45 protein-coding genes (1 of these 45 only partly in view) are annotated in these 57671 nt (G+C 71.2%); 20 read left to right on the top strand and 25 right to left on the bottom strand.

The annotated features are described in order from the left end of the window. The 3 genes in view from HNR67_RS24680 to HNR67_RS24670 are tightly spaced (at most 46 nt apart) and all read left to right on the top strand, a layout consistent with a single transcriptional unit that may run on beyond the window. Positions 1 to 355, top strand: partial view of an ABC transporter ATP-binding protein gene (locus HNR67_RS24680; protein WP_185004606.1) — the final stretch only. Its footprint begins 599 nt before the window's first position; 355 of the gene's 954 nt are visible here — the last part of the coding sequence; its start codon lies beyond the left edge, outside the window; its stop codon occupies positions 353 to 355. Then, complete coding sequence (locus HNR67_RS24675) at positions 355 to 1122, top strand: ABC transporter permease (RefSeq protein ID WP_185004605.1); 768 nt, start codon at positions 355 to 357, stop codon at positions 1120 to 1122. Before HNR67_RS24680 ends, HNR67_RS24675 begins: the two co-directional genes overlap by 1 nt. 46 nt (positions 1123 to 1168) lie before the next feature. Then, on the top strand, positions 1169 to 1969 hold the full coding sequence (locus tag HNR67_RS24670; protein ID WP_185004604.1) for an ABC transporter permease: 801 nt from the start codon (positions 1169 to 1171) through the stop codon (positions 1967 to 1969). Positions 1970 to 2024: 55 nt separating this feature from the next. On the opposite strand, the gene HNR67_RS24665 is transcribed toward HNR67_RS24670, so the two are convergent. From HNR67_RS24665 to soxR, 4 genes are all read right to left on the bottom strand, one after another. Further along, positions 2025 to 2738, bottom strand: a complete 714-nt coding sequence (locus HNR67_RS24665) for an SDR family NAD(P)-dependent oxidoreductase (RefSeq protein ID WP_185004603.1) — start codon at positions 2736 to 2738, stop codon at positions 2025 to 2027. Then, the gene (locus HNR67_RS24660) at positions 2735 to 3892 is read right to left on the bottom strand and encodes an ROK family transcriptional regulator (RefSeq protein ID WP_246492584.1); all 1158 of its coding nucleotides are present in this window, start codon (positions 3890 to 3892) and stop codon (positions 2735 to 2737) included. The genes HNR67_RS24665 and HNR67_RS24660 overlap by 4 nt, the downstream gene beginning before the upstream one ends. Next, entirely contained in the window at positions 3889 to 5235 is a 1347-nt protein-coding gene (locus HNR67_RS24655) for an MFS transporter (RefSeq protein WP_312987956.1), read from the bottom strand. The genes HNR67_RS24660 and HNR67_RS24655 overlap by 4 nt, the downstream gene beginning before the upstream one ends. Positions 5236 to 5424: 189 nt before the next feature. Further along, the gene (gene soxR, locus HNR67_RS24650) at positions 5425 to 5886 is read right to left on the bottom strand and encodes a redox-sensitive transcriptional activator SoxR (protein ID WP_312987954.1); all 462 of its coding nucleotides are present in this window, start codon (positions 5884 to 5886) and stop codon (positions 5425 to 5427) included. Between the two features lie 55 nt (positions 5887 to 5941). On the opposite strand from soxR, the gene HNR67_RS24645 reads away from it, so the two are divergent. Next, a complete protein-coding gene (locus tag HNR67_RS24645) occupies positions 5942 to 7429 on the top strand; it encodes an MFS transporter (protein ID WP_185004602.1) in 1488 nt (495 codons plus the stop codon). A 39-nt stretch (positions 7430 to 7468) separates the two neighbouring features. Here the strand turns inward: HNR67_RS24645 and HNR67_RS24640 are convergent, their stop codons facing one another. The 5 genes from HNR67_RS24640 to HNR67_RS24620 all read right to left on the bottom strand — a co-directional run bounded on the left by HNR67_RS24640 (position 7469) and on the right by HNR67_RS24620 (position 12485). After that, positions 7469 to 7855, bottom strand: a complete 387-nt coding sequence (locus tag HNR67_RS24640; protein ID WP_185004601.1) for a nuclear transport factor 2 family protein — start codon at positions 7853 to 7855, stop codon at positions 7469 to 7471. A gap of 194 nt (positions 7856 to 8049) precedes the next feature. Next, positions 8050 to 8646: a hypothetical protein gene (locus tag HNR67_RS24635; RefSeq protein ID WP_185004600.1), complete on the bottom strand. Its 597-nt coding sequence runs from the start codon at positions 8644 to 8646 to the stop codon at positions 8050 to 8052. Positions 8647 to 8711: 65 nt separating this feature from the next. Then, positions 8712 to 9059: a hypothetical protein gene (locus HNR67_RS24630; RefSeq protein ID WP_185004599.1), complete on the bottom strand. Its 348-nt coding sequence runs from the start codon at positions 9057 to 9059 to the stop codon at positions 8712 to 8714. 161 nt (positions 9060 to 9220) lie between these two features. Continuing rightward, the gene (locus tag HNR67_RS46335; protein WP_185004598.1) at positions 9221 to 11893 is read right to left on the bottom strand and encodes an ATP-binding protein; all 2673 of its coding nucleotides are present in this window, start codon (positions 11891 to 11893) and stop codon (positions 9221 to 9223) included. A gap of 85 nt (positions 11894 to 11978) precedes the next feature. Then, positions 11979 to 12485, bottom strand: coding sequence for a hypothetical protein (locus HNR67_RS24620; RefSeq protein WP_185004597.1), 507 nt, complete (start codon positions 12483 to 12485; stop codon positions 11979 to 11981). 152 nt (positions 12486 to 12637) lie between these two features. Between HNR67_RS24620 and HNR67_RS24615 the strand changes: the two genes are divergently transcribed. After that, on the top strand, positions 12638 to 13273 hold the full coding sequence (locus HNR67_RS24615) for a TetR/AcrR family transcriptional regulator (protein WP_185004596.1): 636 nt from the start codon (positions 12638 to 12640) through the stop codon (positions 13271 to 13273). A gap of 47 nt (positions 13274 to 13320) precedes the next feature. Here HNR67_RS24615 and HNR67_RS24610 read toward each other — a convergent pair whose 3' ends face one another. Continuing rightward, positions 13321 to 17427, bottom strand: a complete 4107-nt coding sequence (locus tag HNR67_RS24610; RefSeq protein WP_185004595.1) for a sialidase family protein — start codon at positions 17425 to 17427, stop codon at positions 13321 to 13323. A gap of 53 nt (positions 17428 to 17480) precedes the next feature. After that, on the bottom strand, positions 17481 to 21164 hold the full coding sequence (locus tag HNR67_RS24605; RefSeq protein WP_185004594.1) for a LamG-like jellyroll fold domain-containing protein: 3684 nt from the start codon (positions 21162 to 21164) through the stop codon (positions 17481 to 17483). Between the two features lie 179 nt (positions 21165 to 21343). Between HNR67_RS24605 and HNR67_RS24600 the strand changes: the two genes are divergently transcribed. The 4 genes from HNR67_RS24600 (at position 21344) to HNR67_RS24585 (ending at position 26091) form a co-directional block, all read left to right on the top strand. Continuing rightward, positions 21344 to 24118: a BTAD domain-containing putative transcriptional regulator gene (locus tag HNR67_RS24600; protein ID WP_185004593.1), complete on the top strand. Its 2775-nt coding sequence runs from the start codon at positions 21344 to 21346 to the stop codon at positions 24116 to 24118. Beyond that, positions 24115 to 24765 (top strand): TetR/AcrR family transcriptional regulator, encoded by a 651-nt coding sequence (locus tag HNR67_RS24595; RefSeq protein WP_185004592.1) that lies wholly within the window; start codon positions 24115 to 24117, stop codon positions 24763 to 24765. The genes HNR67_RS24600 and HNR67_RS24595 overlap by 4 nt, the downstream gene beginning before the upstream one ends. Before the next feature lie 88 nt (positions 24766 to 24853). Next, entirely contained in the window at positions 24854 to 25507 is a 654-nt protein-coding gene (locus HNR67_RS24590; RefSeq protein ID WP_185004591.1) for a hemerythrin domain-containing protein, read from the top strand. A gap of 32 nt (positions 25508 to 25539) precedes the next feature. Next, entirely contained in the window at positions 25540 to 26091 is a 552-nt protein-coding gene (locus HNR67_RS24585) for a class I SAM-dependent DNA methyltransferase (RefSeq protein ID WP_185004590.1), read from the top strand. Here HNR67_RS24585 and HNR67_RS24580 read toward each other — a convergent pair. Next, entirely contained in the window at positions 26052 to 27299 is a 1248-nt protein-coding gene (locus HNR67_RS24580; protein WP_185004589.1) for an FAD-dependent monooxygenase, read from the bottom strand. The two genes, HNR67_RS24585 and HNR67_RS24580, sit on opposite strands and share 40 nt — an antisense overlap. Positions 27300 to 27414: 115 nt before the next feature. On the opposite strand from HNR67_RS24580, the gene HNR67_RS24575 reads away from it, so the two are divergent. After that, positions 27415 to 28338: a TetR/AcrR family transcriptional regulator C-terminal domain-containing protein gene (locus HNR67_RS24575; RefSeq protein ID WP_185004588.1), complete on the top strand. Its 924-nt coding sequence runs from the start codon at positions 27415 to 27417 to the stop codon at positions 28336 to 28338. On the opposite strand, the gene HNR67_RS24570 is transcribed toward HNR67_RS24575, so the two are convergent. The 4 genes from HNR67_RS24570 to HNR67_RS24555 all read right to left on the bottom strand — a co-directional run bounded on the left by HNR67_RS24570 (position 28328) and on the right by HNR67_RS24555 (position 33984). Further along, positions 28328 to 30484, bottom strand: coding sequence for a polyprenyl synthetase family protein (locus tag HNR67_RS24570; protein WP_185004587.1), 2157 nt, complete (start codon positions 30482 to 30484; stop codon positions 28328 to 28330). The two genes, HNR67_RS24575 and HNR67_RS24570, sit on opposite strands and share 11 nt — an antisense overlap. Continuing rightward, entirely contained in the window at positions 30471 to 31892 is a 1422-nt protein-coding gene (locus HNR67_RS24565; RefSeq protein WP_185004586.1) for a family 2B encapsulin nanocompartment shell protein, read from the bottom strand. Before HNR67_RS24565 ends, HNR67_RS24570 begins: the two co-directional genes overlap by 14 nt. Positions 31893 to 32158: 266 nt before the next feature. Continuing rightward, positions 32159 to 33331, bottom strand: a complete 1173-nt coding sequence (locus tag HNR67_RS24560) for a sensor histidine kinase (RefSeq protein WP_185004585.1) — start codon at positions 33329 to 33331, stop codon at positions 32159 to 32161. Continuing rightward, positions 33328 to 33984, bottom strand: coding sequence for a response regulator transcription factor (locus HNR67_RS24555; protein ID WP_185004584.1), 657 nt, complete (start codon positions 33982 to 33984; stop codon positions 33328 to 33330). Before HNR67_RS24555 ends, HNR67_RS24560 begins: the two co-directional genes overlap by 4 nt. Before the next feature lie 131 nt (positions 33985 to 34115). Between HNR67_RS24555 and HNR67_RS24550 the strand changes: the two genes are divergently transcribed. Next, positions 34116 to 37304, top strand: a complete 3189-nt coding sequence (locus HNR67_RS24550; RefSeq protein ID WP_185004583.1) for a S8 family peptidase — start codon at positions 34116 to 34118, stop codon at positions 37302 to 37304. Positions 37305 to 37361: 57 nt separating this feature from the next. Here the strand turns inward: HNR67_RS24550 and HNR67_RS24545 are convergent, their stop codons facing one another. After that, entirely contained in the window at positions 37362 to 38255 is an 894-nt protein-coding gene (locus HNR67_RS24545) for an NADP-dependent oxidoreductase (protein ID WP_185004582.1), read from the bottom strand. A 31-nt stretch (positions 38256 to 38286) separates the two neighbouring features. Beyond that, positions 38287 to 39387: an FAD-dependent monooxygenase gene (locus tag HNR67_RS24540; RefSeq protein ID WP_185004581.1), complete on the bottom strand. Its 1101-nt coding sequence runs from the start codon at positions 39385 to 39387 to the stop codon at positions 38287 to 38289. Positions 39388 to 39478: 91 nt separating this feature from the next. Here HNR67_RS24540 and HNR67_RS24535 point away from each other — a divergent pair, with 91 nt between their 5' ends. Both HNR67_RS24535 and HNR67_RS24530 read left to right on the top strand, forming a co-directional pair. After that, a complete protein-coding gene (locus HNR67_RS24535; RefSeq protein ID WP_185004580.1) occupies positions 39479 to 40066 on the top strand; it encodes a TetR/AcrR family transcriptional regulator in 588 nt (195 codons plus the stop codon). Next, positions 40053 to 40838 carry a BPL-N domain-containing protein gene (locus HNR67_RS24530; RefSeq protein WP_312987946.1) on the top strand — a complete coding sequence of 262 codons (786 nt, stop codon included), beginning with the start codon at positions 40053 to 40055 and terminating at the stop codon, positions 40836 to 40838. Before HNR67_RS24535 ends, HNR67_RS24530 begins: the two co-directional genes overlap by 14 nt. Positions 40839 to 40845: 7 nt before the next feature. Here HNR67_RS24530 and HNR67_RS24525 read toward each other — a convergent pair whose 3' ends face one another. The 6 genes from HNR67_RS24525 to HNR67_RS24500 form a co-directional block, all read right to left on the bottom strand. Continuing rightward, positions 40846 to 42468 (bottom strand): alpha/beta hydrolase, encoded by a 1623-nt coding sequence (locus HNR67_RS24525; RefSeq protein WP_185004579.1) that lies wholly within the window; start codon positions 42466 to 42468, stop codon positions 40846 to 40848. Between the two features lie 78 nt (positions 42469 to 42546). Further along, on the bottom strand, positions 42547 to 43539 hold the full coding sequence (locus HNR67_RS24520) for a CU044_5270 family protein (protein ID WP_185004578.1): 993 nt from the start codon (positions 43537 to 43539) through the stop codon (positions 42547 to 42549). Further along, entirely contained in the window at positions 43536 to 44168 is a 633-nt protein-coding gene (locus tag HNR67_RS24515; protein ID WP_246492583.1) for an RNA polymerase sigma factor, read from the bottom strand. The genes HNR67_RS24520 and HNR67_RS24515 overlap by 4 nt, the downstream gene beginning before the upstream one ends. Before the next feature lie 57 nt (positions 44169 to 44225). After that, positions 44226 to 44873: a GDSL-type esterase/lipase family protein gene (locus tag HNR67_RS24510; RefSeq protein ID WP_185004577.1), complete on the bottom strand. Its 648-nt coding sequence runs from the start codon at positions 44871 to 44873 to the stop codon at positions 44226 to 44228. Continuing rightward, positions 44870 to 45931: an acyltransferase family protein gene (locus HNR67_RS24505; RefSeq protein WP_185004576.1), complete on the bottom strand. Its 1062-nt coding sequence runs from the start codon at positions 45929 to 45931 to the stop codon at positions 44870 to 44872. The genes HNR67_RS24510 and HNR67_RS24505 overlap by 4 nt, the downstream gene beginning before the upstream one ends. A 44-nt stretch (positions 45932 to 45975) precedes the next feature. Continuing rightward, positions 45976 to 47334 carry a M1 family metallopeptidase gene (locus HNR67_RS24500; RefSeq protein ID WP_185004575.1) on the bottom strand — a complete coding sequence of 453 codons (1359 nt, stop codon included), beginning with the start codon at positions 47332 to 47334 and terminating at the stop codon, positions 45976 to 45978. 231 nt (positions 47335 to 47565) lie between these two features. Between HNR67_RS24500 and HNR67_RS24495 the strand changes: the two genes are divergently transcribed. The 4 genes from HNR67_RS24495 (at position 47566) to HNR67_RS24480 (ending at position 51663) form a co-directional block, all read left to right on the top strand. Further along, positions 47566 to 48099, top strand: coding sequence for a DUF6817 domain-containing protein (locus tag HNR67_RS24495; RefSeq protein ID WP_185004574.1), 534 nt, complete (start codon positions 47566 to 47568; stop codon positions 48097 to 48099). Position 48100: 1 nt separating this feature from the next. Further along, on the top strand, positions 48101 to 49201 hold the full coding sequence (locus HNR67_RS24490; RefSeq protein ID WP_185004573.1) for a glycosyltransferase: 1101 nt from the start codon (positions 48101 to 48103) through the stop codon (positions 49199 to 49201). 129 nt (positions 49202 to 49330) lie between these two features. Further along, positions 49331 to 50338: an SdiA-regulated/phytase-like domain-containing protein gene (locus HNR67_RS24485; protein ID WP_185004572.1), complete on the top strand. Its 1008-nt coding sequence runs from the start codon at positions 49331 to 49333 to the stop codon at positions 50336 to 50338. A 44-nt stretch (positions 50339 to 50382) separates the two neighbouring features. Beyond that, positions 50383 to 51663: a tetratricopeptide repeat protein gene (locus HNR67_RS24480; protein WP_185004571.1), complete on the top strand. Its 1281-nt coding sequence runs from the start codon at positions 50383 to 50385 to the stop codon at positions 51661 to 51663. Here HNR67_RS24480 and HNR67_RS24475 read toward each other — a convergent pair. After that, positions 51621 to 51965, bottom strand: coding sequence for a sugar phosphate nucleotidyltransferase (locus HNR67_RS24475; protein ID WP_312987942.1), 345 nt, complete (start codon positions 51963 to 51965; stop codon positions 51621 to 51623). The two genes, HNR67_RS24480 and HNR67_RS24475, sit on opposite strands and share 43 nt — an antisense overlap. Here HNR67_RS24475 and HNR67_RS24470 point away from each other — a divergent pair. The 3 genes from HNR67_RS24470 to HNR67_RS24460 all read left to right on the top strand — a co-directional run bounded on the left by HNR67_RS24470 (position 51949) and on the right by HNR67_RS24460 (position 57660). Then, a complete protein-coding gene (locus HNR67_RS24470) occupies positions 51949 to 52257 on the top strand; it encodes a hypothetical protein (protein ID WP_185011810.1) in 309 nt (102 codons plus the stop codon). The two genes, HNR67_RS24475 and HNR67_RS24470, sit on opposite strands and share 17 nt — an antisense overlap. A 116-nt stretch (positions 52258 to 52373) precedes the next feature. Next, positions 52374 to 55541: a hypothetical protein gene (locus HNR67_RS24465; RefSeq protein ID WP_185004569.1), complete on the top strand. Its 3168-nt coding sequence runs from the start codon at positions 52374 to 52376 to the stop codon at positions 55539 to 55541. Between the two features lie 31 nt (positions 55542 to 55572). Then, on the top strand, positions 55573 to 57660 hold the full coding sequence (locus HNR67_RS24460; protein WP_185004568.1) for an NHL domain-containing protein: 2088 nt from the start codon (positions 55573 to 55575) through the stop codon (positions 57658 to 57660). The last annotated feature ends 11 nt before the right edge of the window (positions 57661 to 57671 follow it).

Raw genomic sequence — 57671 nt, 5'->3', positions numbered from 1 at the left:
CGACATGCGCGAGGCCGAGGCGGTGTGCGACCAGGTCACCCTGATCGACGGCGGCGCGGTGCTGGCCTCCGAGCGGCCTGCCACGCTCGGCGCGCTGATCTCCCGGTTCGAGCGGGTCGACGTCGAGGGCGCGCCCGAGGCGCTGCTGGCCGAACTCGGCGGGCTGCCCGGGGTGGCGGCCGTGCACCGGGACGAACGGGGGCACGCCAGGATCGAGACCGAGGGCACCGCGGCGACCCGCCAGGTGCTGCAACGCCTGGTGGCCGAGGGGGTCACCACCATCGCGACCAGCAGACCGAGCCTGGAAGAGGTCTACCTGCGCCTGATCGGCGAACGTGGCATGGCGGTGCGGTGATGCGGCTGGCCTTCAGCGCGTTCCGGTTCCAGCTCGCGCTGGCCCGCCGGACGCCGGACCTGCTGCACGTGCTGGTGACCGCCCCGCTGTTCACCGTGGTGTTCCTGGCCATCAGCGAGCACGCGGGCCGGCGCGACCTGGCCGCCTACGCGGTGCTGGCGCCCTGCCTGATGTCGCTGTGGGCCATCGCCCTGTTCATCGCGGGCGAGGTGATCACCCAGGAACGGCACTGGGGCACCCTGGAGGCGCTGGTGGCCACCCCGGCCCGGTTCTCCACCCTGGTCACCGCGCGGATCACCGCGGTCACCCTGTTCGGCTCGCTGAGCTTCGGCGAGGCCTGGCTGGTCGCCGCGGCGGGGTTCGGCATCGTGCTGCCGATCGAGCACCCCGTGCTGTTCCTGACCTGCCTGCTGGCCTCCGCACTGGCGATGGCGGGCACCGCGAGCACGCTGGCCGCGGTGTTCGTGGTCGCCCCGTCGGCCCGGATCGTGCAGAACACCCTCAGCTATCCGTTCTACCTGCTCGCCGGTGTCCTGGTGCCCGTGCACCTGCTGCCGGAGTGGGTGCAGCCGCTGTCGAAGGTGATCTTCCTGTCCTGGAGTTCGGACCTGCTGCGCGACACCCTCTCCCCCGCCCCGGTCGCCGCACCCGCCGCCCGGCTGGCCGTGATCTGCCTGCTGGGCCTGGCCGGTCACGCCGCGGGAGCGCTGCTGATGCGCCGGTTCCTGCGCCGGGTGCGCGAGCAGGGCACCCTCTCGCAGGTCTGACCGGGTCCGTGCCGATGACCAGATCGCCCCAGCCCGGAGGACTCCCATGAGGTCTGTGGTCGCGCCGCTGCGCGTCGTGCGGCACAGCGCGGCGAACGCCGTGGCCGACCTGCGCGCCACCTACACCTGGACCAGCTGGACGGTCGGCTGGCTCGGCCGGATGCTCGCGCAGGTCACCTTCTTCGCCTCCGTCGGCCTGCTGCTCGGCTCGCCGGAGCACACCCGCTTCCTGGTGATCGGCAACTCGGTGATGACCTGCGTGATCGAGGCGATGATGGTGGTCGCCTCCAGCACCTGGGAGCGCCGGGCAGGCACCCTGCCGCTGCTGCTGGCCGCGCCAACGCAGCTGGGCTGGGTCTTCTTCGGGCGCAGCCTGCAGTGGCCGGTGAGCGGCTCGGCGACCTCGCTGGTGTCGCTGTTCGCGCTGGCACCGCTGTTCGGGGTCAGCTGGACGGCTGGGCAGGTCCTGTTGCTGCTGGTGCTGGTCCCGCTGGCCGCGTTGAGCGCCTACTGCTTCGGCCTGTTCCTGGCCGCCTTGGTGCTCAACGCCGCGGGGCTGCGCAACATCGTCTCCAACGCCAGCTACCTGGTGATGATGGCGATCTGCGGCGTCCAGATCCCGGTGACGTTCTGGCCGGGGTGGGTCCAGGACCTGGCGACCGCCCTGCCGCTGACCCACGTGCTCGCCGCGGTCCGCCGGGTGGCCGAGGGCGCGGGCGCCGAGGCGGTGCTGCCGCGCGCGGCACTGGGTGTGGCGGTGGGCTGCTGCTGGTTCGCCGCCGCCCTGCTCGCCTTCCGGTTATTGGCCGAACGCGCCCGGCGCGGCGGCGGGTCCGATTTCAGCTGAAAACGTCCATTTCGCCGCGATCGGAATCGCGCATCGGCGTGGCGGTGGCGCCATTCTAGGTAGCCGGTTCGGGCAATGCGGCCGTCATCGCGCCGTCCACGGTGACGGTCGCGCCGGAAACGACCCTGGCCTCATCACTGAGCAAAAAATCCACCACGCGAGCGATATCGTCCGGCTGTGCCAATTCGCCCAGTGGCTGCACCCTGGTCAACGCGTCCCGGGTATCCCCATCCTGCCAGCGATGCGCGTTGCGGGGCACCATGACAAACCCCGGCCGGACGACATTGCACCGAAGCCCGCGCGGACCGAACTCCACCGCGGCCGCGCGACCGAGTGCCTCCAGCGCGGCTTTGGCCATCGCGTACGGCGCCTGCCCACCCCACGCCAATTCCGCGTGAATCGAACTGACCAGCACCGCGGCGCATGGCCTGCCGCCTGCCCTGGCGAGCAGTTGCTGCAACGGCTCCAGCGCCGACACCGCCCCGATGTCCAGCACGCTGAGTACCGCGTCCGAAGTCTGCTCGGCCAGTGCGGCGCGATGCTCGGCCAGTAGGCAGTGCACCAGCCCGGTCACGCTGCCGAGCGCGTCGAACGCGGCGCCGATCACGGCTGAATCCGTCGCGTCGCCCAGGATCCACGGCACGCCGGCCAGCTCCGGCGGCGGTGGCGCGATATCCACCACGGCGACCGGTCGTCCCGCGGCCAGCAGCGCGCGCACGATGGCCGAGCCGATCCCACCGGCACCGCCGAGCACCACCACACCGCTCATGACCCCACCCCTGCCCAGACGGTTCCGGCGGCGAAGAAGGCGCGCACGACGAGTCCCGCCGCCGCGGTGACCAGCGGGTTGTCCCTGGAGCGCGGCCGGACCAGCGCCGCCGGTGGCGTCGCCTCGACCCGGTCGCGCACCACCTGGAGCCATCGGTCCGACACCGCGCCGCTGCCACCGAGGATGATCGTGCGCGGCCGCATCAGCTCGAACACCGTGTCGGCCACCACGGCGACCTGGGCACCGCGCGCCTCGAGCAGCCCGATCGCGACCGGATCCGTCTCGGCCAGGCGAACCAGGTCCGTCAGTGTGGTCACCGCGAGTCCGGCGGATCGGGCCGCGGCGAGTAGCGCCACATCCGTCCCGCACTCGCCGAAACGCGCGTAGCCGCCGCCGGTGAGGTCGGGCACGAGGATCCGGCCGAAGCTGCCTTGAATGATGCCGTCCGGACCCGTGGCCACCGGTCGGCCGAGGAACCCCAGCTCCGCGACGTTGCCGACGAACAGGTACAGCACGCTGTGCAGGCCCGGCCCCGCGCCGAAGGTGAGTTCGGCGCCGAGCAGGGCGCACGCGTTGCCGTCCACCACGACGTCGAGCCCGGTCCGCGCCCGCAACCGGTCGGCGACCTGGACATCGGCCCACCCCAGCACGTCGTTGCGCACGACCCGGCCTGCCGCCCGGTCCACCTCGCCGCCGACGGCCACCCCGATGCCCAGCACCGGGCCTGCGGCGGAGCCTGCCATCTCGGCGGCCAGTTCGGCGGCTCGCGCCACCGTGCCGAGGTGGTCGGCCGGATCGCGGTCCTCGGTGTGTGCCAGGACGCAGTGCCCGGCCAGGTCGGTCAGTCCGACCGTGGTCCGTTCGAGGCCGAGGTGCACCCCGACCGCGTACCGGCTCGCCGGGTTCAGCTCCACCGGCACCCGTGGCCTGCCGATCCGGCCGGGCTGCTCGGCGAGTTCGCGGAGGATGCCCGCGGCCAGCAGCGGTTCGATGATCCGGCCGATGCTGGCGTGGTTGAGCGACAGTTCCTTGGCGATCTCGCTGCGTGCCACCGGGCCACGCTGGGCGAGCAGCTGCAACATGGCGGCGGTGTTGGCCTGCCGGGCGTGGCGCGGCTGGGTTCCGCTGAGCTGGGCACGATCGGCCTCGCTCATGCCTTCACCGCCGAGCCGGACTCGACCTCGTTGACTTCCTCGAGTTCCACCCCGGTGGTGGCCAGCCACGGTGAGGCCGCCACCAGGACCGCGCACACCACGAAAGCGAAGGCGTACCAGGCGACGACCTGGATGCCGTGCTCCTGCACCAGTGTGGGCACCAGGAACACGTTGAGCGCGATCGCCAGCCGGGTCGCGGCCTGGGCGATACCGGAGCCGAGGCCACGCAGCGCGGTCGGGAACGCCTCCGCGCTCCACACCCAGCACAGCACGCCAGGGCCGAGCCAGGTCAGCGTGGCGTACACCGCCCAGAAGATCACCAGACCGGCGCCGGAATCCCCACCGGTGAACGCGATGCCCAGCCCGGCGCCGAAAACACCGAGGCAGGTCCACACGCCCAGCCAACGGCGGTTGACCCGATCGATCAGCAAGGCGCCCGCCGCCACCGCGATGATCCCCATCACGTAGCCGAGCAGGGAGAAGTACAGGGTGTTCGACACGCCGATGCCGAGGCTGCTGATGATCAGTGGACCCGCGACCGTGGACACCGCGCCGCCGAAGGCCTGGATGGCGAAGAACGCCGTCACCGTCACCAGCCGCCGCAACGCCCCACCGGACCACAGCGCCCGGTAGTCCCGCCGCGCGACGGTCTCGTGCTTGGGCGGCTCCAGCCCGAGCGTGTCGTAGACCCGCCGCGCCTCCGCCACCCGGCCCTGTGCGAGCAGCCAGCGCGGCGACTCGGGCAGGAACTGCCGGGCCAGCAGTACCGCGGCGGCGGGCAGCGCGGCCAGGCCGAACAACCACCGCCAGGTCTCCTCGCCGAACACCGGCTGGAGCGCGAGCGCGAGCAGCACCGAGGCGATGGCGCCGCCGAGCCACATCAGGTTGGGCAGGCTGCCCGCGATGCGGCCCCGGCGGGACTTGGGCGCGATCTCGGCGAGGAACGCGTGCGAGGTCGGAATGTCCATGCCCACCGCGACACCGAGCACGAATCTCGCCGCGACCAGTTGCCACACGTCCTGCACGAACGCGGCGGCGATGGAGGCCACCACGAAGAACACCAGATTGATCATGAAGATCACCCGCCGGCCGAACCGGTCGGACAGGTCGCCGAAGACCAGCAGGCCGACCGCGGTACCCGCGAACGCCGCCGCGGTCACCACCCCCACCTGGAACGCGGTGAGGCCGAAGTACGGCCGGAGGAACAGCATCGCGGCACCGATGACCAGCAGGTCGTAGCCGTCGATGAACTCACCGAACGCGACCAGCCTGCCCGCCCAGTTGCGAACGAACCGGGTCCGCCGCGGCGACATCGACGGTTGATCCACCACGACCACGCTCACCTGAACCCCCGGATCCATTACGTGCGACGAACACTAAAGTGCACGCAGGTGAACCACAACGACTGAGTGCTCAGCGAACTGGAGAGACGACCCGCCCGATCGCGCATACCCGCTGAACCGGAGCGGAAAGGCGCCGTCGGCGGTGACCGGTACCGGCCACACCCGCGGCGCCCCAGGCGCGGCCTCGCCTCAGCGGCGATCGTCCCGGGTCAGCCAGAGCCGCCGCGGTCCGGCGCCGCCCGCGCCCAGCCGGTCGTCCCGGTTGCGCAGCAGGCAGTTCTGCAGCGAGAGGCAGCCGCAGCCGATGCAGTCGGTGAGCTTGTCGCGCAACCGGAGGAGCTGGCTGATCCGCAGGTCCAGATCCGCGTGCCAGCGCGCCGCGAGCTGCTCCCAGTCCTCCTGCGTCGGCGCGTGGTCCGCCGGCAGTTCGGACAGCGCCTCGCCGATCTCGCGCAGCGGGATGCCGACCCGCTGGGCGACCCTGATCAGCGCGACCCGGCGCAGCGCGTGCCGAGGGAACCGCCGCTGATTGCCCGCCGTGCGCCTGCTGGTCAACAGGCCCTGCTCCTCATAGAAGTGCAGCGCGGTGACGGTCACGCCGGCTCGCCGGGCGAGTTGGCCAATGGTCAGTTCGGCTTGCGGGTCCACCACCTGCGGAACTCTACCTCTTGACCTCAGGTAAACCCGAGGTTCGAAGCTGTTCCACATGACTCGTGACATCACCGGTCCCCCGCTCGCCGGCCGGCGGGAATGGCTCGGCCTGGCGGTTCTCCTGCTACCCGCGCTGCTGGCCTCGCTGGAGCTGACCATCACCCACCTCGCGCTGCCCGCGATCGGCCGCGACCTGGGCGCGTCCAGCACCCAGTTGCTGTGGATCGTCGACGGTTACGCGTTCCTGCTGGCAGGCACGCTGGTCATGATGGGCACGCTGGGCGACCGGATCGGGCGGCGCAGACTGCTGCTCGGTGGCGCTACCGCGTTCAGCGCCCTGTCCGTGGTCGCCGCGTACGCCCCGAACCCGGAGGTGCTCATCGCGGTGCGCGCCCTGCTCGGCGTGGCGGGCGCGACGCTCATGCCCTCGGTGCTCGCGCTCGCCGTGGCACTGTTCACCGAACCACGCCAGCGCGCGCAGGCCGTCGGCATCGTCATCGCCACCGTCTCGGCCGGTACCGCGATCGGACCGCTCGTCGGCGGCTGGCTGCTCGAGCACTTCTGGTGGGGCGCGGCGTTCCTGCTGCCGATCCCGCTGATGCTCGTGTTGCTCCTCGTCGGGCCGGCGACGCTGCCCGAGGGCCGCTCCCCCGGCGGGCGCAGGCTGGACCTGCCCAGCGCCGTGCTCTCCATCGCCACCGTGCTCCCGATCGTCTACGGGCTCAAACAGGTCGCCGCGGCCGGACCGGACCCGCTGGCGTTCGCCACCATCGCCCTCGGACTGGCCTGCGCCCTGGTGTTCGTCCGCCGCCAGCGCGGGCTGGCCGACCCGATGATCGACCTGCGCCTGTTCGCCTCCCGGGCGTTCACCACGGCCACGCTCACCCTGGTGCTCGGGATCTTCGTGCTGTGGGGCACGAACTACGCGGTGGCGCAGTACCTCCAGCTGGTGGCCGGGCTGACGCCGCTGACCGCCGGGCTGTGGACCGCACCGTCCGCGATCGGGGTCATCGTCGGCTCACTCGGCGCGACCCGGCTCGCGCGACGGCTGCCACCTGTGTGGATCATCGGCGGTGGGCTGCTGCTGTCGGCCACGGGGTTCGGGGTGCTCGCCACCATCGGCCCGGCCACCCCACTGAGCGTGCTCGTGACCGGGACGATCATCGTCTCGGCCGGGCTCGGACCGATGATGGCGCTGGCCACCGACATCGTGGTGGGCAGCGCCCCGGCCGAGCGGGCAGGCGCCGCATCGGCCATCGCCTCCGCCGCACCCCAGCTGGGCGGCGGGCTGGGCATCGCGATCCTCGGCAGCGTCATCACCTCCGCCTACCGCGCGGGCATGGGCGGCATCGCCGGACCGGCGGGCGACACCCTCACCGGCGCCGTCGCCACCGCGGGCACCCTGCCGGCAGCCGAGAGCGCCGCCCTGCTCAGCACGGCCCGCGCCGCGTTCACCGCCGGATTCGAGGTCAGCGCCCTGGTCTCGGCCGGACTGACGGTGCTGCTCGCCGGCACCGTCCTACTGGTGCTGGGCAGACGATGACCCGCCGGACCGGGCGCCCATCCGGTGGCCTGCGGCGGCTCAGCCGCTCAGGGCCTCCTGCTTGATGCGGTCGAACTGCGCGCCCATGGCCGCCGACAGTGCCTGGGCGGCGGAGAGCGGCCGCACCATCACGGTCAGCCGGTCGATCAGGCCGTTCTCGTCCAGGTGCAGGAAGTCGCAGCCCTCGACCTGGGTCTCGCCGATGCGGGCCTGGAAGACCAGGGCGTGGTCGCGGTCGCCGCCGATCTCGCGGACGTAGCGGAAGTCCTCGAACGTCCGCAGCACACCGCGCAGGATCGCCGCCGTGATCGGCTTGCCCTCATAGGGACGGAAGGCCACCGGGCTGGTGAACACCACGTTGTCGGCCAGGGTGGCCGCGAGGGCCTCCGGGTCACGGGCCTCGACCGCCGCGCGGAAACTCGTCATGACGGGATTCTAGTCACATCGGTCTCGGAATTGCCCGTCCCGGCACCGCGGGGATGGGCGCCCGGCCGGATCCGGTGTCCCGCACCGGCCAGGCGCGCATCAGGACCGAACTGGGTGTGCTGCCGGGGGTCACCGTTCCGGGCGGCAACGGCTCGGCAGCCACCGGGCGGAGCTGGGGGCTCCGCCCTGATCGGTCACAGTCGGATGAACAAGCTGGTGCCGTTGCAGCTGGAGTCCTGCTTGATCGCGGTGACCACGTACCCCGGCGGCAGCGGCCACTGGGTCTGGCAGACCCACAGGCCGTTCTCCGGGTATCGGGTGAACCAGCTGTAGCCCGCGCAGCCCGAGTCCTGCCGGATCGAGGTGACCACATACCCCGGCAGGAGGGGGTTCTGGGTCTGACAGATCCACAGGCCGTTCTCCGGGAGCCGGATGAACCAGCTCTGGCCGGCGCAGCCCGAGTCATGCTTGATCGCGGTGACCACGTAGCCCGGCGGCATCGGCACCGACTGGACCGGGCAGATCCACATACCGTTCGTCGGGACCTGGTAGAACCAGCTGTAGCCGCCGCAGCCCGAGTCCTGGCGGATCGAGGTGATCACGTGGCCACCGGGAACGGGCGTGCCTGCACAGATCCAGCCCCAGCCCTGCGGTCCCGCTTCGGCGGCCGGTGCCGCCTCCGCCACAGCGGCGACCGGCGCCGGAGCGGCGGGTGCGGCGCTGACCGGGGCGGCGGCGATCAGGCTGCCGATCACGGCCATACCGGCGAATACGGCGAGCTTTCCGAGCATTTTCGACCAGCGTGAAGTGCCATTCATGGAGCTGTCCCCCCTGTTGTTTCCCCCCGAGCTGGTCATCAGAATCGGATGAACCAGCTGTTGCCGAGACAGCCCGAGTCCTGCCGGATGGCGGCGACCACGTACCCCGGCGGGATCGGCGAGTTTTCACAGACCCACAGGCCGTTCTGCGGGACCCGGACGAACCAGCTGCGGCCGCCGCAGCCCGAGTCCTGCCGGATCGAGGTGATCACGTGACCAGGAGGAACGGGTGTGCCAGCGCAGATCCAGCCCGAGAACTGCGGTGCCGCCGCGGCGGCCGGGGCGGCGGTGGCCGGGGCGGCGGCGATGAGGCCGCCGATCATGGTCAGGCCGGCGAACGCGGCGAGCTTTCCGAGCATTTTCGACCAGCGTGAAGTGCCGTTCATGGAACTATCCCCTTTGTTTTTCAGGTGCCGCAAATAAACCCGCAACAGCCTCGAACTCCCCCCTCCGGAAGGAAACGGTATCCGAGCCGACGGAGGCCGGGGAATACGCCAAACAGCGTAATTTCGCTACACGACGTAGCGAAAGTCCCTGGGGCCGGCGATCACTGGCGTGGGAGCCGGGCGGCGAGGGCGGTGCGCGAGGACACGCCGAGCTTGCGGTAGATCCGCCCCAGGTGGGTCTCCACGGTGCGTTCGCTGAGCACCAGCCGTTCGGCGATGGCCCGGTTGCTCTCGCCCCTGGCCACGAGCTGGGCGATCTGGGTCTCCCGGCTGGTCAGGCCGAGTGGGGAATGCCGTGCGGTGTGCGGGGTCGGCGTGGGGACGCGGCGGCCGAGCCTGCGCTGGTGCCGGGTGGCCAGCTCCACGTACCGGTCTGCCCCGCACCGGGCCAGGATCGCCGCCGCACTGTCCAATTCGGACAGTGCCAGCGGCCGGTTTCCGTTGGCGCCGTGGATCAGTCCGGCCAGCATCCGAGCCCGGCCCGCCTGCAGCCGCAGCCCGGTGGCCACGAAGACCTCCGCCGCCGCCTCGGCCCTGGCCAGGGCCGCCGCCAGCTCCCCTGCCCGGTACAGGGTGTGCGCCCGCGCCAGTGCGGCGAACCCCAGGCTCCACGGCAGCACCTCCTCGGCCAGTTCCTCCGCGCGGTCCGCCCAGTCCCCCGGCTCGCCGACCTCGGCCAGCTCGGCGTAGCTGCGCAGGCGCATCCGGTAGAGCAGCTGGGGCAGCGCCGGGCCGCCCATGCGCTCGATCACCCGCGCCAGTCCGTCGCCCCGGCGGTCGGTGGCCCGGCGCAGCAGCTCGATGCCCAGGGCCAGGGGCAGCCGCCGGACCTCGGGGCCCTGCTCGGGGAGTGCGCACATCTGTTGGTAGGCATGGGTCAGCGTGTCCAGGTCCAGGCAGTCCAGCGCGACCATGCCCTGGAAGAACAACGCCGCCTCCAGCAGCGGGGTCGCCCCGTCCAGCCTGGCCAGTTCCAGCGTCTCCGCGGCCGAGGCGGTGGCCTGGGCCAGTTGTCCGGCCGCGGCCTGGCCGACCGAGCAGTAGCCGTGGATGCCCGCGCTGCCGGTGATGTTGCCGGTTCGCTCCATCACCACCAGCTCCTGCCGCAACCGGCGCAACCCGCTGTCCAGCCGGAGATGCCCGTAGATCTCGGCGATCGGCGCGGCGTGGCCGATCCAGAAGAACGCCCGGTGGTCGGCCTCGCTGATCCGGTCGAACATCTCGGTGGACTCGGCCAGCAGCTCCACCGCCTCGCGCACCCGCCCCAGCTGCGGGTAGGTCATGGCCAGCATGGCCAGTGCCGCGCAGCGCACCGGGCAGTCGGCCCCGGCCGGACGGCGGCGCAGGGCCAGCGCCGCCACCTCGGCGGCCTCGGCGAACTTGAACTGGGACAGCTCCAGCACGGCCAGGTGCATGGCGATCATGGCGGTGAGCAGGTCGTCCTGGTCCGGCTCCCGGCGCAGCTCGGCGTAGAGCGTCTCGGTGGTCTCCTCCGCCCAGGCGAAGGACAGGCTGGTGCCCGCGTACAGCGCGGTCGCCCGCAGTCGCAGCGCGGGTTCGGCCATCAGCGCCCTGGCCAGTTCCCAGGCCTGGGCGCTGCGACCGGCCAGCGCCAGCGCCTGGGCCAGTTCCAGGCGCAGCTCCCCGCCCAGCTCGTCCGCCGGTTCCGGGTGCAGGTCCAGCGCGGCCTGGGCCCAGCTCACCGCGGTCGCCGGGGCCACCGGCAGGGCCTCCCTGGCCGCCGCGCGCAGCTCCTCCCGCGCCTGGGTGTCCCCGACCGCGGCCGAGCGGGCGATGTGCGGTGCGCGCACCCCGACCGCCGCGCCCCGCCTGGCCAGTTCCCCGGCCACCCTGCCGTGCGTGGCGGCCCGCCACAGCGGACTGGCCGAGTGGTAGACCGCGTTGCGCAGCAAGGGATGCCGGAAGGCGACCCGGGCCCCGGCGCCGGTGGCGCGCAGCAGGTCCGCGGTGAACAGCTCGGCCGCGGCGGCCTCGGTCTGGGCCGGGGTCAGGTCGGCGGCGACCGCGACCAGCTCCGGCTCGACCTGGTCGCCGAGCACCGCCGCGGCCTGGGCGACCAGCCGCGCGCGGTCGGAGAGCTGACCGAACTCGGCCAGCAGCGCCCCGGCGCCGGTGTGCGGCCCTGCGGTGCGGGCCAGGATGCCCAGGTACAGCGGGTTTCCCTCGGCCGCGGTGTAGCGGGCCCGGCGCTGCGGCAGGGGCAGGCCGGCGAGCAGCTGCTCGGCGGCGGCGTAGTCCAGGGCGGTCAGCTCCACCCGGTGCACCGGGGCGGTCCACGGTTCGTGCAGCACCGCGGCCAGCTTGTCCGGCAGCTGCCGGGGCCGGTGGGCCAGCCACAGCACCAGCGGTCCGGCGGGTGGGCGGCGGATCAGGTGCGCGAGCAGCTGCACCGATGCCTCATCCGCCCAGTGCAGGTCGTCCAGTACCAGCACGGTGCGCGGGGTCAGCACGGCGGAGACCGCCCGGTGCAGCGCCCGCCACCCGCCGGGCGAATCGTCGGCGGACCCGGGGAAGCCCTCGGCCAGGGCGTCCTGGAACACCCCGAACGGCAGCTCCTGCTCGAACTCCCCCGCCCGGCCGGTCAGGACGGTGAAACCGTGGGCTGCCGCGCGCGGGCCCGCCTCGTGCAGCAGCCGCGACTTGCCGATACCGGGCTCGCCGACGACCTCCACCACGGTGATCCCGGCCTCGGCCACGGCCACCACCCCGGCCAGGAGATCCAGCTCGGCCTGCCTGCCGACGAACGGTTCCACCGGCCCACCATAGTGAAACGGCCCTCGGCCCGGGGCGGCGGCCGTTCCATTTCGGACAGTGCGCGGCACCCGATCATGGCGACCTTCAGCGAGCTGCCCGCGCGACGGCCCTGGCCCCGGCCTTGGCCAGGATGTCGGCGGCGAAACCGACGGTCTCCTCCTCGGTGTGCCTGCGGATGGCCCGAGCCGTGCCCAGCAGCCCGGTCAGGTGGCGGACCGGGCTCGGCAGGCCGACCTCCACCCGGCAGCTCAGCGTGCAGCTCGTGGCCGTGGCCGGGGTCAGTGCCAGTACCCAGCGCACGTGCACGCCGACCGGCACGAGATTCATCAGGTATCCCGTGCTGGCAGGCGAGAGCATCTCGACGCGGGAGGGCCCGGCCTCGACCGCGTGGTAGTGCTGGACGAGCAGGGTGCCGCCGACGGACTCGACGTTGACCATGCCCAGCTGGTCGCCGTGCCAGTGCACGCCGGCGGCGCGGTGGCCCTTGGCGCTGGCCTGGTAGTCCTCATCGGTGAGGGTGGCCAGCCACTCCGCCAGGTCGACCTCGGCGGCCGGGATCGGGAGGGTGGCGGTGGCTTCGTGCTTGATCATGGCTGTGTCCTTCTCGCCGACGATGTTAATGCGCCTAACATAGGAGGACGATCCCGGCGACGCAAGACCTTCGGCGCGGAATGTGAGGTGCATTAACATCGCGGTGCGGCAGTGGCCGAGTGGGAGAGGTGGGCGATGTTAATATCCGCAACATGGCACCTCGCGGCACCGGCTCCGGCACCTACCACCACGGTGATCTCAAGCGGGCACTGGTGGACGCCGCGCTGGAACTGGTCGCGGAGAAGGGGCCGCAGGGTTTCACCATGACCGAGGCGGCCAAGCGGGCCGGGGTGAGCGTGGCGGCGCCGTACCGGCACTTCGCCGACAAGGACGCGCTGCTGGCCGAGGTCGCCGAGCAGGGTTTCGTCGTCATGGGGCAGGCGCTCGACCGCTCCGCCGCCCGCGGCAGCAAGGACTCCCGCGAGGTGCTGTTGCGGATGTCGCGGGCCTATGTCCGCTGGGCGGTGGCCAATCCGGACCACTACCGCGTGATGTTCGGCGATGCCTATGGGGTTGAGGAATTCGAGGACGTCCGGCCCGCCGGGCGGAACATGTTCATGAAGCTGCACGAGGCCATCGAGGTCGGCCAGGCGGCCGGAGTGATCAGGGCGCAGGACCCGCGTGCGGTCGCCGGTCCGATCTGGTCGGTGCTGCACGGGATCGCGACCCTGCAGATCGGCCGCAAGTTCCGCGCCCTCGGCCTGAAGGAGGCCGCCGATGCCCTGGCCCTGCGCACGATCACCGCGCTGCTGGACTCGCCGGAGTTCACCAACACCGCCGAGGGCTAGAGAAAAAAGCGGGTGCCCCCGGTCAGGGACACCCGCTTCCTTTCTCATCAAGGCAGGTTCGCGCTCACGGCCGTTCTGACGTAACCGTCCTCGTCTGTCCACAGTGTCCGCAGCCGGTCGCCCGACTGGAACGCCGCGGGGGTGTCCGGGCTGAGCCCGTCCCGCACGATCTGGTGCTGCGGCGTCCAGTTCATCCCGTCGTCGCTGGCGGAGATGAACAACCGCTGGTCGACCTTCCAGCCACGCCAGACCGCGAACAGCCGTCCCTTGGCGATGGTGAAGCCCACGCCTGCGGCGGTGGCGCCCTGGTCGCCGAGGAGTTTCTCCGGGGCGGACCAGTTGCCGTCGTAGAAGGAACGGGACATGCCGAAGTCGTCCCGGTTCTTCCAGCCCGCGATCAGCCTGCCGTGGTAGTTGGCGAGGGCGACCGCGCTGCCGATCCGGTGGCCGGACAACTCCTTGGCCGGCGGGCTCCAGTCGAGGCCGTTCGGGCCGTTGAACACCGTGATGCCGTCGTCGGTGCGGGCCAGCGCGACGTGCACGCGACCGTCGCGCACCGCCAGGCCGGGGGCGACGTGGCTGTAGACGTTGTCGACCGGACCGTCGCGGTGGGTCCAGGTGACGCCGTCGGCACTGGTGGCGAAGACCGCCTTGGTCGTCGAGCCGGTGAAGGCCGTGGCCGCGATGATCAGCCTGCCGTTGTTGTCCACAATGGACGGATTGCTCAGCCGGACGTCGCCGAAGTCGAGTTTCGCCGGGTTCGACCAGGTCGCGCCGCCGTCGCGGCTGATCGAGACGGCCAGCTTGTACTCGCCGTAGTCCCGCCACACCGCGATCTGGCCGCCGGCGAAGGCGGTCACCGCCGGGGCGCCCCAGCCCGCCTTCTCCGTCATCACCAGCTCCGGCTCCCGCCAGCGCACCTCGGCCGGCGCCTCCGGCGCGGGCGGACCCGGCGGCTGCCCGAGGTCCGACCCCGGGTGCACGGCCTTGGTGACCAGCCACAGGTTCCGCAACTGCTGCTGCAGGCTGGGCAGCGTCTCGTCCGAGCCCAGCCACCGGTTGGTGAACTGCTCGGCGAACCGGGTGCGCAACCGCTCCACCCTGGCCTGCGCGTCGGCCGCCATGCAGATGATCAGATCGTCCTGGATCCGCGGATCCAGACCCGGCGGGCGGGGGCACTGGCCATCGAACTGGTCGGTGTCCAGCTTGTACCGGTTGTTGTCCATGTTGATGGCGGCCTGACCGAAGATGTTCTGCAGGAGTGGGGCGGGCACTCTCGGCTTGCCGTCCCCGCCGGTGCCTCCCGGGAAGGTCGCGGGCAGGTTCGACAGGATGCCGTACTGCCCGTAGAGCAGGGCGCGGAGATCCTGATCCGTGGCCAGCGCACGCGGGAAGCCCAGCTCGGTGTAGGACCGCAGCAGCTGCACCGCCGTGTTGACCGGCGCGCCACCCAACGGCCTGCCCTGGTCCTGGTGCCCGGTCTCGATGTCCGCCCGCGCGTTGCGGTAGTACTGCTTCTGCTGCTCACGCAGGAAGGCGGAGTTCCGCTGCCCTGCCGTGGCCGGGGGGTTCTGGGTGCTGCTACTGGCGCCGCGTTCGTAGTCCCGGATGTAGGACGGCCAGTCCTTGTTCACCAGGGCGACCGGGTCGGTCGGCTGGTTGCGGCAGAACTCCCCGTAGTTGCTGTCAGGGTTGCTGTTGGTGCACGTTGTGACGTAGACCGACTTCTTCAGGGTGCCCTGGACCATCCGGGCATGCACCTCCTGACTTCCGGGGTATCGCACGTACTGGCGGGCCACCAGGACGAGGTCGGCGTGGTGGTCCCAGAGACAGGGGGTTGTTACTCCGCCATAGACAGTCGGACATTTCTTGGTCTGGACCGTCGCCCGGTCGTTCTGGAACAACGCCTCCCAGCAGGCCCGGTAGGTGGGCCGCTGGTCCTGGGGCAGCACGCCCAGGGAGAACATGATCTGCGGGTCCAGCTGGGTGCCGAGCACGTTGTTCGGTCGGCTGATGGGGTCGCCCCTGCCGTTGCACGGCGGCATCGTCTCCGGTCCCTCGGTGCCCGGGTGTGGCGGGACCGGCTGGCGGTCGTCGCCGAAGAGCCGGTACCGGCCGGTGGTCAGCCGGTTCTCCTCGTAGTTGGCCACATTGCTGAACATCGAGTTGAGCCGGGTGCTGTAGTTGTCCAGCAGGGACGAGAACAGCTGGTTGACCGTCCCGTTCGGGCCGGGCTTGCTGAACCGCAGTGCCGCCTCCCGCATCTCGTACCCGAAGCCGAGCAGCGCGCCCGGCCGGTTCGCCGCGTGCTTCTTGGCCTGGTCCGGGTTCTGGTTCGCGAGCAGGGTGTAGGCGTTGGCCGCCGCTCCCCAGATCGTCGGGTTGCCCGCCTTGGCCGGGACGGGCATGCCGGGGTCGAGCTTGCGCCCTGGCACGTAGTCCGCCTGCTGCGCGTAGTGCGCCAGGTACCGGATCGCGCCCTCGGAGCCGAAGGACTCCAGGTTCGCCAGTACGGATGCGTCGTCGGTCGGGAAGTTGCCCTGGTTGCCCGGTTTCACCACGAACGAACCGTCCATCAGGTCAAGGGTTCCGGACCGCTGGAACTTGTTCTCGGCGAGGTCGAAGGCGGCGTCGGAAAGGCGTGCGCCGTCGGTTCGGTTCGCGGTGTAGTCGATCGCGGAGTTCGCGGCGTCCCACACGTCCTTCTGCGCCAGGTCACCGATGGCCTTGAGCAGGGTCGAGGTCATCGACTGCAACTGGCTGGCCAACTCGGTGACCTTGCCTGCCACCGAGTTGATGTGGCCGCTCATGTCGTGGATGTTGTTCGCGATCGTGGTCAGCTGTTCGGTGATGTCGTTGTAGAACTTGTTCAGCTTGTGGTCGATCCGGTCGAAGTTCTGCTGCATCTGCTTGCCGAGGTTGGCGATGTCGATGCGCAGCTGCTGGATCTCCGCCAGGATCTGCTGTTCCACGGTCGGCCCGCCGAACAGGCCCAACAGCCCGCCGACCGCACTGAGCAGGTTCCCGGTGAAGGCGGCGGTGGCCAGCGAGACCACGGTCTCGATGGCCTTGAACGCCTTGATGGCCGTGCTGACGGCGGTGCCGATGTCCGCGACCTGGCCGACGAACTGCGCCAGCGCGTGTCCGGCCGGTTTGTCGCCGATCCACTTGTCCAGGAAGCCCGCCACGGACTGGCCCGCGCTCTTGTCGGCGTCGATGCCCTGCTGGCGGGTGTCCGCTTCCTTGTTCGCCAGCGCCTTCTGCGCCGAGCTGACCACCATGCCCTTGCCCGGTGGATGCGCGTCCGCCTCGGTCTTGAGCAGGCCGAACATCTCCACCCGCTGTTTGCCCATGCGTTTGGTGATCTTGTCGGCCTCGGCGAGGGCGGCGGTCCTGACCTTCTGCTTCTGTTCGGCGGTGTCCATGGGCATCGCCATCAGCGCGGGGAGGTCCGCCTGGTTCCGCCTTTTCAGCTCGGCGGCGAGGCGGGCGGCGTTGTCGGCGGCGTTCACCCCCAGCGGCGTGCCGATGACCGCGTTCCACGCGCCCGCGAAGGCCGCGTCGGACCGGGCCTGTCCCGCCACCGAGGCCCACACGCCGAGTTGGGCGGCCTCGAAACCGACCGGGAAGGCCAGCTGTTTGAGCGCGCCCACCACCCGGTCGACGACGTTGTTGGCGGCGGTCGGCCTGGACACCATGGTGTTGGCGTCCCGGCCCACCAGCGCGGCCGTCAGGTCACCGATCCGGGCTCCGGTGTAGGTGGCCGACGGCACCGTGTAGACCACGGCCAGGTTCGCGGCGAGCAGGTCCGGCCGCTGCTGCCCCGGCTGGGGCTCGATACTCGCCAGCGCCCGGTCCACGCCCTGGAGGTGCGCGGTCAGGGCCGCCTGGTCGGGTTTGGGGTTCGCCGCCGCCTGCCAGTCGAGCAGTTCGGCGCTGGCCACCAGGTGGCGGATGAATCGCGGGTCCCGGTCGACCGTGCGCAGGTAGCTCGCCAGCAGCACGTCCTCCAGCTGCTTCGGCGCCGGCGGCGGGGATGGCGGCGGGACCGTGGGTGGCGGCTCGGCGGCGGTGGCCGCCGCCGCGGTGGTGCCCGCGATGAGGGCGGCGGTCACCAGGACCGAGCAGAGCCGTCTCGGCCAGGTTTTTCGCATGCCGGAACTCCTTGTTCGGGTATTTGGGGCGTGCTGTGGCGATCTCGCCGTGGTCAGGGCAGCTCGCGGATCTCTTCCAGGCTGAGCACCCGGTCGTAGCAGCGGACGTCGTCGAGCTGGCCCTGGTAGAACTGCCAGACTCCCGAGCCGTCCTGTCCGACGCCCAGTTGCGTTGCCGAGCGCAGGAAACCCCAGTGCGCGGACAGCGAACTGGCTTCGGCCAGCTTCTTCTCGCCGAGGTACAGCACGGTGCGGAACCTGTCGTTCGGTTCGGGGGTGACCGTCACCGTCAGTCGGTGCCACTGTCCTTTGTAGATATCCTGCGGCTCGCTCTTCATGGCGTTGTCGAACAGGTTGCCGCGGATCGTGCCGTCCGGGTCGAGGCTCAGCAACTTCTTGGACAGCAACGATTTGTCGTCGGTGACCTCGTACTCCTTTGGCAGTTCCACGGGATACGGGGTGCGCTGGTCACCGAGGATCACCCCGCCGCCGGGGGCGGGTTTCATCCGGAGCGTGAACGTCAGCGGGGCGTTCTCGGCGATCTCGTTGGGCAGGGTGACCCGGGTTGCCTTGCCGTCAAAGGACATCAGCGGCCAGCTCGCGAACGGCCCGCGGTCCTCCTTCTTCCCGACCTGGGTGATCTCCGCCGCGGGCAACGTGCGGTCGTAGACGCGGACATCGTCCAGCGAGCCCTTGAACCGGGTGTACCCCGTGCCGGGCGTGTAGGCCACGCCCAGCGCGGTGAAACCCTGGTCCCGCACGGGAAGCTGGCACTGGATAGGGACTGCCGCCCCGTCGACATAGAGGGTCTGCACGGTGGGGCCGACCGACAGCGCGACGTGGTGCCACTGACCGTCGTTGACCTTCTGCGCCGATTTGGCTTGCGCGCAACCAATTCCGCCCTGGAGGTAGCCGTCGGCGCCGACGGCAAGGACGGTCGCCGACCGGGCCGGGGTGGTGTCGTTGTTGGTGAAGGCCGTGTTCTGGTAGCTGAGGATCGGCCCGGAGTCAGTGGTGCGCACCCAGGTGGCGACGGTCAGCGCGCTGCGGCTGTCGATCAGGCGGTCGGGGGCGCCGCTCCAGGAGTTCTTGCCGAAGTGGACTCCCCTGACCTCGTCGCCGTCGAAGGTGAGCGCACCCCGGTGCACGCCGCCGTCCCGTTCCCACGGCAGGCGGGACATCGGCTTTCCGTTGCCCAGGAACACACCCCAGTTGTCCTTGCCCGAACTGTCCTCGGCGAACCCGCCAGGATTCGTCGCGCCGAGCAGGCCGCTGTCCAGTTTCAGCCAGGCGAGCAGCCCGTTGGACACGGGTGAGCCCGGCCACTCCGTGCTCCCCTCGGACCGCCGCTCGGACCCGGCGCCGGTGAAGGCGTACAACGAGTTGCGGCCGTAGCCGTCGTCCTGGGCGTAGACGTAGCGGGTGCCGTTGGTGTGGGTGAACGCGGCAAGGGACATGCCCTGGTCGAACAGGCCCGAGGAGTAGACCGTGGTGTCGGACCTGGCGTGTGCGGTGGCCAGGCCGTCCCAGGTGTACCGGGTGACGCCCTGGGCACTGCCGCCGGTGGCGTTGCCGACGTAGTAGTAGCCGTCGGTGCTGTCCACGGCCAGCGCGTCCACCGAGTCCCGCGCGCGGTTGGGCGGGCCGAGGGCCAGGTGCCTGCCGCTGACCAGGGATCGTTGGCCGGTCCGCAGATCCAGCATGAGCACGGCGTTCCCGCCGTGGTTGGCCATCGCGTCGAACTCACCGGTCCGCACCGCGGCGAACACCCGCTTGTTGGTGCTGTCGTAACGCACCTCCGCACCGGTGGCCTCGTGCGCGCCGGATGGATCGCCGCGGTACTCGGCGACCAGGGCGAAATCGTCCACCTTGTACACCGGGTTGCCGTTGTCCACCGCGCGCAGCGGGAGCTTGGCCACCCCGCTCCGGCCGTAGCTGCGTGGTTGTTTCGCGATGACCCCGGCACTGGCGAACCAGAGCGTGCCCTCCGCGTCCACCGACACCGACGGCGCGCCCGGCGTGTACCCGGCGTGGTTGGTCACCTCGGTCTCGGCCGGGTCGTACTTCCCGTCGCCGTTGGCATCGGTGCTGATCTCCAGCGCGGGGTTCGGGGTGTCGTACTCGTTCCTGGGCGGGGTGTTGGCGACCTTGATCCGCCCGACCTGCCGCATCCCGTGGCCGGGGCGCTCGGTGTGCAACCGGTAGATCAGCACGCCGCCGAGCGGCATTCCGGTGCTGCGGCCGGTGAACACGTAGGCGTACTGGCGGCCACCCACCCAGCGCAGCGACACCCACCGGGAGTACTCGGGCAGGTCGGTCGGCACCCAGTTGCTGGCCAGCCGCCACGGATGACCCGCGCGCTGGTAGTCCACGTCGTACTCACGGGCCTGGCTCACCAGCCTGGGACCGTCCGGGGTCTGCTGGATGTCCGGTGTGGGATCGGGCAGTCCCTGCAGGCGTTCGGGTTTCGGGGTGCCGGTCCCGGCGTCGTAGAACATGGTCCGGCCGTTCCACACGTCCACCACCGCGAGGGTTTTCCCGTCCGGGGACACCGCGATGGCGGCGTTGCCGGTGGGCACGTCGGTCAGCACGCCGTCGTACTTCCAGCCGAACTCGGTGTCCGACACCGTTCCGGGGGTCATCGTGCCGAACCAGGCGGCGGTCTGCACGGGCTTGGCGCCGGCCACGTCGTAACGCCGGACCTGCCCGGTGCCCACCTCGGAGACGAACAGCGTCGAGCCGTGCAACGCCACGCCGTAGGGCTGGTTCAGCGCGGGCGTGCGGGTTTCCTCGATCAGCCGCTGGGTGCCGACGTCGTGGCGGTAGCGGCTGACGTGATCACCGGTGACGATCCAGAACCGGTTCGGCCCGGCGGCCACGATCCCGCGCGGATTGTCCAGCGGCAGGAAGGAACGACCTTCCAGCACCGGAGCCGGTCCGCCCTCCCCCTTGAAGAACGTGCGCAGCTCGTTGTTGCCGGCGTCGACCACCCACAGGTAGTTCTCGTCGGTGGCGATCCCGGTGACCGGCATCGTCCCCTGCTGCCACTTCCCGACCGTGATGCCGCCGCCGTTGTACCAGTTCGCCGGCTTCCCGGTGGCGCCGTCGAGCCGGACGATCCGGTAGCTCTGGTAACCCTGGTCGTAGTCGGCGTGGATGGCGGCGTAGACGTACCGGTCGTCGGCGGCCACGGCCACGCCCTGGTTGGCGAACCCGTCCCTGGAGGCCCACACGCGCTTGCCGGTGGCGATGTCCCCCTGGCGGTAGCGGCGGATGTTGCCGTGCATCTCCTCGTAGGCGGACTGCACGTACAGGTCGCCGTCGGGTCCGTAGGCCACGGCGGCGGGTTTGCCCGGGGCGTCGGATGCCTCGTAGGCGTAGCCCGGCTGGGGCTGGCCGCTGTCGCCGACGCCGCCGTCGTCCTTGCCCACGGTGGCACTGGTCGCGGCACGCCAGGTGTAGGTGCCCTTGGGCAGGTCCTGGCCGCTGTCGTCCTTGCCGTCCCAGCGCAGTGTCACCTTGCCGGTGCGCGGGGCGAGTTCCTCCAGGTGCCGGACGAGCTGGCCGCGGGAGTCGTAGACCGCCGCGGAGAGCTGGGTGTTGCCGCCCATGTCGACGGTGCCGAGGTCCCCGGCGGCGGCCGCGGACGGGACGGCGAAGGCCATCGAGGCGGCGGTGAGAAGTACGACCTGCGACAGCGCCCCCGCGACGAGCGTCCCGGCTTTGGTCCTGCGCATGTGCTGCCCCCTGTGGCTGGCCGATGGTGCGACGGCCGACCTTCACATCCGGGGCCTGCAAAACGCCTACAACTGCCTTCAGGCCTGGTCGTCGGTGTAACGACCGATACAGTCACCGAGGTTGACGTGCCAGGATCGTTCTGATCATCATGTAACGGTCGTTACCCATCGGAGCGGACATGCACCAGCAGACCAGGCCACTGACCTGCAATGTCCTCGGCCCCACCGAGATCGTGGTGGACGGCGTGGCCGTCGAGCTGGGCGGACCGATCCCGCGCCGGATCGTCACCGCGCTGGTCGCGGCCGGTGGCCGGGCGCTCAGCTACACCCGGCTGGCCGAGGTGGTGTGGGGCGAGCGGAACCCGGCCCACGCCAGGGCCACCCTCCAGGTCTACGTCTCCCGGCTGCGTGGCCTGCTCGGCGCGGACCGGGAACGGCTGGCCAGGGACAGCACCGGCTACCAGCTCGTGCTCCCGCCCCAGGGCACCGACGTCGAGCGGTTCGGAGCGGGCATCGCCCGCGCCCGGCAACTGCTGGACAACGGTGACCCGGTCGCCGCCCTGCGCGGTGCCGGGCAGGCCCTGAAACTGTGGCGGGGCAGGCCATACCGCGATCTGCGGGGCCACGAACTGGCCGAGGCGGAGACGACCAGGCTGCTCGAACTGCACGAGGTCGCCGTGGAGACCCGGGCCGCCGCGCGGCTGGCCTGCGGGGACGCGGCCAGCACGGTGCCCGAACTGGACGCGCTGACCACCGAGGCGCCGTACCGGGAAACCCGCTGGGCACTGCTCGTGCTGGCCCTCTACCGCAGCGGACGGCAGGCGGACGCGCTCTCGGCGTTGCGCAGAGCGCGGACCGTGCTGGCCGGGGATCTGGGCATCGACCCCGGCCAGGAGCTGCGGGACCTGGAGCGGCGGGTGCTCGCGCAGGACCCGCACCTGCTGCTGCCGGCGCCCCCTCGGGCGGCCCTGCCACCGCCGCGCAGGCTGGCGATGCCGTTGACCTCCTTCACCGGACGCGAGCGGGAACTGGCCGCGCTCGCCTCGGCCGCGCGCACGCATCGCCTGGTCACGCTGGTCGGCTCGGCGGGGGTGGGCAAGACCAGGCTGGCGCTGGAGTACGTCAACGGCCTGGCCGAGCCGGACGGGCCCTGGCTGGTCCGGCTCGCCGACGTGCACGACGGCACCCTGCTGGCGCAGACCGTGGCCACCACCATGGGCGTGGCCGGTGGTGCGGTCGAGGCCGTGCTCGCCACCTGCGCCGGCACCCTGGTGCTGGACAACTGCGAGCACCTCACCGAGGCCGTTGCCGGGTTCGTGCTGCACCTGCTCACCGTCTGCCCGAGCCTGCGGGTCCTGGTCACCAGCCGCGAACACCTCGCGCTGGACGGCGAACAGGTGCTGCCCGTGGCGCCGCTCGCGGTGACCGCGCCCGACGGCGGCCCTGGCCCGGCCATCGAGTTGCTGACCAACCGGATCCGCGCGGTCCGGCCGGGGTGGACACCCGCGGCCGAGGACCTGCGCCAGGTCGAGCAGCTGTGCACGGCCCTGGACGGGCTGCCGCTGGCGCTGGAACTGGCCGCGGCGCGCACCAGGGTGCTGGGCCTGGCCGAGATCGTCGAACGGCTGGACGACCGGTTCGCGGTCTTCGGGCGGGTGCCGCGTGGCTCGGTCGCCGCGCACAGCAGCCTGCGGGCCGCCATCGAGTGGAGCGTGCACCTGCTGTCCGCGACCGACCGGGACTTCCTGTACCGGCTGTGGCCCTTCGACGGCGGCTTCACCTTCGAGGCCGCCGCGGCCGTCCAGGAGCCGGCGGCCTCCTCGTTCGAGTCGTTGTCCTCGCTGGTGGCCAAATCGGTGGTGGAGGCGGACACCACGGCCAACCCGACCCGCTACCGCCTGCTGGAGTCCGTCCGCGCCTACTGCCGGGAGCACGACACCTCGCCGGAGGGCGCCGGGCGGCACGCCGCGTGGGTCCGCGATCTCGTCGACGCGCACAGCCAGGAACTGCTGCTGGCCAGGGGCGGGGCCACGATCCGGCTGCTGACCGCCGAACTGCCGAACCTGCGCGCGGGCATCCGCCACGACATCGGGCACGCACCCGAACTGGCGCTGCGCACGATCGGCTTGCTCAGCTGGTTCTGGATCCGCGGTGGACACTTCGGGGAGGCCGAGCGGCTGCTCGACGCGGCGTTCGCGGCCGCGCCCGACGCGGACCCGCTGGACCGGGCGCGGGCGCTGATGGTCCGCGGTGACCTGCTCAGCTTCGGCGGGGCCGGGCTGCTCAGCGCGGAACCGCACTACCTGGCGGCGGTCGCGCTCACCGAGACCGGGGACAGCGCGGAGCATCGCGCGTTGCGTGGGCTGGCCAGGTACCAGAGCGCCTTCGGCGGTATCGCGCTGCGGGATGTCCGCCGGGCCACCGAGTACGCCGGACACGCCCTGGCGGCCAGTGCGAACCTCGATCTGCCGTGGCTGACCAACGGCGCGCTGATGGTCCACGGCGCCGCGCTCGTGCTGCGGGGCGATCACCTCGGCGGCGAGGCCGGGCTGCGCGAGGCCGTCGCGATGGCCCAGGAACACGGACTGACCTGGCTGGAGGCGTGGGCCCACCACCACCTCGGCCAGTCCCAGCTGAGCCGCGGCGAGGGCGTACCGGCGTTGGCATCCCTGCGCACCGCCCTGGACCGCTACCTGCGGACCGAGGACATCACCTTCACCCTCATCGTGCTGCTCACCATGGCCGCCGCCATCCGGCAGCTCGGCGACCCCGCGACAGCCGGTGTACTGGTCGCCACCGTGGACCGCAAGCGCAGGCGGCACGGCATCCAGCCCGGCATGATCCTGCAGGCGGCGACCAGCCTGATCGGCGACGTCCCGCCGTATGCCCCGACCTCCGCACTGGACTGGGCGGACACGCTCACCCTCGCCCGCACCTGGACACCCACCGGATGAACCACCTCCCACCACGCTTCGCCGCCACCGGCTCGCTGGGCAGGCTGCTGAACACGGCCGTGGAACTGTTCGCCGCCCGCGGCTACCACGGCGTCTCCGTCCGCGACCTCACCGCCGCGATGGGAGTCAAACCCAGCTCGCTCTACGCGCACTTCCCGTCGAAGGAGGACCTGTTCGCGCACCTGGTTTTCCTGGCCAACGAGGAGATCCACGAACGGCTGCGGTCGGTCCTGCTGGAATCCGGCCCGGACCCGGTGCGGCAGCTGCGCGCCCACGTCCGCTGTTACGTCACCTTCCACGGCGAGTACCCGCTGCTGGCCGCGGTCGGCCACCACGACCCGCACGTGCTCGGCAAGGGCATGGACCGGGTGATGGTGCTGCGCCGGGCGGCCATCGATCTGCTGCTGGCGATCATCAAGCGTGGCAACGAGTCCGGCGCCTTCGCCTGCGCCGATCCGTGGCTGGCGGTGGCCGCGATCGCGGGCATGGGCATCCGGGTGGCCTCCTGGTTCCGGCCGCCCGGGTACCAGGCCGACCCGAGCTTCGAGGCGTATCCCCTTGAGGTGCACGAGTGGACGCCCGGGTACACCGCCGCGCGGATCGCCGAGACCTACGCGGACTACGCCCTCGGCATCGTCCGCGCCTGACCCGGTTCCGGCGGTGGCGTCGCGGTGTAGGCCGCTTGCAAGGGCCGCCCCGCATCATGCCGTCACCACAACGATGGCTGGAGGCGACGTGACCGAACAGCGGGCCGTCCCGTGGGAACTGGGCCTGATCCACCGGATGCTGAAGCGTGAGTTCCGCGCGCTCCCGCTGCTCGTGCACACCATCCCCACCGGGGACCTCCGGCGCGGCACGGTCGTCGCCGCCCACATCGACCTGCTGGTCCAGGTGCTCCGCAGGCACCGCGACGGCCAGGACGAGTTCCTCTGGCCCCTGCTGCGGCACCGGCTGGGCGCGGACACCGACGTGCTGGTGCGGATGACCGCGCGGAACACCCGGCTCGCCCACTCGCTGAGCCGGCTGACCTCCCTGCTCATCTCCTGGCTGGACACCCCGGATCCGGGCACCGGCCACCGGCTGCTCGGCGAGTCGCTGCGGGTGTCCGCCACCGTCGACGAACACCTCTACGAGGAGGAGACCGACATCTTCCCGCTGATCCACACCCACCTGACCCGCGGCGAGTGGCAGGCCGTACTGGACAACGCGAAGGCGTACCTGCGCGCCCACCCGCACGCGTTCGTCATCCTCGGCATGTACCTCTGCGACGCGACCCCCACCGAGCAGGAGGAGTTCCTGGCCTCGGTGCCAGCCGACTTCCGGGCGGGCTGGGCTGCAATGGGTCAGGAGGAGTACCGGCGGTCCCGGGCGCTGCTGTACCCGGTCTAGCGCCGCCCGGGTCCTGTGCCATGGTGGACACCATGACCTGGGATGGCGAGGACTACCAGCGCCGCTTCGACCGCCTGGCCGACAGCGGCGCCGACCTGCACGGCGAGGCCGACTTCGTGCGCGCCTACCGGCCTGGCTCCGTCCTCGACGCCGGTTGCGGCACCGGCCGGGTCGCCATCGAACTGGCCCGGCACGACATCGAGGTCGTCGGGGTCGATGTGGACACCTCCATGCTCGAGGTGGCCAGGAAACGCGCGCCGCACATCACCTGGCACCGCCGCGATCTCACCACGCTGGCCCTTGGCCGCCGCTTCGACCTGGTCATCATGGCCGGCAATGTCCCGCTGTTCACCCCGGAGGGCACCCAGCAGGCCCTGGTCTCCGGGGTGGCCGGCCACGTCGCGCCCGCGGGCGTGCTCATCGCGGGCTTCTCCCTCGACCGCGGGTACACCGCCGAGGACTACGACGCGCACTGCGCGGCCGCGGGACTCACCCTGCTCGACCGTTACGCCACCTGGGACCGCAAGCCGTTCACCGGCGGCGACTACGCCGTCTCGGTCCACCGGGCGCCATCGGCGGTCTGAGCGGTCCCCGCGTACGGCTTCAGGGTGATCGAGTTCGCCGCCTTCTGCATCCCGCCCATCATCGCGCCGCCGCCGGGCAGATGCGGCAGCATCCGCATGAACTGGTTGCGCGCCCAGATCCCGCGGCGGGTGCGCGGGGCGAACCCGCTGGAGCCGCCGGGCGGGCGCTTCAGGTTCAGCGTCACGTAGTCCCGCATTTCCTTGTCGTACTGGGCGAACGCGACGCGGTGGTCGCCGTTGGCCGCGGCGAGTTCGCCAGCCAGGACGTAGGCGCCGACCAGTGCCAGGCTGGTGCCCATTCCGAGGGAGCCGCCGAAGGCCGAGTCGCCGAGCAGGACGGTGCGGCCGCGGTGCCAGCGGTCGACGCGCACCTCGCCGACCCGCGCGAGGTACAGGTCGTCGGTCCGCCCCAGCTGGTCGAGCAGGGCCGGGATCTCCCAGCCAGCCCCGGCGAACACCTCGGCCAGCAGCTTCTTCTGCGCCTGCACATCCCGCCGGTCGTAGGCCAGTTCCGGCGAGACGAACCCGAGCAGCACGCGGACCTCGCCGGTGTCGCCCAACGGGTACAGCAGCGCCACCCGGCCACCGACACCGTTGCCGGCGGGCAGGTTGTACATCACCTCCCAGCCGTCCAGGTCGAGCTTGGTGCGGGCCGGGAAATAGGACGTGTAGTAGCCGAGATCGTGGACGAACTCCTTGTCCTGACCGAACATCAGCGCGCGTACGCCGGAGCGCAGCCCGTCCGCGCCGACCACGAGGTCGAAGGACCGCGCGGGTCCCTTGTCGAAGGTGACCGCGACACCGTCACCGTCCTCGGCGATCTCGGTGATCATGTTGTCGTACAAGATGTCCAGGTCCGTGCCGGCGGCCTCGTGCAGGATCCGCACCAGGTCGCCGCGCAGGATCTCGATCTCGGCCACGATGCCGCCGGAGTCGCCGAACGTCTCGCCGCCCATGGCCGCGACCCGCCTGCCGTGCTCGTTGAGCCAGGCGACGCCGTGCGTGCCGGTGTGGTGGGCCCGGATGGTGTCCATGATGCCCATCCGGGTCACCACCTCGCGGGCGGTGCCGCGGATGTCGATCGCCTGGCCGCCCGAGCGCGGCGCGGGCGCGCGTTCGACCAGGGTGGGCTGGAAGCCGTGGTGGCGCAGCCAGTAGGCCAGGGAGAGTCCGGCGACGCTCGCGCCGGAGATCAGAACAGAACGCATGTGTACACCGTACGAACACCGCCGGTACGGTGTACACATGCCCTAGTGCACTTTGTTTCCAGGGCAGATCACGGGTTCGCCCGGGAGTGAACGCACTAGTGCGCTTGGAGGCTTGGTGGACAGCGGGGCGCCGTATCAGCGGATCGTGGCGGAGATCAGGGACCGGATCGCGCGCGGTCGGCTGCGGCCCGGCGACCGGATCCCGTCCACCCGGCAGATCACCCGGGAGTGGGGAGTCGCGATGGCCACCGCCACCAAGGTGATCGCCACCCTGCGCGAGGAGGGTCTGGTGGACACCAAACCCGGCGCGGGAACCGTGGTGCGGTCGGCGGATCGCCCGCCGACCCGGACACTCCCGCGCGAGCAGGAGTTGGGGCGGGACCGGATCCTGCGCGCGGCGATCGCGATCGCCGACGCCGACGGGATGGCCGCGGTGTCGATGCGCCGGGTGGCCACCGACCTCGGCACCGCGACCATGTCGCTGTACCGGCACGTCTCCGGCAAGGAGGATCTGCTGCTGCACATGGCGGACCGGGTGATCGCCGAGGAAACCTTGCCAGCGCGGCCCCCCGCGCACTGGCGGGACTGCCTGGAGTTATCCAGCCGTCTACTGTGGACGGTCTGCCGGCGGCGGCCCTGGGTGGCCGAGGTGCTGTCGATGACCCGGCCACGGGCCACCCCGAACCTGATGTCCTACACCGAATGGGTGCTGACCGCGTTGCGCGGACTCGGTCTTGGTGTCGAGGACATGTGGTACATCCACCTCAACCTGGTCAGCCACATCCGCGGCCTGGCGCTGTCCCTCCAGGCGGAGACCCGGGAACGCCAGGACACCGGCCTGACCAGCGAGGAGTGGATCAGCACCCAGGCGGCGAACTTCGCGGAGATCGTCGCCCAGGGCCGATATCCGACCCTGGAACACCTGGCGGACCAGGAGTTCGAGCAGGATCTGGACGTCATGTTCGAGTACGGCCTCCGGCTGGTGCTGGACGGGGTGGAGCGGCAGCTGACCCGTGAGGCCGGTGGACTCAGCCGCTGACCCGGGCCACCAGCCGCCGGGCCGTCGCCGTGCCGAGGCCGGTGGGTCCGGCCAGTCTGCGGGTGATCGGCTGCCCGGCCGCGACCGGGTCCGCGGGCTGGTAGCGGGCGGCGCGCTGGTGCCAGGCCTGCCAGCCGGGCAGCCAGTCCCGCAGGCTGTCCACGTGTTCCAGCACGGTGGCGCGCTGCGCGGCGGAGAGCTGATGTGCCTGGCACATCTCGGGAATCTCCACCTCCGCGATGTGCTCGAACTGCCGGACCCTGGCGGTGATCATGTCGTTGCATGCCTCCGCCGCCTGCTGCGGGCCGCAGCCGAGGAGTTTTTCCAGCAGCAGCACCATGTTGCCGGTCTCGCCAGGGTCGCCAGCCTCGCGGTCGTAGGAGTAGATGTCGTTGAGCAGCAGGGCGCCGTCGGTGACCGCGTCGAGCAGGGACCGCAGGGTCGGGCCGTCGGCGACCGCGGCAGGCAGTTCGGCCGCCTTGGCGAACTCGGTCAGGTGGTCGGCCACCCGGCCGCCGTTGGTCATTCGCTTGGCCGCCAGGTACTCCAGCGGGTTGGCGGTGTGCGTGGCCGCGGTCTGGCGTAGTTCCTGGAGGTGTCCGGTCAGCAGTTCCGCCAGCGCGCCGTGGATGCGGGCCCGCCACGCGGGCGACATCGCCGGGGCGGTGCGGGACCACAGGTCGGCCAGTGCGCGCTCGGTCGGGTTGGCCGGCTCCGGTGCCGGCCGGCCGGGGTCGGTTGGCAGGAACTCGGGCAGCCTGGCCAGGTATGCCTTCGCGCCGGCCAGGTCGCCGGTGCGGCCGAACTTCTCCACCAGGTAGTCGTCCAGGTGGAACAGCCAGGTGTACCAGTCGCTGACGGTGGTGAGCGCTTCCGTTGGCGTGTCAGGGAATTTGTGCGCGCACAGCAGGCCGAGGTCGTTCGCGGCGAGCTGGGCCCGGCTCCACGGCATGACGGCCGGATCCTCATCGACCAGGCCCAGCCGGATGGCCCAGGCGTCGGTGTGCGCGCGGGCGGTTTCCAGCTGGGGATTGAGCCGGGCCGCGCGGCTGAGCCGGAACTCGGGCAGCTGGAAGGACCGGGATGTGCTGGGGGCAGCGGACTTCTCGGCCGGAACGGGTGTGGCGGTCGTGGCGGGTGGGGTGGTCAGCAGGTGGGCGAGCGCGGTGAGGTCCGCGGCGGCCCCCGGGCGGGGGTTCGCGGCCTGGAGGCAGCCCAGCGCCGCGTCGAGCTGGCGCTGGGTCTCCTGGTGCGCCCAGGTGCGGGCCCCGGCCTCCTCGATCAGCTCGGCGCAGGTGCGCAGTTCGGCGTCCGCCAGTGGCTCGTCCCGGTGGTACAGCTCGGCCAGCCGGGCCGCGGCCGCGTTGCCCGCGTTGAGGGCGGCCACCACCGGCAGTGACTTCTTGCGGGCGCGCAGGTCGGCCAGCACCGGCTTGCCGGTGATCTCCGGATCACCCCAGATGCCCAGCAGGTCGTCGTTGAGCTGGAAGGCCAGTCCGAGGTGCTCGCCGAACTGGCGCAGCTGCCAGACCTGGTGCGGCGCCGCCCCGGCCGACAGCGCACCCAGCTCGCAGGCCAGTGCGAACAACGCGCTGGTCTTGTCCCCGACCATGGTCAGGCACTCGTCAAGGCCCACCTCGGTCCGGCCCTCGAAGGCCATGTCCGCCGCCTGGCCGTCGATCAGCCGCAGCAGCGCCGCGTCCAGCCGCGGCACCCCCTCGGCGGCCAGCGGCGCGCCGTCGCCGACGAGTGCCTCACCGGCCAGGGTGATCAGCGCGTCCCCGGCCAGGATCGCGGCGGGCACCCCGTAGACCGTCCACGCGGTCGGCCGGTGCCGCCGGGTCGGGTCCTCATCCATCACGTCGTCGTGCAGCAGCGAGTAGTTGTGCGCCAGCTCGACCGCGGCCCCTGCCCCGGCGGCCCGCCCAGGCGCGCCGCCGACGGCCTCGGCCGCCAGCATCGCCAGGGCAGGCCGCACCATCTTGCCGTTGTTGGCTGCCACCGGGCGGCCCTGCTCGTCGCACCAGCCGAAGTGGTAGCCGATGACCTGGCGGGTGCCGGAGTTCATCCGGTCCGCCGCCGCCTTCAGCCCCGGTGTGACCAGTTCCCTGGCCCGGACGAAGGGATCGGCATCAGCCGCGGCCATCAACACTCCCGAGCTGCACGTGCTCCAGCACGCCGAGTGCGTCCGGCACCAGCACGGCCAGCGAGTAGTAGCAGGTGATGAGGTAGTTGACGATCGCCTTCTCGTCGATGCTCATGAACCGCACGCTCAGGCCCGGCTCGTACTCGTCGATCAGCCCGGTCTTGCGCAGGCCGATGACGCCCTGGTCCTCCTCGCCGGTGCGCATCACCATGATCGAGGTGGTGCGCTTCTCGGTGATCGGGATCTTCCAGCACGGGTAGATCGGCACCCCGCGCCAGGCCGAGACCCGGCCGCCGGGCACGTGCACGGTCTCCGGCGAGATGCCCTGCCGGGTGCACTCGTCCCGGAAGGCCGCGATGGCCTCGGGGTGGGCCAGGATGAACCCTGGGTTCTTCCACACCGTGTTCAGCAGCCGGTCCATGTCGTGCGGGGTGGGCGGGCCGGAGCGGGTGTAGATGCGCTGGCCGAAGTCGGCGTTGTGAAGCAGGCCGAAGTCCCGGTTGTTGATCAGCTCGTGTTCCTGGCGCTCCCGCACCGCCTCGATGGTCAGCCGCAGCTGCTGTTCGAGCTGGTCGATGGGCTCGTTGTAGAGGTCCTGCACCCGGGTGTGCACGCGCAGCACGGTCTGGGCGATGCTCAGCTCGTACTCGCGGGGCTTCATCTCGTAGTCGACGAAGGTGCCGCTGAGCAGCTGTTCCCCTCGGTGGCCGGACCGGATGTCCACCTCGGCCTCGCCATAGGGGTTCTGCGCCTTGTCCGCCTGCGCCCGCTGCCGCTCGATATGCGCGCGCAGGGAGGCGGACTGTTCCAGCAGTTCGTGGAAGTCGGCCCTGCTCAGCGACATCACCGTGCAGGCGGTGGCCGCCTTGACCGAGTAGTCCCACCGGCTGTCGGCATCGAGCAGGAACTCGTCCCCGAAATGGTCGCCGTCGGCCATGATGGTCAGGGTCGACTCCTGGCCGTACTCGCCGTCCCGGAGTTTGGTCAGCCGCCCGTGCACCAGCAGCACCAGCTCATCGGCCGGGCTGTCCGCGCTCACCAGCACCTGGCCTGCCTCGTACTCGCGCTGGGTGAACCGGCCTGCCATCAGGCCGAGCGCGTCGATGTCGGCGCAGTCGTGCAATAACGGCAGTTCGGTCAGCTCGGCTGGGATGACCTGCACCTGGCTGCCGGTGGTCTGGAAGGCCAGCCGCCCGTCCCCCAGGGTGTAGTTCAGCCGCCGGTTGACCCGGTAGGCGCCACCGCGCGCCTCCACCCAGGGCAGCAGGTTGAGCAGCCACCGCGGCGTGATGCCCTGCATCTGCGGCACGGACTTGCTGGTCGAGGACAGTTTGCGCGCGGCTTCCGTGCTGAGGCTGAGCTGCCCGCCGCCGTTTCCGTTGCGCTGCGGAGAGCGTTCGTCAGTCATTTCGCGCACAGCACGACCACCAATCGAAATGGGGATTGTTGAGCAATCGGTTCCAAAGCGGAAGCGACGCTATGTGGAGCTGATCCACGAGGACAAGCCAGCCTGGACGGTTTAACCCGATCGGGTTCAAAAGCGGACATTTCGTGCCGAGGCCCTTGATTGTCCGGCACGATTATCCGCCGCGCGCCGACCGGAACCGGGGTCACCGAATGGCCGATTGACCTTGATCCACCATTCCGGTGAAATGGCCGCGATAGCCATTTCGATTAGGAGAAGGCGCCGGTCTCCGGCTGGGGAATCCGGGCGGGCAGTGTCAGCGATACGGTCAGCCCGCCATCGGGCCGCGGTTCGGCGGTGACCTGGCCGCCGTGGGCGTTGGCCACCGAGCGGACGATCGACAGGCCGAGTCCACTGCCGCGCCGGGAGCCGATCCGGTCGTCGCCGAGCCTGCGGAAGGGCTCGAACAGCCGGGGCAGGTCCTCGGCGGTGATCACGACGCCGGAGTTGGTGACCGAGATCGTCCCGGGTGGGCCGCTGTGCACGTGTACCCAGCCGCCCTCGGCGAGGTTGTGCCGGATGCCGTTCTCGACCAGGTTCTGCACGGCCCGTTCCAGCAGCGCCGGGTCGCCGTGCACCGGTGCCGCCGTCAGGTCGGCGGTGATCGTGACCCCGGCCGCCGCGGCCTCGGTGCCCGCCGCCTCGATGACCCGGGCGGCGAGGTCGGCGAGGTCGAGCGGCTGCACCGTGAGTTGTTCGTTCTCGCTGTGGGCCAGGGTGAGCAGGCCCTCGATGAGGCGTTCGTGCCGGTCGTTGATCTCCAGCAGCGAGCCGCCGAGCTTGCGCAGCTCGGGTGGGGCGTCCTTGCGGCGCATGGCCACCTCGACCAGGGTGCGCTGCATGGTCAGCGGGGTGCGCAGTTCGTGCGAGGCGTTGGCCACGAACCGGCGCTGACCGTCGAAGGAGCGGTCCAGCCGGTCGAGCATGGTGTCGAAGGTGTCGGCCAGTTCCTTGATCTCATCGCGCGGGCCGTCCAGCGCGATGCGCTCGTGCAGGCTGCGGTCGGCCACCCGGCGCGCGGTGTCGGTGATCCGGCGCAGTGGCCGCAGCGCCCGCGCACCGAGCAGCCACACCAGCAGCATGGTGACCGTGCCGACCACGGCGAAGGCGATCACCCCCTGGAACAACAGCGAGTCCAGGATCGCCGACCGGAACTGCTCCTCCAGCACGCCGAGCTGGTCCGGCGAGCTGTCCGGCAGCGTGGGGACGGCGAGCCCGAAGGTCGGCTCCTGACCGGCCTGGGTCAGCACCAGCCGCGCGGTCGAGCCCAGCACGCGGTCGAGGCTGCGCGCGACCAAAAGATAGGTGAGGCCGAGCAGTGCCGCGCTCGCGCCAAGGACGAACAGTCCACACAGCACGGTCAGCCGGGTGCGGAAGGTCATGGGATCCGGTATCCCGCGCCGGGCACGGTGCCGATCACCGGCGGCTCCCCCAGTTTGCGCCGCAGCTTCATCACCGTCATCGGCACCACGTTGGTGAACGGGTCGATGTGCTCGTCCCAGACCCGTTCGAGGAGTTCCTCGGCGGAGACCGGCCTGCCCTCGGCCCGCAACAGCTCTTCCAGCACACCGAACTCCTTGCGGGACAACGGGATCAGCGCACCGTCCCGATGGGTTTCCAGGCGTCCGGGGTCAACTCGGATGCCGGCCCGGCTCAGTACCGGCGGCGCGGCTGGCCGGGTCCGGCGGCCGAGCGCGCGCACCCTGGCCACCAGTTCGCCGAAGACGAACGGCTTGGGCAGGTAGTCATCGGCGCCGAGGCCGAGTCCGGCGATCCGGTCAAGCACCGATCCGGCGGCGGTGAGCATCAGAACCCTTGTCGCCGCACCGGATTCGACGACCGCGCGGCACACCTCGTCCCCGTGCACCACCGGCAGGTCCCGGTCGAGCACCACGACGTCGTAGGCGTGCACCCCGATCCGCTCCAGTGCAGCACCGCCGTCGTAGGCCACGTCCACGGCCAGCGCTTCCTCGCGCAGCCCTTCCGCGATGGCCTCGGCCAGTACCCGTTCGTCCTCGACGAGCAACACCCGCATGCGGCCTCCCGTCCCGTTCGAGCTGAGCATAGGCGCGGCCGGGCGAAACCGAGAGCGGTGGTTATCGCGGATTTATCGGCCGTGGTGCTTGATGTGCCCATCATCCCCTTCCCGGAGAGCTGGAGGCATTCGTGCGACTCAGCGTGTTGGGCGCGGTGCTCGTGCTCGGTACCACCTTGGTGCCGGGCATGGCGACGGCCCAGGAGAGAACACCGGATCCAGGGTCACTGCGGTGGGTGACCCTGGTGACCGGCGATCGGGTCGGCGTGACGCCCGGCAAGCTCAGCTCGGCCGTGGTCCGGCCGGGCGAGGGCCGGGAGCGGAAACGCTTCACCACCCGGCAGGTCGGCGGTCGCTTGCACGTGGTCCCCGAGGACGCGGAACCGTTGCTGCGCAAGGGTGTGCTGGACCGGCGGCTGTTCGACGTGACCGCGCTGATCGAGTCCGGCTACGACGACATCACCCGCGCCGACCTCCCGTTGATCATGAGTGCGCCGCAGGTGCGGGCGGCCGGGGTGCGGGTCACCGCCGAGCTGCCCAGCGTGCGCGCGGCCGCGGTGACGGTGGCGAAGAGCCGGGTCGCGCAGCTCTGGCAGACGATCACCACCTCGGGTGTCGAACGGGTGTGGCTGGACGGCAAGCGCAAGTCCACTTTGGACCGCAGCACCGCGCAGATCGGTGCGCCGTCGGCCTGGCAGAGCGGCCTGACCGGCAACGGGATCAAGGTGGCTGTGCTGGACACCGGCGTCGATGAGACCCACCCCGACCTGGCCGACCGGCAGCTGGCCGAGCACAATTTCACCGGCGACGCCGACGCGGTGGACCGGCAGGGGCACGGCACGCACGTCGCCTCCACCATCGCGGGCACTGGCGCGAAGTCCGGCGGCAAGTTCAAGGGCGTCGCCTACGGCGCGAAGATCCTCGACGCCAAGGTGCTCGACAGCAACGGCTCCGGCTACGACTCCTGGATCCTCGCCGGGATGCAGTGGGCGGCCGAGCAGGGCGCCACCATCGCCAACCTCAGCCTCGGCGGCGGTGACGGCGCGGAGGTCGATCCGCTGGAGGAGGCGGTCAACACGCTGACCGCCAAGTACGGCACGTTGTTCGTCATCGCGGCCGGGAACAGCGGCCCGCACGCCAAGAGCGTCGGTTCCCCCGGCAGCGCGGACGCCGCGCTCACCGTGGGCGCGGTCGACCGGGACGACAAGCTGGCCCCGTTCTCCAGCCGTGGGCCGCGGGTCGGCGACGGCGCGATCAAGCCCGACATCACCGCTCCCGGCGTCGGCATCGTGGCGGGCAGGGCCACGCACGGCCGGATCGGCACGCCCGCCGGGGACGGCTACGTGTCGATGTCCGGCACGTCGATGGCGACCCCGCACGTCGCCGGGGTCGCGGCGCTGCTGGCCCAGCGTCACCCGGGGTGGAAGGCCGCCGATCTCAAGGCGCAGCTGACCTCCTCCGCCACCCCGAACCCCACGCTCGGCGTCTTCGAGCAGGGCTCGGGCCGGGTCGACGTCGGCAAGGCGCTGAACCAGACCCTGATCAGCACCTCCGGCAGCCTCGGCTTCGGCACCCAGCAGTGGCCGCACGACGACGACAAGCCGGTGACCAAGCCGGTCACCTACCGCAACACCGGGACCACCGCGCGCACGCTCACCCTGCGCGTCGAGACCCAGGCGCCGCAGGGAATGTTCACCGTGGACCGCACGACGGTGACCGTGCCCGCAGGCGGCGAGACCACGGTCCAGGTCACCTCGGACACCCGCACGCCGGGAGCGGACGCGCTCTACACCGGCAGGCTGATCGCGTCCGACTCGACGGTCACCGTTGGCACTCCGCTCGCCGTGGACAAGGAGGCCGAGAGCTACGACGTCGCCCTCGACGTCACCGACCGGACAGGCCGCCCCGCGTCGGACTTCGCCGGCACCGCGGCGGGTGCCACCACCGACCACCAAACCAGCGGTGCCAACGGAAAATCCACCCTGCGCCTGCCGAAGGGCAGCTACACCCTCTACTCCAGCATTTTCACCGGGAGCGAGACCACCTTCCTGCTGCACCCGGTTCTCGAGGTCACCCGCAACCTCGCGATCACCCTGGACGCCAGGGTGGCGCGGCCGGTCACCGTCACCGTGCCCAGCCCGACCGCCACGGTCTTCAACGCCGATGTCGGCTTTGTCAGGACCCTGCCGGACGGCGTCTGGGTCGGCGGCGGCATCCTGGCCGGCGACCTGAACGGAATCTCCACCGCGCACATCGGTCCGTCCCTCAACCGGGACGAGTTGACCGCCAGGGTGCACACGCAGTGGGCGGACAGCACCCGTACCTATAACCTGGCGTGGTTCGAGCAGGGCCGCCTGCCGACGGGCTTCGAGCGCCGGGTCCGCGAGGCCGACCTGGCCACGGTGCAGGCGGAGTACGCGAGCGTCGCGGGCAGTCGCACCGGCGGGAAGGCGCTGCTGCCCAAGCCGTTGCGCGGTGACACCGTGGCGTACTCCCGCATGCTGGACCTGCCGCTGCCGTCCCGGCGCACCGAGCACGTCCTGGCCGAGGGGGTGCGGTGGAGCGGTGTCCTCACCCAGTTCGGCACCGGTCCCGACCGGGCCTCGGAGACGGAGCTGCGCTCGATGTTGACGCGGTACCGGGCTGGTCAGTCCACAGTGGAGCGTTGGAACACCGGGGTCGTGGGTCCCGCGATGCCGGAGCGGTTCGCACCGGACCACTGGCTCACCAGGACCGGTGACACGCTGACCGTGCGGCTGCCGCTGTTCAGCGACGGCGCCGGGCACTGGGGCCTGCCCGTCCGGCAGGACAGCGGGCGCACCACGGTGTACCAGAACGGCAAGAAGATCGCGGAAGGCAACCTGCCCGGACTCGGCGACTTCACCCTGCCCAAGGAGGCGGCGGAGTACCGGGTGGAGGTCGAGGCGAGCAGGGCGGCCACCACACTGTCCACAAAGGTCAGTGCGTCGTGGACGTTCCGGTCCCGGAACACCACCCGCACGACGGCGGTGCCCGCGATGGCCGTCCGGTTCACCCCGAAGCTCGACGAGTTCAACCGGGCCCAGGCGGGGGTGCCGTTCACCGTTCCGGTGACCGTCGAGCGCCAGCCCGGCTCGCCGGGGGCCATCGTGCGCGAGCTGACGGTGGAGGTCTCCTACGACGACGGCAAGACCTGGCAGCAGGCGCCGGTCGACAAGGGAGCGGCCAAGCTCACCCACCCGGCCGAGGGAGGTTTCGTCTCGTTGCGCGCCAAGGTGATCGACAGCGACGGCAACAAGCTCGAGCAGACCATCATGCGCGGGTACGAGCTGAAGAAGTGACCTGACCGGCGCGGGGGCCGGGGAGGCGATTCATCGCTTCCCGGCCCCCGCGGCCGCTCAGGGGACCAGCACCCGGCGGCCTCGGGTGTGACCGGCCTGGCTGTCGAGATGTGCGGCCGCTGCTTCGGCGAGCGGGTAGGACTTCTCGACCGGGATGTGCAGCCTGCCCCGCGTGATCAGGTCGGCCGCCAGGGCGAGCGCGTCCGGCAGGCTGCCCGCCTCGCCGGAGAAGCGGACGCCGTGCTCCGCCGCGCCGAAATCGGCGATGGAGACCACCTTGTCCGGATCCCCGGTCAGTTCGATCAGCTCGCGGAGCACACCCGAGCCCGCCACATCGAGCGCCGCGTCGACCCGGCCCAGCCGCCGCACCCGCTCGACCCAGCCTTCGCCGTAGGTCACCGCCTGCGCGCCAAGGCCACGCAGGTAGTCCTGGTTGGCCGGGCCCGCCGTGCCGATCACGGTGATGCCGCGGTCGCGGGCGATCTGCAGCACCGCCGAGCCGACGCCGCCGGAAGCCCCGCTGACCAGCAGCGTCTGCCCCGGCCGCACCCCGACCTCGCGCAGGATGCGCAGTGCGGTCTCCACCACCGAGGGGTATCCGGCCGCCTCCTCGAACGTCAGTCCGGCCGGCATCCGGGTCCAGGCCGAGAGCACCGCGAACTCGGCGTAGGCGCTCGAACCCACGCCGAACACGTGCTCGCCGACCTCGACGCCTTCGACGCCCTCCCCCAGCTCGTCCACCACCCCGGCGGCGTCAAGCCCAAGCCCGGCAGGCAGTTCGATCGGGTGGGCGTCCTGGAGCGTTCCGGTGCGGATCCGCCAGTCGAACGGGTTCACGCCCGCGGCCCGCACGGCGATGCGCACCTGGCCGGGGCCCGGGTGCGGCTGCTCGGCGGTGTCCAGGCGCAGCACTTCCGGGCCGCCGAACTCGGCGAAGGTCACTTTCCGCATGTTCTCGTTCCTCACGTTGTTGTTGGTGTGCTTAGTCAGTGGCAGGCGCGGTGCCGAGCATCCAGTGGCTGAAGGCGGCGTAGCGCTCGGCGGATTTGGCGGCCCCGTCGGCCTGCTCGACCGCGTCGGCGTGCGCGCGCACCTGGTCGAAGCGGGCTCTGCGGGCGTTGTCATAGCGGGCGAGCGGCTCGGCCAGGCCGGATCCGCGGGCCAGTTCGGCGCGTAGCACCCCGGCGTCCTCGATGCCCAGGGTGCCGCCGGCCGCGATGTGCGGGGACAGGCCGTGTGCGGCATCGCCGATCAGCATGACCCGGCCGGTGGTCCAGTGCGGCAGCTCGGGGACGCGCATGATCCGGTTCTCCAGGATGGACTCCTCCGGGGTCGCCGCGATCATCGCCAGCAACTCCTCGTGCCACCCGGACCCGGCCACGTTGCGGGCCCGTAGCAACGCCCGATCCCGTTTCCCGCCAACGAGTTCACCGGCGTCGAACTGGGAAACCCACCACATGGTCCGATCCGCCGCGACCCGGGTGTAGCCACCCCTGGTCCGCGCGGAGCCGATGGTGACCATCGTGCCTTCCGGCCGCTCGGCACCGGCGGGGACCACGGCCCGCCAGGCGTGGTGACCGGCGTGCGGGACCGCCGCACTGCCGGGCAGCATGGCGGCGCGCACCTCGGAGTACACCCCGTCCGCGCCGATCAACAGGTCCGCCGCCAGCCGGGTGCCGTCGCCGAGGTGCGCCACCACGTGCGTGTCCTGCTCGGTGAAGCCGGTGACGTGCGTGCCCAGGCGGATCCGGTCCCGCCCGGCGGCGTCGGCGAGCAGGGTGGTCAGCTCCGGCCGGGGCACCATCAGGAACCGGTAGGCGTCCGGGCCGTAGCCCGCCGCGCGTTCCGGGCGGCCCGCGGCGTCGAAGAACCAGGCGTCCACGGGCTCGCCCAGCCGCCGGACCCGCTCGCCGATGCCGAGCAGGTCGAACTCCCGCAACGCGTTGTCCCACAGGCCGATGCCCGCCCCGGCCGCCCGCACCTCCGGCGCCTGCTCCAGCACGGTGACCTCGTGCCCGATCAGCCGCAGCGAGGCCGCGGTGGTCAGGCCGACCAGGCCCGCGCCCACGATCACCGTGCGCATCGTTGGTCCCCCTCTCGTCTCGCCATCGAACGTAACACTAACGGTTAGCTTTAAACAACAGCTCCACTTTTGCACCTGATAGCATCAGCGCATGACCGCACCGCCCGGACGTCGGGAGCGCAAGAAGGCCGCGACCCGGCAGAAGATCGCCGACACCGCGTTGCGGCTGTTCCTGGAGCGCGGGTACGACGCGGTGGGCATCCGGGACGTGGCCGCCGAGGCCGATGTGGCGGTCACCACGGTGTTCTCCCACTTCGCCTCGAAAGAGGCCCTGGTGTTCGAGCAGGACCAGGAGTTCCAGGACCGCCTCACCCAGGCGGTCACCGGCCGGGCGCCAGGCGAACCGCTCATCCCCTTGCTGCGCGAGGAGATCCGTGCCCTGGTGCGGCACTGCTCGGCCGAGGGTTCCGCGCCGACCTGGCACCTGATCGAGGAATCCCCCGCGCTGCGGCAGTACGAGGAGTCGATGCGCCTGCGCCACGCGGACTCGCTGGCCGCGGCCCTGACCGCCGACCCGGACCTGCACCGGAGCGCCACCGCCTGCCGTGCGCTGGCCCGGTTCGCGATCGAGGCGTTCTCACTGGCCCGCGAGGCGGCCGAGCCGGACGCCGCGGTGGACGAGATCTTCCGGATGATCGAGGCGGCCTGGTCCGCGACCGGAGCCGGTGATCGTGCCTAGTCAGTCCACAGTGGACCGTCGACGGCTGCTGTTCGGCCTCCTCCCGGCCGCGGCGCTGCTGGCGGCCGGTTGCGCCCAGCCCAAGACCGAGCAGCCGCCAGCCCAGCCGCCGAGCACCCCGCCGCCGCTCGCGCTGGTCTACAACGGCCCCCAGGGCTGTACCGACTGCGCGCCGGCCGTGGCCACGTTGCTGCGTAACGCACCTCGGCCGTACCGGGTCGAGTTCGTGACCGCGCCGACCGCCGCCGCACTGGCCGGGGCACAGCTCTACGTCCAGCCCGGCGGCGGCGCCGACCTCGACGGGACCTGGCGGCAGCTCAAGGGTTCCGCCGGGGTGATCCGCGACTGGGTGCGGGGCGGCGGCAGCTACCTCGGCCTGTGCTTCGGCGCCTACCTGGCCGGCCGCGACCCCGGCTTCGACCTGTTGCCGGGCGACACCGAGGGCTACGCCGGATCGCCCGGCAGCACGGTCCCCGACGACCGGCACACCGTGATCAAGGTGGACTGGCAGGGGAAATCACGGCACATGTACTTCCAGGACGGACCCACGTTCGTCCTGGCGGCCAACGCCACCGCCACCGTGCTGGCCTCCTACCCCAACGGGAAACCCGCCGTGCTCGTCGCCCCGTTCGGCAAGGGCCGGGTCGGGGTCAGCGGCCCGCATCCGGAGGCCGACGAGTCCTGGTACGCCGAACACGGCCTGCGCAACCCCGACGGCGTCCGCCTCGACCTGGCCCACGAGCTGATCGAGGCCACCACCGGAGGCCGCTGAAACCCGCTCAGCGCAGGCGATCCAGCCGGTACCGCGCGATGATCGAGCGGATGCCGTCGGCGAGCGAGCCCGGTTGTGCCTGCGGTGCAACGGGTTCACCGTCGGCGGGGACGTCCGGGCGCGGGCTGCCCGCGCACAGCGACCGGGGGCCGGGCAGCACGCCGTTGATCAGGTACTCGTCGACCTTGGCGGTGACGCAGGTGTTGTGGCCGTACAGCCCGTGGCTGCCGTCGTCGGGCACCGAGATGAGGTGGTCACGCAGCCTGCGGGCCATGGCCGGGCCACCGGCGTAGTGCGTGGCGATGTCGCCCTCGGCCTGGATGACCAGCCCGGTGGGATAGCCGTTCCGGTTGAGGGCAACGGGTTTCTCCGGCGGGGTGAAGCCGCGGAAGGTGCAGGGCTTGGGCGCGGCGGCCATCGCCCCGGAGCCGTACGGGTGCTTGTCCCGGAACACCTTCATGTCGCGGTAGTAGGTGTTGAGGTCGCTCGGCCAGTCCGCCTCGCAGTTGAGCGCGTAGTAGGCGCCGGGCATGGTCTCCGGGATGGCCCGCCGGGCGAGCAGGCCCAGTGCGGCGCTGGTGTCCGGATCCGGTTTCGACCCGGTCAGCTCGCGGAGCCTGCCGACGACCAGCCCCAGTTTCTGCCACATCGGCCGATCGTTGGACCAGGTGAGGATGCTGTCGAACAGGCTCCGCTCCACGCTGTGCAGCTGCGGCATGCCTGGCGGCGGGTCGAGCAGGTCGACCGGCTTGACGGCCAGCTTCCGGCCCACCTCGTCCAGGGTGCGGCGCACGGCCGCCGGGGTGGCGCCGAGGCGGAAGGTGCGGTCGCGCTCGGCCAGCCACCGGCTCCACACCTCGACGTTCTCCCCCGCCGCGATCGACTGGTGCTTCCAGGTCTCGCGGTAGAGCCAGTCCGGGTGCATGGCCGAGTCCAGGACACTGCGGTTGAGCCGCTGCGGGAAGAGGCTGCCGTAGACCGCGCCGAGGTAGGTGCCGTAGGAGTACCCCAGGTAGTTGATCTTCTTCTCGCCCAGCACCGCCCGGATGACGTCCATGTCCCGCGCGGTGTTGGCGGTGCTGATGTGCGGCCGCATCCGGCCACCGGCCCGCTGACACCCCGCCTCCAGCTCCCGCGCCTCGGCCGCGATCTTCGGGAACTCCTCGTCCGCGGGCCGGTTCTGGTCAATCGGATCCTGGCCCTCGCACTGCAACCGCGTGGACCGGCCAACGCCCCTGGGATCGAAGCCGATCAGGTCGAAGTGCCGCGCGATCCGGTTGTCCGCCACCGCGACCGGCATCGAGGAGCCGAGCCCGCCCGGCCCACCAGGGTTGAGCAGCAGCACACCCCGCCGGACCGCCGGTTCCTTGGCCTTGATCCGGGTCACCTGGATGTCCAGGGTGTCCGCGCCGGGTTCGCGGTAGTCCAGCGGCACCTGGACGGTGGCGCATTCCATCCGCTCCCACTGGATCCCCGGGTAGTCCGGATGCGGTGTGCACTGCTGCCAGGCCGGTTGTTGCTGGTGGAAGCGGGTCCCTCCGGTGGAGGGCGTGGCCGCCGCGGTGGCGGGGAGCAGGGTCAGGCCGGTGATCGCGGCCAGCGCGGTGCGCAGGGCCCGCTGGTGTCGCACGTGGTCACGCTCCGAACACTGGGTGAGCAGGTCGAGCGGACGGTAGGGGGCGGGGTGTTTCCAGGAGGTCTCCGCGACTCAGGGCACGGCCGCGTGATCGGCCAGCTCGAACACGGTGTAGCCGACCACCGAGGGCACCGGCAGGCCGAGTTTGCCGCTGGACTCGGTCAGCATCTGCTCCTCGCCGAGGATGATCCCGTTGTCCTGGCTGACGATCAGGGTGTGCCTGGTCGGCAGGCCGCGCAGGGAGTTGGTCAGCGCGAAGGCCCGGCCGGTGCGGCCAAGGCGGTCGGTGGTGCTGCCCTGGTAGACCAGGCCGGGGACGGTGGCCAGGACGCGGAGGACGGCGGCGCGTTCGGCCGGGGTGAGGGCGCGTTCGCGCAGCAGGTCGGTGATGGCCACCAGGACCTCGCCTGCGCCGTTCGCGGGTGGGTGGTCCTTCTGCAGCCAGCGGGCCAGCTCGGCCGGGTCGGTCGGCGGGCGGTCCGGCCAGTGCCGGAACTGGGGGCCGGTGGTCACCTGGGGCCGGCCTGCCTCGGTGGAGAGACCGTCGGCGATCCAGCGGTCGCGGGCCGCCTGGTCCGGGAACTCGGGGACGCCTGATCGCTTGACCGTGCGGCCGGTGCCGTCGGGGTTGAGCCAGGACTCGATCTCCTCCGGGACCACCGCGTTGCTGTAGCTGTTGCGGGTCAGGAACCAGCCGATTCGTTTGAGGTGGTCGGTGGCCGGGACCGGGTTGGGCAGCTTGTCGGTGGCGTCGGCGATCTGGCGGAGCAGTCCGATGGCGTCCTCTGGTCGGCCGTCCTGCTTGTAGGACAACGGTTTCGGGGTTGCCGCGACCGCGGCCGGGGTGGGGCCGAACAGGGTGGTGGCGGCCACCAGGCCGAGCACCACCACCACGGCGGCGCCGGCCAGCAGCCAGATTCGGCGGGCGGAGCGGGTTCGCTGGGCGGTGGTGATGGCGTGCAGGAGGTGTAGTTCGCGCTGGCGGGCCCGGCCTGCCGGGAAATCCCGTTCGGGGGGTGCGGGCGCCAGTTCGGCCAGGGCCCGCACGTCGTCATCCCGCTTCATCGCGTCTCTCCTTCGGCGGACTGGTCATCGCCCTCTCTCTGCCCGGCCGTGCGCACGAGTTCCCGGTTGGTGACCAGATTCCGGTCCACCAGTTTCTCCAGCCGGGCGCGGGCCCTGGACAGGCGGGAGCGGACCGTGCCAACCGGGACGCCCAGTGCCTCCGCCGCGGCGGCGTAATCCAGGCCGGACCACACGCACAGGGCCAGCACCTCGCGGTCGGCCCTGGGCAATGCGGACAGGACCCGGCGCAGTTCCGCGATGCGTTCCTGATCGTCCAAACGGGACGCCAGCTCCTCGGCGAAGTCCGGCAGAGACGCGGGCGGCGGCATCTGCTCCAGCACCGCCCGGTGCCTGCGGGCCACTCGCCAGTGCCTGCGCACCACGTTGGTGGCCACGCCCAGCAGCCAGGGCAGCAGCGAACCGCCCTCGGCGTCGATCTTCGCGCGCAGCCGCCACGCCTCCAGGAACACCAGCGACACGCAGTCCTCGGCCACGGCCCAGTCGCCGGTCAGCCGGAAGCAGTGGTTGTACACGGCGCGGCCGCACTCCTCGAACAGCACGGCGAAGGCGCTCTGCTCGCCAGAGCGCACCCGAGTGCGGAAGCCGGGGTCCATGCCGTGTTCTGCCATCCTGGTGAACGCTAGTTCCCGTGACCCCGGTCACACCCTCCCTCGGTCGGGTGCAGTTCAGCCCAGCGTCTCGGTGGCGACCGCGGCCAACCGGCGCTGACCTGCCGCGTTGGGGTGCAGGTGGTCGCCGGAGTCGAACTCCGGGCGCAGCCGTTCGGGTGCGGCGGCATCCCGCACGGCCGCGTCGAAGTCGAGCACCAGGTCGAACTCGCCGGAGTGGCGGATGAAGTGGTTGACCGCCTGGCGGGTGCGTTCGCCGTCGGGCTCGTAGCGCAGGAATCCGCCGTAGGGCGTGATGGTCGTGCCGATCACCTGGATCCCGCGGCGGTGCGCCTGGCGGAGGAACTCCCGGAGTCCGGCGATGATGATCTCGGGGTCGTACTGGTGGGGTTCCTGCTGGATGTCGTTGATCAGGTCGGTCAGCAGCACCGCACGCACCCCCGGCCGGATCGCGGAGTCCAGGCGGTGCAGGGCACTGGGCAGGCCGGGGCCGTTGTCGGTGAGCAGTCTGCTCGCGCTCAGGCTCTGGTTGGTCAGGCCCAGCCGGTCCGGCCAGGCCGACTCCGCACCGGAGATGGACGCGCCCAGCACCGCGATCTCCCCGGCCCGATCGAGCCGGACCCGCTGTTCCTGTCCACGCACCACCATGACCACGCCCACCAGCAGCGTCAGCACGGTCGCCGCGGCGTAGGCCACCCGCCTCACGCCCGCACCACCTTGAGCCGGGGTGTGCTCCAGCGGCGCAACAACAAGCGGCGGGCGGGCTTCTCCACCTGTTCATACAGCAGCCAGGACAGCAGCAGCGAGACGGCGAACACGGTGACGAACGCGGTCAGCGCCCACCAGAACGGCAGTCTGGGCGCGGTGCCCAGGACGACCTCGGCCAGGCGCAGCACCAGCAGGTGGACCATGTAGAAGGCGAAGGACCACTCCCCCAGCCGGACCAGCGCGGGCCGCCGCCACAGCGAGGGCGCGCCGGTCACGTCGGCCACGGCCGCGGCAGGCAGCAGCAGGGCGAATCCGAGCACGGTGCAGGCGGCGAAGCGGAATTCGCCGGGCACCTGGGCGGTGAGGAAGTAGCCGACCAGGGTCACCCCGACCGCCACGTCCAGGCCAGGGCCGCGCCAGCAACCGTTGCGCACCAACAGTCCCAGCGCGACCCCGAGCACGAACTCGGGCAGCCTGGCCAACGGGAAGGAGTACAGCGCCAGCCCCAGGAACGGCAAGACGAGCACCACCAGCACCGCGGCGGCGGCGATCCCGTACAGCCAGGCCGCCGATCCCTTGCGCAGCAACACGAACAGCAGCGGGAAGCACAGGTAGAAGAACGCCTCGCAGACCAGTGACCAGCTGACCGGGTTGAGTGCCTGCCACCAGTCCGGCCACCAGGAGCTGATCAGCAGCAGGTTGGCCGCGGTTTCGTTGCCACTGCCGGGTAACAGGCCGGGGACCAGGGTGGCGCCGAGGAGCACCGCGAGCGCCGCGGTGACCAGGTGCACCGGGTAGATCCGGGCGAATCGCCTGCGCCAGAACGTGGTCACCGGCTCGCCTGGTCTGGCTGACCAGGCGAGCACGAACCCGGAGAGGATGAAGAAGAAGGACACGCCCGTCGCGCCGGCGTCGAAGGCCCAGTGCACCACACCGCCGGCCGGGCCGTCGAAGTAGCCGAAGTTTCTTACGTGGTAAAGGAAAACGATGAGCGCGGCGACCCACCGCAAGCCGGTCAACGACGGCAACTGCCGGAACTCCGTGGTGGGCTTCACACTCTGTACTGCCCGTTGGGGGTAGGTGAGTTCCGTGACTCAGATCACGGTTTCAGCGGGCCCGGCCACAGGTATACGTCGGCTGGCACCGTGGCGCCGCGGAACCAGGCGGTGAAGAAGCCGTCCAGGTCCTGTCCGGACACCTCCTTCGCCAGGGCCTCGAACCGCGGCCAGTCCGCATAGGACGCCCGGTGCTCCTGCGGCCACCGGCGCAGCAGCCGGTCGAACGCCTGCTCGCCGAGCTGCCTGCGCAACGCGTGCAGGGCGAGCGGGCCCTTGTTGTACATCGTGATCCCCGGTGTCACGCCCGGCTGGTACAGCGGCTCCCAGAACGCGGGTTCGCCCCGTTTCGCGGCGACGATCTGGCGGTAGCGGGTATCCAGGTCCGCGCCCTCCTTGGCCTCCTGCCACAGCCAGGGCGCGTAGGAGGCGAAGCATTCGGACAGGCAGCTGTCCGCGGGCAGCCGGGGCGCGGTGGAGATCCCGTACCACTGGTGGGCCTGCTCGTGCACGACCGTCTCCAGGGTCATGTACCGCGGGTTGCCCGCGCCGAGGTAGACCGGGCGGGTCTGCGGCGCGGTGGCCGGTGCGTCGTCGCCGACCTGGAGGAAGACGTTGCCCGCCGCGTCGAAGGGGTAGCGGCCGAACTTGCCGGAGAGGAAGTCGAGGACCTCCGGCAGCCGGTCGGCCAGGGGCTTGGTCGCCGCCCGCAGGCCCGGCGCGTACGCGGTGACCACCGGGGTGCCGTCGGCCAGGGCGCCGCGCTCGGTGGTGAACCGGTCGATGGACACGCTCACGTGGTCGGGGTCGACCTCGGGTTCGGCCCAGTGGAACGTGCTCGACCCGGCGTCCCGCTGTCCCTCCCGGCCGACCGAGACCACGCCCCAGCCGGCCGGCACGGTCATCGCCAGGTGGAAGTCCGCCTTGTCCCTGGCCTGGTCACGGACCGGGAACCAGGACCGGGAGCTGCCAAGGAACGCATTGGCCCCGCCGGTGGTGGTGGCCAGCCAGCCGGGACCGGGCGTGCCGCCGTACTCGATCCGCAGCCGGAAGTCCGCGCCGGGACGGATCGGGGTCGCGGGCGTGATGCGGAGTTCGTCGTCGGCGTTGTGCGCGAAGGACTTCGCCGGGACCGAGTCAACCGTGACCGAGGTGACCCGCAACCCGGCGAGGCGGAGGGTGACGCGGTCCAGCGCGGTCCTGGCCTTGGCGCTGATCACGGCCGTGCCGCGCAGGGTCTGGACCTCGGGCCGGTGATCCAGGGTGAGGTCGTAGGCGGTGACATCGAGGTCCTCGGCGGTCCCGGCGGCCGCCGTACCGGCCCCGGCCACCGTGCCCGCCAGCACAGCGGCAAGCAGAACGCCGCCGACTCGTCGAGACCGTTGCCCAGTGATGGGTTTCATGCCCCCCACCGTCCTCCAGCCCTGTCCCCACCGGATGGTGGACATGTCGCGGTCCCGTCGCAGCAACCCCCCGTGTTGGCCGTTCTCGTACGGTGTGTTGGCCGTTGTGGGCGGTGTGTTGGCCGTTGTGGGCGGTGTGTTGGCCGAATGGCGTACCAGTTCGGCCAACACTGTGTACGACAACGGCCAACACGCCGGCGGGGTGCGGAGCGGGTGCTTAGGATTGGCTGTATGAGCGTGCAGACCGAGGTGCTGGCCTGGTTGCGGCACAAGGGAACCGAGGAGATCGCCCATCCCGGCGGCACCCTGTACGCCCACCTGGGCCGGGTGCGGGACCGCCTCGCCGGGCTGGGGCACAGTCAGGACGTCCAGCTGGCCGGGCTGACCCACGCCGCCTACGGCACCGACGGCTTCGCCCTGGCCCTGCTCGACTGGCAGGATCGCGCCCCGCTGCGTGCCCTGATCGGCGCGGCCGCCGAGGAGCTGGTCTACCGGTACGGGTCCTGCGACCGGGATCGCAGCTGGCCAGGGCTGGTGGCCACCGGCGAGGTCACCGACCGTTTCACCGGCGAGGTGCGCACGCTCTCCGGTGACCGGCTGGCCGAGTTCGTGGACCTCAGTATCGTCAACGAACTCGACGTGATCGAGCAGGACCCCACCCTGCTGGCCAAGCACGGCGACTACTTCCGCGAGCTGTTCACCGCCTGGTCGCCGGTGGCCGCCGAAGCCCTGCGCACCGACCTCCAGCGCCTGCTCGAGCGCTGACATGCGCCTGCTGTTCGCCGCGATGGCCGCCCACGGCCACACCTACCCGCTGGTGCCACTCGCCCAGGCCGCCATCCGGGCCGGACACGACGTCGTCTTCGCTGCCGGAGCCCCGTTCCTGCCGGTGCTGCACGCGGCCGGCCTGCCCGCGGTACCGGCCGGGATGGGCCTGCCCGAGGCGCTCGCGGCGGCCACGGCGGCGGGTGTCCAGGCCGGGGACCGGCAGGTCGGGCACGCGCTCGGCCAGGTCATGGCCCGGCAGTGGGCCGAGGACCTGGCGGTGCTGCTCGCCAGGCACCGCACCGAACTCCTGATCCACGACGTGACCACCCTCGGCGCGGCCCTGGCCGGGGCCCAGGCCGGGATTCCGGTGCTGGCACACACTTTCGGCCGGGTCGACCCAGGCCCCACCTGGAAGATGATCAACTGGGTCTTCACCGAGCTGGTCGAGGACGCCGGGCTGGACGCCGCGACTGTCCTGCACAGCGGTCGGGTGCTCGACATCTGCCCGGAATCGGTGCAAGCGCCCGGTTTCCTGGCCACCGCGGACCGGATCCCGCTGCGCCCGGTCGGCTGGTCCCCGCCCGGCGCGCCACCGCCGGTCCGCCGCCGCCCGCTGGTCTACCTCACCCTGGGCACCGCGTTCGCCACCCCAGAACTGTTGCGGCAGAGCCTGTTCGGACTGGCGACGCTGCCGGTGGACGTGCTGGTCACCACCGGCCCCACCGTGCCGGCCGCCGCACTGGGCGAGGTGCCCGGCAACGTGCGGGTCGAGTCCTGGGTGGCGCAGCAGGATCTGTTGCCCAGGGCCGACCTGGTCGTGCACCACGGCGGCAGCGGCACCATGCTGGGCGCGTTCCAGGCCGGTCTGCCGCAACTCCTGCTGCCACGGGCCGCCGACCAGTTCGGCAACGCCGAGGCCGTGGTCACCGCCGGTGCGGGCGCCCGCCTGCTGCCGGACGACGTCACCAGCGAGGCCGTGACCACGCTGGCCGAAGCCCTGCTCGCCGACCCGGGTCCGCGGGCCGCGGCACGCCGGATCGCGGCGGAGATCGCGGCCATGCCGTCCCCGGACCGGGTCGTCGCGGAGCTGACCGGGTAGGTGGTAATCCACACTGGACGGGCGGGGTGAGGGGCGGTACCGTGCCATTTGTTAACTATCTTTCCTAACTGTTTCGCAGACCTTGCCGTACCAGCCGCCGCCATGGCCCCTGCGTCAAGGAGAGTCCCCATGCGCGTCCACAGCAGACCTGTCCTCGTTGCCCTGTCCGTGCTCGCGGTGAGCCTGCCCGCCATGGCCGCGGCGGCCGCACCGCCCAACGGCAAGTGGCCGGGTGGCCCCGAGGTCAGCACCGCTGACAACGCGAACGTCTTCGGCGGCAACCTGAGCGGCCTGTCCTTCCAGAGCCCCGGCGTGCTGTGGGCGGTGAAGAACGGCCCCGGCACCCTGTACCGCCTGGTCCCGGACGGTGCGAACTGGCGACCGGATCCCAGCGGCGGCTGGGCGGCCGGTAAAGCCCTGCATTACCGCAACGGCAAGGGCGATCCCGACGCGGAGGGCGTGACGGCCACCCCGGACGGGATCTTCGCGGCCACCGAGCGCGACGGCGACAACGACAAGGTCAGCCTGGCCAAGATCCTGCGCTTCGACCCGGCGAGCACCGCTTCGTCCCTCAACGCCACCGCGGAATGGGACCTCACCGCGGACCTGCCCAAGGTGGCCGCGAACAGTGGACCAGAGGCCATCACCTGGGTCCCGGACAGCGTGCTCACCGCCCGCGGCTTCCAGGACGAACGGACAAAGGCCCCGTACCGCCCCGATTCCTACCCCGGCCACGGCACCGGCCTGTACCTCGTCGGCCTGGAGAACAACGGCGTGATCTACGCCTACGCCCTCAACCAGTCCGGCGGCGGCTACACCCGGGTCGCCACCATCCCCAGCGGCCTCCCGGCGATCATGGGCCTGGAGTTCGAGGCCGACACCGGCCGGGTGTGGGCCACCTGCGACAACACCTGCAAGGGCCGTTCAGCCACGCTGGAGGTCCGCGGCGGCAAGTTCACCGCGACCGCCACCTACGACCGCCCCACGCAACTGGCCAACCTGAACAACGAGGGCTTCGCCATCGCGCCGCCCTCGACCTGTGCCGGCGGCCGGAAATCAGTGGTGTGGGCCGATGACGGCAACACCGGCGGCCACGCCCTGCGCCGCGGCACCCTGCCCTGCACCGCAGGCGGCTGACGGTCCGACCAGGGGCGCCCGCGGGTTCGCTAGGGTGCGCTGGCATGGACGCCGCTGAACTCGACCGCCGGGCCCGGACCCAGTCCGACTGCATTCCGCCGCTCCTGGTCTCCCGGCTCCTGGAACTCGGCCACCAGAAAGAGGTCGAGTTCCAGGCAGGCCGCGGGGAATGGTTCTGCGCGCGGGAATGGGCCCGGCTGCTCGGCGAGCAGGGGCGGCAGGCCGAGGCGTTGGCGGTGCTCGCTCCCTACGTCGCCACGGGCTGGTGGCCCGCCGCCCGCACCCAGGCGGAACTGCTGGAGAGCTGGGGGCGGGCCGCGGAGGCGATCGAGTTCACCCGGCCGTACCCCAGGACCGTCGGACTCTCGCTGGAGTTCTTCGGGCGGCTGCTGGCCAGGAACGGGCGCCAGGAGGAGGCGATCACGTTGCTGAGCCCCGGAATGGACGACTGGGGCCTGGCCACCGCGCTGGTGGAGGTGGCCGAGGGAGCGGGCCGGGACGAGGAACTCGCCGCGCAGCTGGCCGCGAGGATCCCGGCCGAGCACCGGTGCGCTGATCCGTGGTGCTGCCGCGGCCTCGACCAGGACACCGCGATCCTCCTGCTGGCCAAGATCCGCGAGCGCCAGGGCCACCTCGACGAGGCGATCACCCTGCTGCACGACCGCGACCAGTTGGCCGATCTGCTGGCCAGGCATGACCGGCTAGCGGAACTGCGGGCGTACGCGGCGTCGGACTCCCAGGGGCACGCCGCGAAGCGCCTGGCCGAGGTGCTGGAGGAGCGCGGTGACCTGGCAGGCGCGATCGCCGTGTACCGGCAGTCCCATGGTTCGTTCGAGCTGGCGCAGCTGCTCCTCCGGCATGGCCGGGGCGAGCAGGCGATCGAGGTGCTGCGCGCGCTCACCGATGAGCCCGACGGCGCGGAGGACTGGATCGTCGAGACGCTCTGCACCCTGTACACCGACCATGGCCGGGCCCGGGAGGGCCTGGCCTACCTCGACATCCTCACGGCGCGCCGCGACGGCGAGGAGGAGTGGGACTTCTTCCGGCTGCGGCTTCCGCTCCTGGCCGCCTGCGGCCAGCTCGACGACGCGCTCGAACAGGCGCGGGCGCACCCCGAGGGCGACACCGCCTACGCGGCCTGGACCATCTCCGACCTGCTCGCCGAGCACGGCCGCACCGAGGAGGCGGTCACGGTCCTGGCCGCGCACGCCCCCGCCCACTCCCACGTGCTGGCAGGCCACCTCATCAGCCTCGGCCGGATCAAGGAGGCGGTGGCGGTCCTTCAGCCCGGCGAGGCCAGCGTGCGCGCCACCTCCATCACATAGCGGCCGTAGGCCGAGTCGATCATGGCGTGGCCGAGCGGGATGAGCTGCCCTCGGCCCTGTTCCACGTCGACCCGGTTGACGTCGGTGATCTCCAGTTCGCCGCGGTCGGAGGGCTTGATGCCGCGGGCGATGTCGAAGACGTCGTTGTCGTAGCAGTACAGGCCGGTGATCGCCTGGTCCGGCTTGGGGTTGCTGGGCTTCTCCTCCATCGAGACCAGGCGGCCTGCCTGGTCGAGATCCTTGCGCGCGCAGGTGAGCACCCGGGAGAAACCGGTGCCCTGGAAGATGTTGTCGCCCAGCACCAGCGCCACCTGGCAGCCCGCCCCGCCGCAGCTGGTGCTGCTCGACCCCGAACCCGCTGAATCCACCGAGGACATGGACACCCTGGCCAAATCGCTGATCACGATCTTCGAGGACCTCAGCGGCGAGGCACTGGCCCACGCCGGGCTGGACGAGATCAAGTCCACGGTCGGCTCGGTGCTGGCGGACAGCGCGCAGGAGGGAATCCAACGGCTGCGACGGGAGATCCTGGCCACACCGACCCCGGCCGCGATCGTGCCGCGCCTGGAAACCCTGGTGGCACAACGGAACTGACCGGAAGCGCGGCCATCTCAGCCCTTTCGCGCGACCCGGCGGCCACCGAATGACGCGCTGATCGCGGTCCGGCCGTGGGTGATCGGATCACCGGACACCCCGACACGATGCGAGACGTGAAACTGTTGTCAAGAACAGTCGGCGGCGGACGGGTGCTCGTGATCACCACCCTGTCCGCCGCCCTGCTGGCCGGTACCGTCCAGCCAGTGCACGCCGGTGCCGAGCCACCGGTCTCCCTCACCGACACCCAGTGGTCCAGCGTGCTCTTCGCCGCGGGCATGCGGATCAAGAACGACGGCCTGGACCTCGACAAGGACGTCATCGCCAGCGCCGAACTGCTGGACTGGCGGGCCGCCAACCCCGGCGCGGACGCCCGCACGGTCCGGATCCACCTCGGCGAACTGCGCTCGGCCTTCAACAGCAAGCTCTCCGCCGAGCAGACCAGGCAGCCGCACGCGGAGATCCTGCGCAGGCTGCTCACCATCACCTACGACACCCCCGGCACGGTGATCACCGGCCCTCGGCTGACCCGGCTGCTCGCCGTGGTCGCCGGGCGGGATCTCACCCAGGCGGTCAAGACCCGGCAGCAGCGGCTCACCGGGGCACAGCAGGGCCTGGACCTGGACGCGGCGTTCGCCGGGTTCGAGTCCGAGGTGTGGGCCGCGGTGCACGAGCTGGCCGCGCGGGACGCGGTGTTCGCCGCGGGCTGGCGGGAGCAGATCGGCGCGGCCGCCCCCGGCCAGCCCTTCGCTCTGGACGCCACCGCGGACGTGAACACGCTCAAGTCGTTGCCGGTCCTGCGGGACATGGTCAACGTGGACGCCTTCAAGGCCAGTGGCGAACGGGGCCGGACCGCCTTCGTCGCCGAGGGCGCCCGCCAGCTGGCCCCCGCCCAGGACAAGCTGGACGCGGCCACCCAGCAGCTCACCGACCTGCTCAAGGCCACCGAGGGCGGGCAGCCGATGCCGGGCACCGAGGTGCCCGCGCCGGACAAGGCCGCGGTGGAGCAGGCCGCCAGGGAGGCCAAGGACCGGCAGAAGATCATCGACGACGCCAAGGGCGTGGTCGAGTACGTGGTCGGCGCGCTCAAGTACCTCGACGACGGCGCGAGCGCGAAGCTGAAGATGTGGGCCGAGACCGCCTACAAGATCGCCACCCAGGCCAATCAGCTGATCGCCGCGGTGAAGACCCTGGCCGCGGCCACCGGCATCGGCGCGACCTTCGGCGGGATCGGCGCGGTGGTCGGCGCGGCCGTGGGGCTGGTGCAGATCTTCGCCGGGCTGCTCGGCGGCGCGGACAAGCAGGCCCAGCAACAGATCATGGACGTGATCAACCGCGGTTTCCAGAACGTGCAACGCAGTCTGGAGATCATCCACGAGACGATGAACAAGCGCTTCGACCGGATCGACAGCGCGCTCAACACCATCTACACCGAGATGCGCACCGGGTTCGCCGAACTGGGTCAGCTCATCCAGCAGGTCGGCGCGAACCTCGCGGTGGTGCACGACCAGCTGCTGACCCTGCAGACCCGGTTGCAGTCCTTCGGGAAAGCCATCCTGGACGGGCTCAGCGACGGCCAGAAGGTCGAGTTCCTCAACGCGGTCACCCAGTACGTGGACTACCCGGCCTACAACAACGGCGCCACCCTGCCCAGCTACGACAACCACTACGTGCCCGCGGTGTCCCGGTTCCTCACCATGGGCACCGATGTGGCCCGCAACAGCACCTTCACCGCGCACAACTACACCGACACCGACGCGTTGAGCGTGCTGGGCCACAAGGGCGCGTCCGGCTCGGTGGACTGGCTGGCCAACTACGCCAACCAGAACTACGGCACCCAGTTCACCGTCTCCCAGCCCGGCGTCGGAGTGTCCAATGTGGACCTGTGGGCCTCGGCCGCCCGCGCCTACTACCTGACCGCGCTGCAGAACCCGAAACTCGCCGGGCAGGAAGGACCCGCGCAGCAGCGGGCCACCGACCTGATCAACACCGGCGCGGAGGTCAGCAGGCAGACCAAGCGGTTCAACGCCCCGGACCTAGCCCGCGAGGACAAGGTCAGCGCGCTCTACCGCGGCCTGGCCACCGACTACAAGTCCAAATTGGACAACTTCCTGTCCGCCACCGGCTCGGACACCCTGCGCAAGCGGTCGCCGGTGATGGCCGATGGCAGGCAGTTCGACCTGTTCAACCCCTACCAGCAACTCACCACCGAGCAGAACGCCAAGCTGTCCCCGCCGCCGCCGACCACACGCTCCTGCGACGGCTCGCACTGGGCGGAGATCAAGACCCCGCCGTTCATCGACGAGCTGGACAGCGTGCACGCCCGCGCCTACCCGTTCCGGATCGGGCGCTGGATCGACCCCGGCTGGGGCCTGCAGGTCTGCTACGAGGGCGCCACGGTGACCCGCTCGCCCACCGAGGCGATCTGCACCTCCAGCAACTGCCAGTACACCTTCCACACCAGGCTGGACATCCGCTTCTTCGAGTCGGTGACCGGCCCGCCCGGACCGCCGCGCCGCTGGCGGCAGCTCAACGGCATCAAGTACTTCCCCACCTGCATCTGGAACGGCAGGCCCGGTCAGCCCGCGCCGCCGCCCCCGCACTGCTCAAACTCCGACGTCAGCCCGAACCTGGAGCAGGCGCTACAGGCCGATGTTCGCTACACGCACCGCTTCGACCAGAACCACCACTTCCCGGTCGAGGGCGATCCGGTGGCCGAGCTGATCAGCGAGCGGCAGGCGCGGTTCTACGACGTGGTGGCCTACGAGCTGAGCAAGGACGGCATCGCCGCCGGGCACGCGCTCAACAACACCGTGCTGCTCTACCAGGCATACACCGACCTGGGTTTCCCGCGCGCCAAGCTCAACGACGACCAGTTGCACGCGCTGCTCTACGGCGCGCACGGCCTGATCGCCAACCGCCCGCCGGTGCCCGGCAGCGTCGGCAGTCCGATGCTGACCGCGCTCTACCAGCAGGCGGCGAAAGCACAACGGGAGGGCGGCGGCAAGCTCGTGCTGAACCTGTTGAACGACACCAAACCCAGCGAGACGCCGATCGACTGCGCGAGCTTCCGCGCGGTGGGCGTTGACCCGATCTCCCGCTGCCTGCAACAGATCGGCGCGGCTCGCGGCGACCGGCTGTACCAGCGGATGAGCACCCAGTTCCGGGCGGTGGCCGACGGCACCCAGACCCAGACCCTGCCACTGGTGGACGAGGTGCTCGACACCCTCAAGCTCGCCAGGCAGCACGCCCGCGCCAGTTACCCCAACGGCGTCTCGAACTAGTTCTTCCCTTTGTCCTGAAAGGAAGTGAGTCATGCGCGTGCGCGAAATCCGCCACGGGCTGCTCGTGGTCCTGTCCTCGGCCACCGTGCTGGCGGCGTTGCCGCTCCCGGCCGCCGCGGCCACCCCGGCCAACACACCGGGAGTGATCACCACCTACGCCGGCAACGGCACCACCACCGGCCCACTCGGCGACAACGGCCCGGCCACCGGCGCCCTGCTCGACTCCCCCGCCGGACTGGCCAGGGACGCCGCGGGCAACACCTATGTCGCCGAGTACTGGGGTTCCCGGGTCCGCAAGATCGCCCCCGATGGCGTGATCAGCACCGTCGCGGGCACCGGCCAGTTCGGCTCCGGGCCCGACGGCGGCCCGGCCACCGCGACCCAGTTGCAGACCCCGCACGGGCTCGCCATCGACAGCAAGGGCAACCTCTACCTGTCCGACTACCTGGCCTCGCGGGTGCGCAAGGTCAGCCCGCAGGGTGTGATCAGCACGGTCGCGGGCACCGGGGCGTACGGCTACGGCGGCGACGGCGGCCCTGCCGCGCAGTCTGTCCTCAATGGACCGTCGGGGCTGGCCGTTGACAAGGCGGACAACCTCTACATCGCCGACACCGACAACAACCGCATCCGCCGGATCACCGCCGACGGCCGCATCAACACCGTCGCGGGCACCGGCGCGCCGGGCACCGAGACCGACCGGCTGACCGCGCCGCGCGGTGTCGTGGTCACCGCCACGGGCATCCTGTACATCGCCGACACCGGCAACAACCGCGTGCAGCTCAAGGAACCGACCTCGCCCTACGCCCGCCCCGTCGCGGGCCAGGGCGCGCCGTTCCAGGCGATCAAGGAGCTGAACGGGCCACGCGGCGTCGGCCTGGACCCTGGCGGCAACATCTACATCGCCGACACCGGCAACAACCGGGTGCTCGCGCTGACCGCCCAGCTCAAGGCCCGCGTCCAGGCCGGTGACGGCACCGCCGGGTTCGCCGGGGACGGCGGCCAGGGCCTGGTGGCCCGGGTGAGCGCGCCGGGCGCGGTGCTCACCGATGGTTCGTCGCACCTGTTCCTCGCCGACCGGGACAACCACCGGGTGCGCCGGGTCCAGGCCGGACGGCTGATGAGCACGTTCGCCGGGGATGGCAGCCAGAGCGGCCAAGGCGACGGTGGCCCGGCGCTCAAGGCGGGCTTCTACGAGCCGAGGGCGGTCGCCATCGGCCGGGACGGCACCATGTACGTGACCGATCCCCAGCTCGGCTCCATCCGCAAGATCACCCCGGCCGGGATCATCTCCACCGTGGTGACCCGCGCCAAGGCGCCACACGGAATGGCCGTGGACAGCGCGGGCAACCTCTTCTTCGCCGACGCCTACGACGCCGTGGTGCGCAAACTCGACACCCTGGGCGTGCTCACCACCGTGGTCGGGCGCACCAGGGAAACCGGCTTCGCCGGGGACGGCGGCCCGGCGACCGCGGCGCTGCTGGGCGCGGAGCCGCAGTACATCGCCTTGGACGGAGCCGACAACCTCTACATCGCCGACAACGCCAACTTCCGGATCCGCATGGTCACCCCGCAGGGCATCATCTCCACCTTCGCCGGCACCGGGGTGAAGGGCTACGCCGGCGACGGCGGCCCGGCGACCGCCGCTCAGTTCAACCCGGCTACCTCCTACGCCTCGGTGGCCGCCGACCACGCGGGCAACGTCTACTTCGCCGACAAGGGCAACCGCCGCATCCGCAAGATCAACACACAGGGCGTGATCAGCACGGTCGCGGGCAACGGCGCCGAGCCCTCGCCGATCCTGTCACCGCCCCAGCCGGACGGCGCCCAGGCGACCTCGATCGCGCTGTGGTCGCCCGGCCAGATCGCCACCGACCGGGCCGGGAACTTCTACTTCGACGAGATCGGCCGGATCCGCAAGGTCGACGCGAACGGCGTGCTGCACACCATGGCGGGCCCGGACGCCCGACCCGGCGAGGGCCACGACCTCACCAGTGGCGGCGACGGCGGTCCCACCGCACTGGCCGAGTTCGGGCGTGCCTGGGGCCTGACCCTCGACGCGGCAGGGAACGTGTACGTGGCCGACGGCCAGACCCGGACGATCCGCCGGATTCCAGCCTGACCCCACGCGTA

This window comes from Crossiella cryophila (genome assembly GCF_014204915.1).
GTDB lineage: Bacteria > Actinomycetota > Actinomycetes > Mycobacteriales > Pseudonocardiaceae > Crossiella > Crossiella cryophila.
Note: the sequence above shows the minus strand (reverse complement) of the source record. Positions and strands in the feature narration are given on the sequence as shown.

Excerpts from the sequence above, each read along its gene's own strand:
- HNR67_RS24630 (WP_185004599.1), bottom strand. The coding sequence starts at position 9,059 with ATGAACGGCACTTCACGCTGGTCGAAAATGCTCGGAAAGCTCGCCGCG.
- HNR67_RS24515 (WP_246492583.1), bottom strand. The coding sequence starts at position 44,168 with ATGGCAGAACACGGCATGGACCCCGGCTTCCGCACTCGGGTGCGCTCT.
- HNR67_RS24520 (WP_185004578.1), bottom strand. The coding sequence starts at position 43,539 with ATGAAGCGGGATGACGACGTGCGGGCCCTGGCCGAACTGGCGCCCGCA.
- HNR67_RS24545 (WP_185004582.1), bottom strand. The coding sequence starts at position 38,255 with ATGCGGAAAGTGACCTTCGCCGAGTTCGGCGGCCCGGAAGTGCTGCGC.
- HNR67_RS24670 (WP_185004604.1), top strand. The coding sequence starts at position 1,169 with ATGAGGTCTGTGGTCGCGCCGCTGCGCGTCGTGCGGCACAGCGCGGCG.
- HNR67_RS24585 (WP_185004590.1), top strand. The coding sequence starts at position 25,540 with ATGACCTGGGATGGCGAGGACTACCAGCGCCGCTTCGACCGCCTGGCC.
- HNR67_RS24500 (WP_185004575.1), bottom strand. The coding sequence starts at position 47,334 with ATGAAACCCATCACTGGGCAACGGTCTCGACGAGTCGGCGGCGTTCTG.
- HNR67_RS24570 (WP_185004587.1), bottom strand. The coding sequence starts at position 30,484 with ATGGCCGCGGCTGATGCCGATCCCTTCGTCCGGGCCAGGGAACTGGTC.
- HNR67_RS24605 (WP_185004594.1), bottom strand. The coding sequence starts at position 21,164 with ATGCGCAGGACCAAAGCCGGGACGCTCGTCGCGGGGGCGCTGTCGCAG.
- HNR67_RS24470 (WP_185011810.1), top strand. The coding sequence starts at position 51,949 with ATGTTGTCGCCCAGCACCAGCGCCACCTGGCAGCCCGCCCCGCCGCAG.
- HNR67_RS24595 (WP_185004592.1), top strand. The coding sequence starts at position 24,115 with ATGAACCACCTCCCACCACGCTTCGCCGCCACCGGCTCGCTGGGCAGG.
- HNR67_RS24535 (WP_185004580.1), top strand. The coding sequence starts at position 39,479 with ATGACCGCACCGCCCGGACGTCGGGAGCGCAAGAAGGCCGCGACCCGG.
- HNR67_RS24640 (WP_185004601.1), bottom strand. The coding sequence starts at position 7,855 with ATGACGAGTTTCCGCGCGGCGGTCGAGGCCCGTGACCCGGAGGCCCTC.
- HNR67_RS24460 (WP_185004568.1), top strand. The coding sequence starts at position 55,573 with ATGCGCGTGCGCGAAATCCGCCACGGGCTGCTCGTGGTCCTGTCCTCG.
- HNR67_RS24540 (WP_185004581.1), bottom strand. The coding sequence starts at position 39,387 with ATGCGCACGGTGATCGTGGGCGCGGGCCTGGTCGGCCTGACCACCGCG.
- HNR67_RS24645 (WP_185004602.1), top strand. The coding sequence starts at position 5,942 with ATGACTCGTGACATCACCGGTCCCCCGCTCGCCGGCCGGCGGGAATGG.
- HNR67_RS24615 (WP_185004596.1), top strand. The coding sequence starts at position 12,638 with ATGGCACCTCGCGGCACCGGCTCCGGCACCTACCACCACGGTGATCTC.
- HNR67_RS24610 (WP_185004595.1), bottom strand. The coding sequence starts at position 17,427 with ATGCGAAAAACCTGGCCGAGACGGCTCTGCTCGGTCCTGGTGACCGCC.
- HNR67_RS24675 (WP_185004605.1), top strand. The coding sequence starts at position 355 with ATGCGGCTGGCCTTCAGCGCGTTCCGGTTCCAGCTCGCGCTGGCCCGC.
- HNR67_RS24600 (WP_185004593.1), top strand. The coding sequence starts at position 21,344 with ATGCACCAGCAGACCAGGCCACTGACCTGCAATGTCCTCGGCCCCACC.
- HNR67_RS24620 (WP_185004597.1), bottom strand. The coding sequence starts at position 12,485 with ATGATCAAGCACGAAGCCACCGCCACCCTCCCGATCCCGGCCGCCGAG.
- HNR67_RS24480 (WP_185004571.1), top strand. The coding sequence starts at position 50,383 with ATGGACGCCGCTGAACTCGACCGCCGGGCCCGGACCCAGTCCGACTGC.
- HNR67_RS24660 (WP_246492584.1), bottom strand. The coding sequence starts at position 3,892 with ATGAGCGAGGCCGATCGTGCCCAGCTCAGCGGAACCCAGCCGCGCCAC.
- HNR67_RS24580 (WP_185004589.1), bottom strand. The coding sequence starts at position 27,299 with ATGCGTTCTGTTCTGATCTCCGGCGCGAGCGTCGCCGGACTCTCCCTG.
- HNR67_RS24555 (WP_185004584.1), bottom strand. The coding sequence starts at position 33,984 with ATGCGGGTGTTGCTCGTCGAGGACGAACGGGTACTGGCCGAGGCCATC.
- HNR67_RS24565 (WP_185004586.1), bottom strand. The coding sequence starts at position 31,892 with ATGACTGACGAACGCTCTCCGCAGCGCAACGGAAACGGCGGCGGGCAG.
- HNR67_RS24560 (WP_185004585.1), bottom strand. The coding sequence starts at position 33,331 with ATGACCTTCCGCACCCGGCTGACCGTGCTGTGTGGACTGTTCGTCCTT.
- HNR67_RS24485 (WP_185004572.1), top strand. The coding sequence starts at position 49,331 with ATGCGCGTCCACAGCAGACCTGTCCTCGTTGCCCTGTCCGTGCTCGCG.
- HNR67_RS24635 (WP_185004600.1), bottom strand. The coding sequence starts at position 8,646 with ATGCTCGGAAAGCTCGCCGTATTCGCCGGTATGGCCGTGATCGGCAGC.
- HNR67_RS24665 (WP_185004603.1), bottom strand. The coding sequence starts at position 2,738 with ATGAGCGGTGTGGTGGTGCTCGGCGGTGCCGGTGGGATCGGCTCGGCC.
- HNR67_RS24490 (WP_185004573.1), top strand. The coding sequence starts at position 48,101 with ATGCGCCTGCTGTTCGCCGCGATGGCCGCCCACGGCCACACCTACCCG.
- HNR67_RS24495 (WP_185004574.1), top strand. The coding sequence starts at position 47,566 with ATGAGCGTGCAGACCGAGGTGCTGGCCTGGTTGCGGCACAAGGGAACC.